Source organism: Anaerococcus sp. Marseille-Q5996 (genome assembly GCF_946893725.1).
Taxonomy (GTDB): domain Bacteria; phylum Bacillota; class Clostridia; order Tissierellales; family Peptoniphilaceae; genus Anaerococcus; species Anaerococcus martiniensis.
Map to the genome: position 1 here is coordinate 230,686 of NZ_CAMPPE010000003.1, position 57,671 is coordinate 288,356.

Genomic DNA, 57,671 nt, shown 5'->3' on the forward strand with positions numbered 1-57,671 from the left:
CAGTCTTCCATCACTTGTCTTAATAATATCAGCTCTTGGAATATTGTATTTTTCTATACGTCTTAGTACAGCCTTGACTCTTTCTACTAATTCTTTTGGAGAAAATGGTTTGGTCACATAATCATCTGCGCCCAATCTTAGTCCATCAACTCTATTGTCTTCTTCAACCTTTGCTGAAACCATTATTACAGGAACTTGAGATTGATTTCTAATTTCTTTTATTATTTCTTCACCTGATAATTTTGGTAGCATAAGATCTAGGATAACTAAGTCTATACTTTCTTGGTTGAATATTTTCAAGCCTTCTTCTCCATCATAGGCTTGGTATACTTTATATCCTTCTTTTTCAAAGTATGACTTCATTATCATTGAAATTTTTTCTTCATCTTCTATTATTAAAATTGTAATATCATTCATGGCCTTCACCTCAAAAATATTATACCACAAGTGTCTAAAATTGATTAAAAGATAAAGTTTTTGTTTAAAATATAAGAAATCGGATATATACATAGTGTAATAATTTTTATTTTTATTACGAAATTATTTTAAATATTGAGAGGAGTAAGTATGTTTTCAACACAAAATATTATTATGACACTTATCCTAGGTGCTCTTGCTGGATGGATTGCTAGTATGATCATGGGCAAGGATGCACAAATGGGATCTATTGCAAATATTATTGTAGGTATTATTGGTTCTATGATTGGTGGATGGATTTACAATGCATTCTTCCTAAATGGAGCAGCTCCAAATACATTTATACAAATTATTTGGGCAGTAATTGGTGCATGTATCTTACTATGGATTATCAACCTAATCACAAGAAACAGCAACAAAGCAAACACTACAAACAAAACAAAAAGATACTAAAATTTAAATCAGGGCTTTGACCCTGATTTTTTTGTCCAGATTTTTAAATACGATTATAATTAATATTTTTGTAATTAAAAAAACAAGCTGATTTTAAAGTCAGCTTGTTCTTTTTATCTGTTATTACCAGAGCTAGCACCTTCGTATGGTATGACTGGTTGATCTAAAGTTTGATTTCTCCTGGAATCTCGGTTTGGATTTATTTCAGGAATTATGTTTCCATCTTCTTTAGGATTTGGAGGATTATCTCCGCCCTCATCTTTGTCTTCTTTATCATCCTCGTCTTCATCTTCTTCGTCTTCCTCAGGTAGAGGCTCTACATAAATTAAATCTGAATACTCAGTTGGTGCTCTAAAATCCCAGTCTCTAGGTAAGATGTTATTAAATTCTTTTGGATCGTAATTACTTTTTGATTTTAAGTAGGATACTTGTGCCATGGCCCAACTTGGCGTTACATCTGAGGCTAGGAGATTATTTCTAGTATCAATTGTAACTAGGGTGTGGACATCATCATCTTCTGTTGGTTTATTTTTTGGACCAAATATTTCTGTTTTTACAGTACCTCGTGTATCCATGTATGAAAGTTCTGTTGGAAGTTTACCACTCATAGTATCTACTTCCATTTCTACAATACTATCTGGTCTTTCAAACTCTGCTATTTCATAACCATCTAAGATTTGATTATTGATAGTATTCCACATCAGCGCAGCTCTTTCAACAGAATTACCATTCATTCTTATATTTTGATCATCTGCACCCATCCAAATTCCAACTGTGTAGTATGGAGTATATCCCACGCACCAGAAGTCAACATAATCATCAGTAGTACCAGTCTTAGTTGCAAAGTCTGTTCCATTTAAGTTGATGTTACCATAATATTGACCAGTAGATTGTAGGGCGGATGTCATTTGATATGCAGTTTCTTCGCTAGTAACTTGGTGAGTAATTACATTATCACTATCAAATAATACTTCACCTGTAGAATCTTCAATTTTTGAAAATGTAAGTGGTTCTTTGTATTCACCCTTATTTGCTAGGGCTGCATAGGCTGCAGTCATTTCTAGGTTAGTCAATCCACGGGTCATGGCACCAACCCCTAGAGCTGCTAGGTTTTCATCATTTGTTTGATTATTTTCAGAGGCGGTTACAAAGTTATCATTTCCGTCATCTTTGATAATACCAAAATTTTTAAGGTAATCTATACTAGTTTGGATGCCTACTTCATTTAAAGTACGAACGGCAATTGTATTTATTGATCTTTCGATAGCTGTTCTTATAGGAACAATTCCTTCATAGTAATTGTATACATTTTTTGGCCAAGCTTCATCATCTTCATTCATCATCAAAGGCACATCATCCATACCAGTAGCTAAGTTATATCCATTATCTAAGGCTGGAGTATAAGTTGCAATTGGTTTTATAGAAGAACCTGGCTGACGAGGTATAGCAGATGCTCGGTCTAAAAGCCTTACTCCAGACTGGTCACGACCACCCATAATTGCTTTTATTTCTCCAGTATCCTGGTCAATTACTACTGTGGATGATTGTGGTTGTATAACACCATTTAAATCTATATCATAAAAGTCTTTATTTACAGAAAATGTCTCATCGTCATAGTAGGTAAATAAATCTGGATTTTTTTCTAAATAGCCTTTTGAAATAACAATATTTTTATCATCATCAAGTCTTATATCTTCATTAGTATTAAATGAAATGAATCCAGTTTTGTGAGTGCGTAGATTTTTATTTTCCTCATCTAGAGAATAATAATTTCTAAATATAAGTTTAGTTTGATCAAGATATGCCTTACGGGTAGATAGAACAATATTTCCATTTTCGTCAAACCATGCTTCATCATTTCTTAGTCTTATGTCATTATTTTCATTTAATAGATTTGATTTGCTGTAATATAATAAATTTCCTTCACCATTTACAATATTGCCATAATCATCATATCTTAAGTCAAGTAGGGGAGCAGTATTCCATCCAGAAGTATCTCCCATAAGATATGAGGAAAAATCAGAATAAATGGCTTCTAATTGTTTTTGCATATCAGGGTCTATGGCTGTTGTTATTCTTAAACCACCATAGTAAAGTCTATCCCAAGCTTGGTTTTCACTCATGTTGTATGTTTCCATAAGTTTGTTAACAACTTGTTTTTCAAGTAGGGAGTTATAGTAACTAGCAATTTCAGTATTTTTTCTTTCGGCTGGGACAATTGATGCTGCTACATCAAACTCCTTTGCTTCCTTGTATTGTTTTCTAGAAATGTAACCACGTTCTAGCATTTTGTCCAAAACATATATTTCCCTATCAAAAGGTGCTTGGTTATAAACAGCAGCGTACTTTTCTCCATCTATGCTAAACTCACCCAAAACTCTTTGGTCGGTAACTTCGCTAGTTTTTATTGCCTTATACAATGAATTTTCTGATGGTGATTGGACAATACCAGCTAGTGCTGCACACTGGGCAAGGTTTAATTCGGATACATCTTTATCAAAATAGGTTCTTGCTGCAGCTTGTACACCGTAGGAGTTTTGCCCCATAAACACACGATTTAAATAAGCTCCCAGAATTTCATTTTTACTTAGATTTTGCTCAATTTCTAAGGCTAGATATATTTCTCTAATCTTTCTTTCGTAAGTTTGGTCATTGTTTAAGTAGGTATTACGGGCTAACTGTTGGGTAATGGTAGAACCACCACGTACAATGCCTCCAGCTTTGAAGTTTTCAATAGCTGAACCAATTATTGACTGTGGATCTAGACCAGGGTGATTGTAAAATCTTTCGTCTTCAACAGCTACAAATGCATATTTTAGATATTCTGGAATTTGATCATAGCCTATAATTTCCCTGTATTCACTGGTTGCAATCGAGTCAACTTCATTTCCATCTTCATCAACTATAGTAGAGTTTTGGCTCATTTCGTACTTTATAATATTTGCATCAATCTCAGGCGCAGTCTTCATAACCTCTAGAATTGCACCACCACTTAGGCCTGCAAAAACAACACCTATAGACATTAATATTAAAAATACTATTAAAATAAGCTTAAGCACTATAGAGCTAACTTTTTTAACCATTGTGCCTCCTAAAATTTTCATATCTTAAAATTAAACAGTTATTTATAAATTGTATCATTTTTTTGCCATTTATTCCATATTGCCTATTCTTTATAAATTTTAACTTTAAACGTATAATCAATCTGAAGAAGGGAAGTTTATGCAAGAAGTAATACAAGTAAATGTCTTAAAAAGAGACGATGATGAAGAGAATAAAATTTATGAATTAGAATCATTAATTAATACAGCAGGTGGGACTACACTTGCCTATGTTAGCCAGGTTGTAGAGAAAGTAAATCCTAGATTTTACATAGGAAGGGGAAAGGTAGCAGAAATCAAAGATCTAGCTGAGAAATTAGAAGTTAAAACAGTAATATTTGATGTAGAACTATCTGCTAGCCAATTATACAATTTGGAAGAAGAACTAAAACTCCATGTTGTAGATTGGACAACATTAATTTTAGATATTTTTGCCCTAAGAGCAAATACTAAGGAAAGCCGCTTAAAAATAAAATTAGCCCAACTAAAATACCAATTACCTAGGCTTAACAAATGGTTTTCTTACCTATCTCGTCAGGCAGGTGGAATAGGTACTAGAGGTCCGGGAGAGACCATGCTTGAAACCGATAGGCGTGCTGTAGTTCGTGATATAAAATCACTGGAAAGGCAGCTTAAAGATATTGAAAAAACCAAAAGAATTAATAGGCAAGCTCGTAAAAATATTACAAATATTTCTTTATTGGGTTACACAAATGCAGGCAAATCTACCATTTTAAATGGGATGATGCATCTATATGGCAAAGATAAGTTTGTTTATTCTGATGACTTATTATTTGCAACACTAGATACATCAACTAGGAGACTAGATTTTTCTAATACAAAAGTAACTTTGACAGATACTGTTGGTTTTATTGACAATTTATCTAAAGAACTTAACGATTCTTTTTTGACAACTCTTGACGAAATAAAATTTGCAGATATGCTTTTAGTTGTAATTGATTCAAGCCACAATATAGAACACCAAATCCATGCCATTGAAACTGCTATTTCTGACATAGATATGGCAGAAAAAGAAGTATTATACGTCTTTAACAAAATGGATAAAGTAGAAAATGAACTGGCTGTAAAATTATTTAAAAGGGACCAAGAAAGAATCTATATTTCTGCTAGAGATGAAGAAGATCTCGAAAGATTGAAAGAAAAAATAGTAAGTATGATTAAGGAAAATTATCAAAAAGTCACCATGCATATACCATTTGCTCACGGTGAAATTCTTGATTATATGATGACTAATTATGATATTTTAAAAACAGAATATGACGAAAATGGCACAAGTATAGAATTTGAAATTTCAAAAGAGGATATGGAAAAATATGGAAAATATATCCAAGGCTTATAAAACTATCAAAGGCACCATACAAAGGGAATTTGAAGAAGAAAAATCACGCTTTATAACTACAATTTCTCACGTAGCAAGTGAAAAAGAAGCAAATGATTTTATAGATGAAATCTCAGAAAAGTATAAGGATGCCACCCACAACTGCACAGCCTTTATAATTAATGAAACACCTGTTATTAAAAGATATAATGATAATGGCGAGCCCCAAGGCTCTGCAGGATTACCCATGCTTTCAGTTTTAGAAAAAGAAAATCTTACAAACATTTGTGCTGTGGTCACAAGATATTTTGGGGGCAAACTATTAGGAAAGGGTGGCTTAGTTCGTGCCTATGGCAGGGGAGTAAGTGAGACTTTAGAAAATAATATAATTTACAAAAGACCATTTTTTGTAGTAGAATTAATTCATTCTTATGAGCTACTAGGTATAATTGAAAATTATATAAATGAAAAAAAATTCCAAGTAATAGATAAGGAATATACAGACAAAGTAAAAATTTCTTTATATGTTAGAGAAGAAGATTTTGAAAAAACTAAATCTGATTTAATAAATATGACCAGTAGCAATATTGAAATAACCAATGATAAAGCGGTAATGCTTTTTAGTAAATAGGAGGTTTTATGTCAGGACATAATAAGTGGAGCAAGATTAAAAATAAAAAAGGAAACGAAGATGCTAAAAGAGGCAAAATCTTTACCAAACATGCTAGAAATATTACAGTAGCAGCAAGACAAGGTGGAGACAATCCAGATTATAACCCAGCATTAAAACAAGCAATAGATAAGGCAAAATCTGACAATATGCCAAATGATAATATCGAAAGAGCAATCAAAAAAGCATCTGGAGAAGGAGCAGGAGATAATTTCCAAAGAGTAATCTATGAGGGATATGGCCCAGGCGGAGTTGCTGTAATTGTAGATTGCCTTACAGATAACGTTCAAAGAACTGCACCAGATGTACGCCATGCCTTTGATAAAAACGGAGGAAATCTAGGAACAGACGGTTCAGTTATGTTTATGTTTGATCACAAGGGTCAAATTTTTGTAAATAGTAAAGAAAAAGATTTTGACCAATTTATGATGGATGCCTTAGAAGCTGGTGCTGATGATGTCATCGAAGAAGATGAGTACTTTGAAGCAATAACTAGCATCGATGCATACAATGATGCAGTAGAAAATCTTAAAAATTTGGGATATACAATAGAGCGCTCAGACATTGCTTACATTGCTCAAAATGATATAGAAGTTGATAGTGACCATCACGTAAAACTTGAGAAATTGATTGACACTCTTGAAGATAATGATGATGTCCAAGAAGTTTATACAAACTGGGAACAACCAAGAGAGGAAGAATAATGGAATTTAATTTTGATCCGGTAGCATTTTCTATTTTTGGCATAGAAATACGTTGGTATGCCATAATAATAATTGCAGGTATGCTTTTAGGAACATATTTTGCAAAAAAAGAATTTATTAGACGTGGTTTTGATGAAGATTTTATATATGACATATTATTTGTTATTATCCCTATTGGTATAATTGGAGCTAGATTGTGGTATGTCCTATTTAAGTGGGAATTCTATTCACAAAACCCAATTCAAATCTTAAATATCCGTGGTGGGGGACTTGCTATCCACGGAGGAATAATTTTCGGTGCCCTTGCCCTATATTTTTATAGTAAAAAACATATGGTACCTTTTTTGGATATGACAGATATTTTAACACCATCACTTGCCCTAGCCCAAGGAATTGGCCGTTGGGGAAATTTTATAAACCAAGAAGCGCATGGTGGTCCAACCGACTTACCTTGGGGGATAATTATTGATGGAGTAAAAGTACATCCCACTTTCCTCTACGAATCATTAGGGGATATAATTATTTTTTTATTTTTGATAAATGCAATAAAAAGAAATCCTGACAAAGGAAAGATAAGTGCTGCTTATTTAATATCCTATGGGGTTTTAAGATATTTTGTAGAAGGACTAAGAACTGATTCTCTTTATTGGGGACCATTTAGAACAGCTCAACTAATCTCCCTAGCATTTATTGTCCTAGGTATAGCTTTATTCTTCTACGCAAACAAAAAAAATCTCCCACCTTATTTTAGACCAAAAAATACAAAAAAAGAAAAAGAAGCAAAGATTATTAAATTTCAATAATTAGATACAAATAAATAAGATAATATTTCTTGAAATCGGTTAGAAATAACCGATTTTTTTGTTTGATTTTTTCTCATTTATGGTATAAAATGATTATAAAGTGGATTAAAGTGGTGAAAGGTGGTAAGGAATTGTTTTTAGGCGAATTCACTCATAAATTAGATTCTAAAAATAGAATAATGATGCCAAGTGAATTTCGTGATGGACTAACTAATGAATTTTTTATCACAAAAGGACCTGAAAACTCTCTAGTAATCTACACAGAAGAAGAGTTTGAAAGACAAAGTAAAAGACTTGATGAACTTGTTAATGAAAACAAAAAAAACAGGGCCATCAAAAGATTGTTTTTCTCATCCACTGTCAAAACAAGCCTTGATAAGCAAGGCAGGGTTTTGCTAAATAAAAATTTGAGAGACTATGCCCATATTGAAAATGAGGCCATGATTATTGGTAACAACTTAACAATAGAAATATGGGATATGAACCAATGGCAAGAATATATAAATGAAGTTGAGGTGAATTTATCCGACATAATGGATGAATAATATGGAATTTAAACATATATCAGTTTTAGCTGATGAAGTAATAGAAAATTTAAATATAAAACCTGATGGAATTTATGTAGATCTTACCCTAGGAAAAGGCGGACACAGTAAGAGAATTTTGGAAAATCTATCTGAAAATGGTAGATTAATCGCCCTAGATCAGGACCAAGATGCGTTAAATGCCGCTAAGGAAAATCTATCTGACTTTTCGAATGTAATTTTTGTAAAAAGCAATTTTGAAAATATTGATAGGGTCTTAGATGATTTAGGAATTAGTAAAATTGATGGTGCTTTGATGGACATAGGTGTCAGTTCATATCAGATAGATAATGCTGATCGTGGATTTTCTTATATGCACGATGGGCCACTTGATATGAGAATGGACACAGGCAATGAGTTAACAGCAGAAAAAATTGTAAACGACTACTCTTTGGATGAGCTTCAAAAAATATTTTCTAACTATGGCGAAGAAAGATTTTCAAGAACAATAGCTAGAAAAATTGTAGAAACTAGAGATGAACAGCGAATTGATACTACTTTTAAGCTAAGAGATTTGATTAACAAATCTGTTAGGTCAAATGAGGCTCATCCTGAAAAAAGAGTTTTTCAAGCACTAAGAATTGAAGTTAATAGAGAATTAGAAGTTTTAGAAAATACACTCGATAAGGTCATTGACCGCCTAAATATAGGTGGGAGACTATGCGTGATTACCTTTCACTCACTAGAAGATCGTATCGTTAAAAATACATTTAAGGAACTAGAAAAAGATTGTATTTGCCCACCAGGATTACCAGTTTGTATATGTGACCATGAGGCGAAAGTTAAGACAATCAATAAAAAACCAATTATAGCAGGAAAGAAGGAATTAAAAGAGAACTCTAGGGCGAAAAGTGCAAAACTTAGAGTTTGCCAAAGGATTTAATATGGCTGAGAGAATTGATAGGCAAAAAATTGCCAAAAACACAAATCACAATAGAATAAGACTTAAGGTTAGGGAAAATCCCAAAGCTAGAAGAAAAAATCAAATCAAAATTCAAAGAAAAAAAGACAGAAGATTTAAAATGCTTATTAGTTTTCTAACCCTTGCTATAGTTATTACTCTAGGTTATTTTACCTTTAATACTAGAAATGAATTGATGGCAAAACGAAGTGAATACAAAGAATTGACAAGTGATGCTGTTAGTAAAGAATTAAAAAGAGATAGACTAAAAGCAAAACTTGAGAACACAGTGGACTTAAACCGTATTCAAAGGTATGCTTTAGAGGAACTAGGAATGGTATATGAAAAAACCGGAGTAGAAAGAATAGATAACTAATATGGATCAAATATTTAAAATAATTATTGCAAGCATAATTTCAACAATAGTCTTAGGCTACGCTATTTTACCAATCTTAAAAAATATGAAGGTTGGACAAAATATTAGGAAAGAAGGACCTAAAAGTCACTACCAAAAAGCGGGAACACCTACTATGGGTGGGATAATTTTTTTAATAGCTGCTTTTTTGATGACACTTATTTTCGTTCCCTTTGATATGAGTACAGCAATTTTGTTGCTGTGTACTGTGGGATACGGAGCAATAGGATTTGTAGATGATTTTAGAAAATTGGTACTAAAGCAGTCTGAGGGACTTAAACCTAAGGAAAAAATTATCTTACAATTTGGCTTGGCAATACTTATTACAATATTAGCATTTATTAATGACAAGGAAAGTGTTACTAGCTTAACAATTCCATTTTCAAATTATAGCCTGCCAGTAAGTATTTTAGGTTTTCCTATATTGGTATTTATCATAGTTGGAACTACTAATGCAGTAAATCTTACCGATGGGCTGGATGGACTTGCTACAAGTGTATCACTTCCAGTATTTATCTGCTTGTTTTTGATAGCAACTACTGATACAACTAGGATGTTTTCAGTAATTTTATTTGGATCTTTATTAGGATTTTTATATTTTAACTCTTATCCAGCTTCTGTATTTATGGGAGATACAGGATCTATGGCGATTGGTGGTGCGGTTGTTGCCCTAGCAATATTAGAAAAAATGCCAATTTATCTTGTTATTTTTGGTGGCGTTTATGTTTTAGAAACTTTATCTGTTATCATTCAAGTTTTATCTTATAGACACAGAAACAAGAAAAGAGTATTCTTAATGACCCCAATACATCATCATTTTGAGTTAAAGGGCTACAAAGAACCTCAAATTGTAACAGCATTTTCTATAGTTTCAGTATTATTATGTTTAATAACTTTGGTGGCAGTATTATGAGAAAAGTTTTAGTTTATGGACTAGGTGTTAGCGGAATATCTACAGTAAAAACACTTTCAAAATTAGGATATGAAGTTTATACTTTTGACAAAAATAAAGAAAAAGTTGATCAATTAAAGGGCTATGACTATAGCCCTATTTCTCTTTTAAATATTGGTGAAATCAACTATAAGTATGTTGTAAAGTCACCTGGTATTAAACCTAGTGATGATATTTTGCAAAAATTAGCAAAAAAATATGAAATCATAAGTGATATTGAATTATCATATAGAATTTTCCCCGATAAGAAAATCCTTGCAGTAACAGGTACAAATGGCAAAACTTCTACAACTTCAATGATTACCCATATCTTAAATGAATCTGGAGTAAAAGCAATTTCTGTTGGCAATATTGGTGAAGGTATTTTATGGCAAATGTATAATAATGATGCAGTTTTTGTTGAAGAGCTTTCATCTTTTCAACTTAAAAATACATTTGATTTTCATCCACATATTGCTTCAATTCTTAATATTACAGAAGATCATTTGGATTGGCACAAGGATTTTGATGATTATATAAATTCAAAATTAAATATTGCAAAAAATCAAACAAACAAAGATTATATTGTGATTGATAAAAATGATGAAATTTTACAAAAAAATATAGAAAGATTTCAGGGTCAAATTTACGAATTTTCGTCTGTGGGACCAGTAAAAAGAGGTTTATATCTTAAAAATAATAAGATTTATTATATAGATGAAAAAGAAAGTTATGAACTTCTGAATACGAGTGATTTAAGAATCATTGGTAATCATAATTATGAAAACCTAATGGCGGCTATGTTAGAGGCTTATTTATTTGGAATAGATTTCGAAAAAATAATTGAAGCCGGCAAAACATTTGTTTCAATAGAGCATAGATTAGAATTTGTCGACGAAGTGAAAGGAGTTAAAATTTATAATGACTCCAAGGCTACAAATGTAGACAGTGCAGTAAAAGCAATTAAGAGTTTTACTAATCCTATAATAATTATAGCTGGTGGCTATGATAAAAAAATCGATTATAGTGATTATGTAAAAGAATTTAAAAATAATGGTAAGCTAATGATCATCATGGGTGATACCAAAACACAAATTAAAAATCTTTGTGAGGATTATGGTGTGAAATATATTTTAGCAGATGATATGGATTATGCAGTCAAGAAAGCAATAGATAATGCAAAATCTAATGACACTATTTTGTTATCTCCAGCAAGTGCAAGCTGGGATATGTACCCTTCATATGAAGTGCGTGGTAAAGATTTTAAAGAAAAAATCGAAAAGTATAAAGGAATGATAAAATGAATGTGATTATTTCAGGTGGGGGAACAGGCGGACATATTTATCCTGCCATTGCCATCGCCCAAAAAATCCAAGAAAATATTGAAGATGTTAATATATTATATGTTGGAATCAAAGGCGGACCTGAAGAAGCTATTGCTAAAAAATATGGATATAAATTTGCTCCAATCGAAGGCATGGGCATGCCAAGGAAAATTAATAAAAGATTTTTCAAATCAATCTCCACAAACCTAAAAGGTTTCAGTTCTGCAAGAAGAATTATTAAAGAATTTAAACCGGATTTAGCCATTGGTACTGGTGGATATGTTTGTGGACCAATAATTTATCAAGCTGCTAAGCTAAAAGTGCCAACCATAATTCATGAGTCAAATTCTTATCCAGGAATCACTTCAAAGTACTTATCGAAAAAAGTAGATTACCTTTGTATTTCCTATGCCGAAGCCATTAAACACTTTAAGCACAAAGAAAGAATAGTAGTGACAGGAAATCCTGTTAGAAATAATTTTTCTAATGAATTTAGTAATGAAGATTTAGAAAAACTAGGCATAGACAAGTCAAAACCAGTAGTATTTTCTTTTGGAGGATCAAATGGATCAGCCTCTATGAATAAAGCTGTCAAAGAAATGGCAGAAAGCCTTCATGGAGATTTTTATATTCTTCACCAAACTGGAAAAAGAAATTATGATAATTTTGTAAAAGAATTACCAGAAAATAAATACTTAAAAGTATTTCCTTATATAGACAATATTGATTTGTTTTATGCAGTAAGTGATTTGGTAATTGCTTCAAGCGGTGCAATGAGCCTTGCTGAAATATCAAGTGTAAAAAAACCTTCAATACTCATTCCAAAGGCATACACAACTGAAAATCACCAGCAATTCAATGCCGAAACATATGTAAAAAATGGTGCTTCACTTATGATTTTAGAAAAAGATCTAAATGGTAAAGTGTTGTATAATAATATTATGAGCATCATAAGTGATGAAGAAAAACTAAAAATAATGGGAGAAAATAGTGCTAAGCTTGCGCAAGATGGGGCGAGTGATGCAATTCTAGAACTTGTTTTAAAATTAACTGAGAAATAATATGCAAAATTCAAACGATGACAGATACTTTAAAAAAGATGGAAGAACAGTAAATAAAAATTATATTGCAAAAAAACATAGCAAGGAAAAAGATAAGAAATTATTTAGTAAATGGTTTGTGATTTTTCTTATTTTTTTAACTTTAGCTTCTATTGTCTATAGCATTTACTCCCACGCCTACATGAAAATTTCTGAGATATACATAAGTGGAAATAATATAACTTCTGATGCTGAAATAATAGCTCAACTAGGGAATCCTATAGGTGAAAATATTTTATTATACAAAACTGATATGGATGATAGTAATATTAGTAAATTACCTTATATTGATAAAGTTAGTGTAAAAAAGGTTTTTCCAAATCTATTAAGTATAAATGTAGATGAAGATTATCCAACTTTTTTTCAAAACAGCGATGGAAAAAAATATTATATCTCAAATAAAGGTATCTTGCTTGGAGATGACTTAAATGATTTTGATGAAAGTCTTTTAAAGGAGATACAAGGAGCAAATCTTAAGAAAACAGTAGGAGAAAACTTCACAGGATCAGAAGCAAGTTTAAATTTTATAAAGGCAATTCAGGTATTTTCATATTTTAACGAGGTAAAACAATTAAATTTGGAAAATAAAGCTGATATTGGTATAATGATAAATGATATAGATGTGAAATTCGGTGATTTGAACGACATAGACTATAAGCTTAAAATTTTAGATAATATCTTAAATGATGCAAGGGAAAAATCTATTACGGTTACATCAATAGATTTGAACAATGGCAAAAATCCTATTGTAAATGTTAGCCCTGATTCATATAGTGAAAATCTAAATTATTAAAAAACATCAAACTAGAACACGGGGGAAGATATGGCAAATATTAATATGGAAATGGATGACAACTCTTTAGCGAAGATAAAAGTTATCGGAGTTGGTGGTGGTGGAAATAATGCTATCAGCCGAATGAGAGATAACGGATTATCAGGAGTTGAGTTTGTTGCTGTAAATACAGACTTACAAACACTTCAAGAATCAAATGCTGATTTAAGATTACAAATCGGAGAAAAACTTACTAGAGGACTAGGAGCTGGTGCTAACCCATCTGTTGGGGAAAAAGCAGCTGAAGAGTCTAAAAATGATATTACAGAAGCTCTAAAAGGAGCTGACATGGTATTTATCACTGCTGGTATGGGTGGTGGTACTGGTACAGGTGCTGCTCCAGTTGTCGCAGGTGTTGCAAAAGACATGGATATCCTTACAGTAGGTGTAGTTACAAAACCATTTACTTTTGAGGGTAGAAAAAGACAATCCCAAGCAGAAGCTGGTATTGAAAGACTTAAAGAAAATGTAGATACACTTATTACTATCCCAAATGATAGACTTCTACAAATTGTTGAAAAAAGAACATCAATGGTAGATGCATTTAAACTAGCTGATAATGTACTAATGGATGCAGTAAGTGGTATTTCAGAGCTAATTGCTATACCAAACGTAATCAACCTAGACTTTGCAGATGTTGAATCAATCATGTCTGACCAAGGAATCGCACATATGGGTATTGGGCGAGCTACAGGAGAAAACAGAGCTGTTGATGCTGCAAAAGCTGCAGTTAACTCACCACTTCTTGAAACATCAATTGAAGGTGCAAAAGCTGTATTACTTAACGTTACTGCTGCAGAAGTTGGTCTTATGGAAGCAAATGAAGCTGCTGAACTTATCCGCGATAATATCGACTCTGATGCAAATATTATCTTTGGTGTTGGTTCTGATGAATCACTTGGTGATGAAATCAAAATTACAGTTATTGCGACAGGATTTGATAATCAAGGCAGATCACAATCTCGTTCTAGTGAAATGAATGCTCCAAGCAGAAATTCTAGACAAGAATATGAATCTCAAACTAGAACAACTCGTCCAGCTGAAGAAAAAAGAAAAAGCTCAAATCCATTTGACGATATAGATCTACCAGATTTCTTAAAATAATATGAAATGCCCGTATTGTCATTCAAATAACACAAAAGTACTCGACTCAAGAACCACTGAAGATGATACAGCTATTAGACGCAGAAGACTTTGTGAAGATTGTAGCAAGAGATTTTCAACCTACGAACGCTATGAAGACATAACCATCATGGTAATAAAAAAGGATGAAACTCGTGAAGCCTATGACCGATCCAAAATCATAAATGGCATTGTAAAAAGCTGTCAAAAAAGACCCGTGTCTCTGGATCAAATTGAGCAAGTAGCTAAAAATGTGGAAATTAAAATTAACCATACAGGCAAAAAAGAAGTTACATCGACCTATATCGGTGAGCTTGTCATGGATGAGCTAAAAGATTTAGATCCTGTGGCATATGTTAGATTTGCTTCAGTTTATAGAGAATTTAAAGATGTCGATTCATTTTACAATGAAATTATAAATTTAAGAGATAAAAAAGATGCCAGTATTGAGCAGTAGTTGCTTATAGCTGCATCTTTTTTTGTACTAGAAAGGCTAAAATGGATTTATTTGAGTTAAATAAGCAAAGACAATTAGAAAAATCTGCACCACTGGCAGATAGGCTTAGACCAAAAAGTCTTGAAAATTATATAGGTCAAGAACATTTGGTAGGGGATGGTAGAATAATTAGCCGTATGATAAAGGCTGATAGAATTTATTCAATGATTTTTTATGGACCACCTGGTGTAGGAAAAACAACCTTAGCAAAAATCATCTCAGAAACTACCCACATGGCCTATGAAGAACTTTCTGCAGTAACAAGTGGGATTGCAGATGTAAAAAAGAAAATAGAAATTGCTAAAGACAATTTAAAATATGAAAATAAAAAAACTATTTTATTCATAGACGAGATACATAGATTTAATAAATCTCAACAAGACTATCTATTGCCATTTGTAGAGGATTCTACAATTATTCTAATTGGTGCAACAACAGAAAACCCATATTTTGAAGTAAATAAGGCCCTTATATCTCGCATGTATGTTTTTGAGCTTAAATCATTAAGCAAATCTGACCTTGAAAGACTTATTGATATGGCAATAACTAAGGATCCGATTTTACAAAATAAAAATGTAAATATAGATGCTGATGCCAGGGAAGTTTTAATTAAATATTCGAATGGAGATAGCAGGGCACTTTTAAATGCCTTAGAAATTGCTATATTTTCAGAAAATGAGAAAGATGGTAAAATAAATATAGGCAAAGATACAATCGAAAATTCTATTCAAAAAAAGATTGCAATCTATGATAAAAAGGGCGACAGACATTATGATACCATCTCAGCCTTTATTAAGTCTATGAGAGGATCAGATCCTGATGCTGCCCTGTATTATTTGGCAAAAATACTTGAATCTGGTGAGGATATAAAATTTATTGCCCGTCGTATGATTATTTTTGCATCAGAAGATATTTCAAATGCAGATCCATTTGCTTTGGTACTTGCTACTAGTACTTTTGATGCAATTAATACTGTAGGCATGCCGGAGGCAAGAATTATTTTGGCACAGACTGTTACCTATTTGTGCTTAGCTGACAAAAGCAATTCTACTTATTTGGCTATTGACAAAGCCATGCAATTTGTAAGAGAAAATCGTGACAAAGAAGTGCCTAATAAATTAAAGGATGCCCACTATCCTGGTAGTAAAAATTTAATTCACGATAAGTATCTTTACCCACATTCATTTGGGGGATATGTAGATCAGGATTATCTGCCTGATGATTTTGTGAATGAAAAATTTTACCAGGCCTTAGATATAGGGCATGAAAAAGAACTAAATGACAAACTTAAAAAAAGGAAGGATGGAACTAATGAAGATTAGAGAAATTTTAAATGATGTTGATTCGTATATAGACAAGGAAGTTGTTGTAAATGGTTGGATTAGAAATTCTAGATTTGGTAAAAATGTAGGATTTATCGAACTAAATGATGGAAGTACTTTTAAAAATTTACAAATTGTAATTGGAACTGATGCACCAAATTATGAAGAACTTTCTCATCAATTCTTATCAACAAGCCTTGAAGTAAGCGGAAAATTAGTTGCCACTGGTAATAATAAAACACCATACGAAATTCAAGCAAGTGAAGTTAAAATTTTAGGCGAATCTTCAGATAAATTCCCAATTCAAAAACAAAGACAAACACTAGAATATATGAGAACTATCCCTCATCTTCGTCCAAGAACTAATACTTATAGAGCTGTATTTAAAGTAAGAAGCTCACTAGCATTTGCACTTCATCAATTTTTCCAAGAACGTGGATTTTTATATGTAAACCCACCAATTGTAACAGGATCTGATGCTGAGGGTGCAGGAGAAATGTTTAATATAACAACAATTGATCCAAGTGATGCTCCAATGAATGAAGAAAATCAAGTAGATTATAACAAAGACTTCTTTGGTAAAAAATCTTATTTAACAGTATCTGGACAATTAGAGGCAGAAGACTATGCACTTGCTTTTGGTGATGTATATACTTTTGGCCCTACATTTAGAGCAGAATTATCAAATACACCAAGACACGCTGCAGAGTTCTGGATGCTAGAACCTGAAATGGCCTTTGCAGATTATAACCAAGCCATGGATGTTGCTGAAGATATGATTAAATATGTAATCGACTATCTACTCGAAAACAACAAAGATGAAATGGAATTTTTCAATAGATTTATAGATGAAGAATTATTTGAAAGACTTGACCAAGTAAGAAGTAAAGAATTTGCAAGAGTTACTTATACTGATGCGATTGAAAAGCTAAAAGAAAGTGGTCAAGACTTTGAATTCCCGGTTGAATGGGGCATGGACTTACAAACAGAACATGAAAGATACTTATCTGAAGTTATTGTAAATGGTCCAGTATTTGTAACTGATTATCCAAAAGATATTAAGGCTTTCTACATGAAAAGAAATGCTGATGGCAAAACAGTAGCGGCATTTGATATGCTAGTTCCTGGAGTAGGTGAACTAATCGGCGGATCTCAAAGGGAAGAAAATATCGATGAATTATTAAAATCTTTTGAAGATAACGGACTTAAAGAAGAAGACTATCAAAATTACTTAGACTTAAGAAGGTTTGGTACAGTTGTACACTCAGGATTTGGATTAGGTTTTGAAAGAGCGGTTATGTATGTTACAGGTATGAAAAATATCCGTGACGTAATTTCTTATCCAAGATATGTAAACGCACTTGCAAGCCAAAACTAGGAGATATAATGACAGAAAATTATTCTAATATTCCAGAATATAATCCCAATGCCATTGAGAAAAAATGGCAAAAAATTTGGGATGAAGATAAAACTTTCCATAGCGAAATAGACCATGATAAGGAAAAATTCTATGGCCTTGTTGAATTTCCTTATCCATCTGGTCAAGGACTACACGTTGGTCACCCAAGACCATATACAGCACTTGATGTGGTTTCTAGAAAAAGAAGATTAGAAGGATACAACGTACTTTATCCGATGGGGTGGGATGCCTTTGGTCTACCAACAGAAAACTATGCAATTAAAAATAAAATCCACCCAGCAATAGTAACAGAAAATAACATAAAAAACTTTAAAGCTCAATTAAAATCAATTGGTTTTTCTTTTGACTGGGATAGGGAAGTAAATACAACTGACCCAGACTATTATAAATGGAGCCAATGGATTTTTATCCAACTATATAAACACGGTTTGGCTTACAAAAATGAAATGAGCGTAAACTGGTGTCCTTCCTGCCAGGTTGGTCTTGCTAACGAAGAAGTAGTAGATGGCAAATGTGAAAGATGTGGTACAGAAGTAGTTCATAAGATGAAAAATCAATGGATGCTTAAAATCACAGAATATGCTGATAGGTTAATCGATGACCTAGATGATGTAGATTATGAAGATAGGATTAAAGCCCAACAAATTAACTGGATAGGTAGATCTAAGGGAGCAAATGTAAATTTTGCAATTAAAGATTCAGATTATAAATTAACAGTTTATACAACAAGACCAGATACTATATTTGGAGTATCCTACATGGTAATTTCTCCAGAACATCCAGCATTAAATGAATTTAAAGAAAAAATTACTAATTTTGATGAGGTTGTATCATACCAAGAAGAAGCTCGTAAAAAATCTGATTTTGAAAGAGCAGAATTAAACAAAGATAAAACTGGGGTAATGCTAGAGGGAATCACTGCTATAAACCCATTATCAGGTAAGGAAATTCCAATTTGGGTTTCAGATTATGTTTTAATGTCTTATGGTACTGGAGCTATTATGGCAGTGCCAGCTCATGATAGCAGAGATTTTGAATTTGCAAAAAAATTTGATATGCCAATTGTCCAAGTTTATGAAACAGAAGGGGAAGCTGAGCTACCTTTAACAGATATAAACAAAGGAAGAGCAATTAATTCTGAATTCTTAAATGGACTTGAAGTAGCGGATGCAAAACAAAAAGCAATAGAATTCATAGAAGAAAATAATCTAGGTGAAGCTACAACAAACTTTAAATTACGTGACTGGGTCTTCTCACGTCAAAGATATTGGGGTGAGCCAATTCCAATGATTTATTGTGAAGAACACGGTTGGAATCCAGTTGATGAAAGTGAACTTCCTATAAAATTACCAGAAGTAGAAACTTACGAACCAACAGCTACTGGTGAATCACCTCTTTCAGAAATCAAGAAATTTGTTACCACAACTTGTCCAGTTTGTGGAGGACCTGCAAAAAGAGAAACAGACACCATGCCGCAATGGGCAGGAAGCTCTTGGTATTACTTAAGATATATGGACCCACATAATACCGAAGCTATTGCTAGCGAGGAAGCATTAGATTATTATAGTCCGATTGACTGGTATAACGGCGGTATGGAGCACACTACTCTGCACTTGTTATACTCTAGGTTTTGGCATAAATTTTTATATGATATTGGAGTAGTGCCAACAAAAGAACCATATCAAAAAAGAACAAGCCACGGAATGATTTTAGGGGAAGACCATCAAAAAATGAGTAAATCTCGTGGGAATGTTGTAAATCCAGATGATATCATCCGTGATTATGGAGCAGACACTCTAAGAACTTATGAGATGTTTATAGGTGATTTTGGATCAACTGCTATTTGGTCAGATGAAGGTGTACGTGGCTGCCGTAAATACTTAGAACGTGTGTATAATATGATTGAATTGGTAGAAGATGGGGATAATTACAGCAAGGACCTTGAAGTAGCTATCCATCAAACTATCAAAAAAGTATCTGAAGATTACGAAAATTTAAAATTTAACACAGCTATAGCAAGCCTTATGTCGCTTTCAAATGATATGAGATCTCTTGGCAAAATAACAAAATCTGATTTTAAAACTTATATCATCCTATTAAACCCTGTTGCACCTCACTTAACAGAAGAGCTATGGGAACTAGCAGGATTTGAAGGAAAACTAAATGAAGCTGCTTGGCCAACATTTGATGAGAAAAAGCTAGTACTAGACGAATTTGAAATGCCAGTTCAAATTAATGGTAAGATGCGTGGCAAAGTAATCATGGCCATGGATGCAAGTGAAGATGATGCAGTTGAAGCTGCAAAAGCTGATAATAACATTTCAAGCCATTTAGAAAATAAAGAAATAAGAAAAGTAATATACGTACCAGGTAAGATTTTAAATATCGTAGTTGCTTAATAATTCAGTAGGACTATTGTCCTACTTTTTTTATAAAAAATTAACCACTTAAATAAAAATAAGAAATATTGGTATAATATATCTAGACTATAAGTTGATAAAGCTAGAAAGGATATAATTATGGAAAAAGTAAAATTAGCTATAGTTTTTTACTCTCAAACAGGAGTTAATTATAAGATGTCAACTATTGCCAAAGAAGAAGCAGAAAAAAATGGTGCTGAGGTTAGACTTTTAAAGGTTAGAGAACTTAGAGATACATCAGAAGTTGAACCAGACTCATTGTGGGATAAGACACTTAAGGAAACAGAGGATTTAGAAGTAGCAAGTCCAGAAGATTTAGTATGGGCAGATGCAATCATATTTTCAACACCAACTAGATTTGGTAATGTATCTAGCCAAATGAAAGATTTTTTTGATTCACTTGGAGGAGTTTGGAGCGAGGGTAAGCTAGTAAATAAATTTGTTACAGCTTTTTCATCATCACAAAATCCAAATGGTGGTCAAGAACATACCATCCGTGCAATCTATACATCTGCCATGCACTGGGGATCTATAATTGTACCAACTGGTTATACAGATGATTCAATATTTGCTCAAGGTGGTAACCCATATGGTATTTCTGCAACTCAGTCACCTGAAACTTATGAAATAAGCAATGAAATAAAACCTGCTATAGAACACCAAACAAGAAGGTTAATAGAAATTACACAAAAATTTATAGGATAATATAATTATGACCTAGCAGAAATGCTAGGTTTTTTTAAATGCAATAATTACATTTTAGGGTATAAAATAATTATATTTCAAGGAGGTTTTATGAATATATTTGATATTTTAAACAGTAAATTATTGTACATATTAGTTGCTCTAGGCTTATTAATTATATTTTTAATATGTGTAATGTTTTTTCTAAGGGCAAAAAAAAGAGCTAAAGAGTTAGGCATTGCTGATGAGAAAGTAAAGGCAACCATAAAAAGTTCCTTAGTTTTTTCCATTGTGCCATCAATTGCCGTAATAATAGGCCTTATAACATTATCGCCACTTTTGGGTATTCCTTGGCCATGGTTTAGACTCTCTGTTGTGGGATCATTACCATACGAACTTACTGCAGCAGACTTGGCTGTTAAAGGATTAGGCTATCAAGATCTTGCAACCTATCAAGCTTCTGCCGATCCTAGTGCAATTGGAACAATTATGTTTACAATGACAATTTCTATTCTCGGTGGGATGATATTTAATATATTTTTTCTAGAGAAATACCACAAAAAAGTATCTGGAGTTGGAACAAAATCATCTCCATTTAGAGAGCTGGCCCTATCAGTGCTTACTTTTGGTATGGTTACAGTTTTTTTTCCAATTGAGTTTTTAAAATCAAAAACACATGCGACAGTTGCAATTACATCTATTTTAGTAACACTTATATTAGGACAGATTTCTAAAAAGTATAAGATTGATTGGCTGGCAGATTTTATAATGAGTTTTGCGCTAATAATTGGTATGGCAGCAGGTGTATTTTTTGAAGGAGTTTTATAATGGAAAATAAAAAAACTTATATGGATACAACTTACAAACTTGGTAGAATAGCTACAATTGTTTGTATTTTAATAATGTTTGTTATTCCAGCTATTATTTGTACTGCATACAATATTTGGCCTAGTTTTGATTCGGTAATAGGATCTGCTGGTCCACTTTTAGCCATGTATATACCAGTTGCGCTTGCAGAACAACTTTCTATGATTCCAATAACTGGAAACTCTGCATATATTAATTCTATTATGGGCAATGTGACAAATATAAAATTCCCAGCCTATCTTACAGCTCTAGCATCTGTTGACCAAGATCCTGGAACAGAGGAAGCGGATGTAATAGGAATGATTGCCGTTTGTGTTTCTGGTATGACAACTATGGTTATAATCTTAATTGGACTATTACTTTTAGTACCACTAAGTCCAATACTTACATCTCCTGTTGTAAAAACAGCCACTAGCTACATAATGCCTGCACTTTTTGGTTCTATGTTAGTAGGTACATTATTAAATAATTCAGCTGGTAATTATGAGGCAAAAAATAAATATCTGATAGGGATAATTGATTTATTAATAGTCTTTGTTGTTAATATCTTTATTATGAATTTAGATAAAAAACAAGGATTTGCAATGGTTATAATAATGCTCCTTTCTGTACTATTAGCTTATCTATTTTATAAGAAAGGAATTATAAAATTAAGACCAAAAGCCTCTAATAATAACTTGTAAATTATACTTGTATGGTGTATCATAATGAGTGATACACCATGTTTTTTATTAAGATATGGTAAAAATTGCTCGGGTATAATATTTATTAGATATTTTTAAGCTTTATTAAATTTATACTTTAATTTGACAAATATGACTCAAATGTGTATTATTGTATTATGGTAGCAGTACAAAAATCAAAAAAAGAAGGTCTAATGAAAGAATTTCTTAAGAAAAATTTATACAATATAATAGCAGTAATAGTTCTTTTGATATTAACAATACTTGGATATATAGGATACAAAGAGGGACTATTTAACTCAATTGATAGTTTTAGAGAATTTATCTTATCCTACGGAGCTTGGGCTCATATAATTTTTATGCTAGTACAAATAACTCAAATCGTAGTACCAATTATACCTGGTGGTTTGACAACAGTATTTGGGGTAGTAATATTTGGTCCTTTTTGGGGTTTTATCTATAACTACATATCAATTTGTTTAGGATCAATGTTAGTATTTTTTATATCAAGAACATTTGGAAAATCAATTATTTTAAACTTTTTTGGTCAAGAAACTTTTGACAAATATAAACATAAAATAAAAGATAAAACCTATGAGAAATTCTTTGCCTGGGCAATACTTTTACCAGTAGCCCCAGATGATTTTTTATGCTACTTAACCGGACTTTCTGATATGAGTTTTAAAAAATATGCAACAATCATTCTTTTATGTAAACCTCCATCAATATTCCTATACTCTATGGGATGGGCAATGGGACTTGAATGGATAGTAAAGAAAATTTAATTTAAAAAGCGACTAGAAATATTTCTAATCGCTTTTTTTATACATATAGATTTGCTTGGGTATTAAACATCTCACTATATAATTTATTAACCTTTAAGAGCTCATCGTGAGTACCAACTTCGTCAATATGACCATTGTTACAAACAAGTATTCTATCTGCATATTTGGTTGAAGATAGCCTGTGGGAGATGAATAATGAAGTCTGATCTTTTGTAATAGCTAGCATATTTTCAAATATTTCTTGCTCACTACGTGGATCTAGGGCACTTGTAGGCTCATCCATGATAATAAATTTACCTTTATGATACATAGAACGGGCGAGGGCAAGTTTTTGACCAATACCACCTGATGGTTGCACTCCTTTTTCATCCAGTAAAGCTGTTATATGGTTAGCTTTAAGCTTTGGAAGATTATCTACCCAATCTTTTATATTTAACAATTCAAAAGACTTATCCATTTCTAGATAGTCAGCATCAGTCAGTTTAGAATACGATACGGTCGACACATTTTCATCAATCCTGAAAGGAAATAGTCTAAAGTCTTGGAAAGTCGGGGAAAGGATTTTGTAATAATAGGAGGTGTTAATATCATTTATGTTGATTCCGTTTAGTAGAATTTCTCCACTAGTTACATCATAGAACTTACAAAGCAACTTCACGATAGTTGATTTACCTGCACCATTACGTCCTACTAGGGCTACGGTTTCACCAGGATTTATTATAAATGAGCAGTTTTCTAAAACATATTCATCGCTTTTTGGATACTTAAAAGATACATCTCTAAATTCAATCTTAACTTTAGAAAGGTCAATATCATTTATGTCTCCATCTTCATTGCGACATTCTTCAATATCCATAAAGTCAAACAGTGCTTCGATAGTGACATTCAATCGAGCAAGTTCTGGATAGTAAGACTGTAATTGGTTGAATCCCTCAATTAGACCATTTATGGAATTAAAATATAGGGTGAAATCAGCTACACTTATAGCTTTTTTTAATAATTTACTTGCTATATATATAAATGATCCAACTATGCCAAGGTTGTTTATTACACTTATCAGTCCTAAATAGATCCCATTTATTGTAAAGTACTTGTGGTTTAGTTCATACATTTGATTCAAATGAAAATCTGCCTTATCAAGTATTAAATTTTCTGCATTATATATTTTAATGTCCTTTGAGTATTTGAAATCTCTAGCAAAGTTAAAATAGTATTTATATATGCGAATTTCTTCTGCAGATCTTTTTTGATTTTCTTTTTCATTGTTCTTTAATTTTTTAGTTATTGGTTTACTTATTAAAAATAATAGTACAATCAGTAAGGGAAGGAGTGGATTTAATCTTATCAGGATAATTACTGAAAAAATACCTATTGCTACTTCACTTAGGCCAAAACCTAAGAATTCGAATAATCCCCAGAGATTACCTAGGCCTGTTACAGCTTGTTCAACCTTGTCTTGAGTGGATTTACTGTCAGTCATTTCTAGGGGTAGCATTAGTATCTTCTCATTTAAATCATATGTCAGGGTATTATTTACACGATCTAAGCTCATCATGTAATATTGGCTGGATTTTACCTTAAGAATATCAGTGATGTAATTTAGAATCAATGCTAATAGTGCTAGACTTAGCATTATTTCCACTCGTCCTTGGCCACCATACTCATCTATGATAAATTTAGGGGCAATTAGTCTAAATAAAGGAAGGATACCTAGCAATAATGAGTATATTATAGTCCTAATAGTAAATCCTTTTTCTTTAGAATTTATAAGTCTTATAAGTCTAATATAATTATGCATTATGGTTCTCCTTATAATTCTTAGCTTGTATTTCAAAAAGCTCTTTATATTCGCCGTTTAAATCAATCAGCTCATCATGACTTCCTTCTTCTATGATTTTTCCATTTTTAAGGTAAATGACCTTATCACAAAATTTAGTAGAAGCTAGCCTATGTGAGATAAATACACTTGATTTGTCCTTAGATTCCATATCATAAAGTTCATATAAATCTCTTTCTGCTATTGCATCCAGTTGAGCAGTTGGCTCATCTAATAATAGTAGCTTTGCACTTTCTTTATTAAGAGCTCGAGCTAAAAATAATCTTTGTTTTTGCCCACCAGATATGTCCACTCCATCGTCATTCAGAGTTCTTAAGAGAATCTGTTCATCCTTTTTTTCATATTTATTTATAATTTCATCTAGGCCAGTTTTTTCGTAAAGTTCATTTGGACTTTTATCATTTCCACTCATTAACACATTTTCTTTGATAGTGTAGGGAAGTAAAAGAGAGTCTTGAAAAACTGCAGCAACATATGCTTTAAGATCAACATTATAACTATTTATGTCCTTGCCATTTAACAAAATTTGACCACTAGTAGGCTCATAGAGGCCTGCTAGTAACATAGCTAAGCTTGTTTTACCAGCACCATTTTCTCCAACCAGTGCAATTGATTGGCCACTAGGAATATTTAGATTTATATGATCTAGAACATTTCTTTGAGTGTTTGGATATCTAAAACACACATCTTTTAGTTGGATGTCAAATCTATCAAAATCTAATCTATCGTAATCTTTAATTTCATTTATTTTTAAAGATATGTATGGTTTCATAAATTTAAGATTCTTTGCTATATCAGCTAATGACATAGATAAAGCATAGGTTACTAGTATAAATCCAAAAACAGCTGTAAAGAGGACATAAAACTCAGACACTTTTAAAAAACCTTCTGTAAGCTTTAAAATCATCCAAATAAAGACTGGAATGTCTCTTAGTAGAGAAATTGTTCTTGCAGCCACTTGGAGCTTTAAAACCTTTTTATTATTTTCTGCTAATTTTTGATACTTAAAGTTACTAACTCCAAAATAATATTTTTTAAAGACACTTGTTATGTCATACATAAGAATATCAAGTTTAGATATAGGATTTTTCAGCTCATAATTAAGCTGGTTTAGTTGCTCCCAGGTATGGTCAATCTCTTCCCAGTACTCTTCATAGGTGAAAGCAAGTTTATAATATATTCTACCTGTGGCTAATGTCATTAAAACTATATATAAGACTAGATACCAATCAAGTTTAGTGAATATCCATAAAAATCCGATTAAACTTACTACCTGACCCATAGTTTGCGGCATGTAAAGTACGATACCTCCAAAACCATCGAAGGGATATTCTATAGCTCTGTTAGCTTCGGTAATAGTTTCTTTTATTTTTTTATCTTGTTGGTCTTTGTATGATAGATTTAAGGAATAAGAAATAACTTTACTATTAAGGCTATAACGAATCCTATTCATTCTCATTCTGTAATTTCCTATTAAAAATGAAGATAAAAACCTTATAATAGAAGTTACTAAAAATAGACCTACAAAAAATAGTAGGAAAAATTCGAGATTATTGTGCTTATTTTTGATAATATAAGCGGGAGCCAGTATCCATACAAATGGCAAGATTCCATTTAATATAGCATAGGCGATAATTATAAAATACATAAATGGGTCTTTAGACCACATTTGTTTAAAAATAAATTTTATTTCTTTCATAAGTGCGGAATTTTCCGCTTCCTCCTTGATTTTTGTTTATAGCCAAAGCAAGGAGTATATGTACTTACTTTGACTGTCAGATACGTTTATGCACCAATTTATTTTTAATCTATTGTTCATTTTTATCCTCCTTAAATATATTTATCAATAGTATAGCATGATAAATTATTAATGTAAATATGTAAAAAATATGTGTAAAAATTTTAAAAAAAAGATGGCTAGCTGCCATCATGATTTTATTATTCTAATATAATATCTCTACCTGCGATAAATTCTAGCTCCAGATCATTTCCAAAACTTTCGATTTCAGATATTTTAAATCCACGTACTTTTGATGTATTATCAAAGCAAATTTCGTTATTTATTACCTCTCCGAGGGGAGCTATGGAAGTTATTCCTTGCTTGTTATCAATTTTTAATGCTTTTTCAATTATAAAATTAGTTTGATTTTCTATTAATGATTTATCAAAATTATCATAAAAATCTGCAATTTTTATTACCGACCTATCCTCAGTAATAGTTAACTTTAAATCTTTTGCTTGGTAAAAGCTGGTGAATACTAATTTAAAAATAATAAATGCTGTATTATAAGCTAAATTTTTGATTCTGTTTTTATCATTTAATTTTAAAATAACTTCTGACTTTTGAGGTCGGCCTTTAACTGTATGTATAATATTATCTCGCTTTTCTTCAATTGATACGATTTCTAAGTCAGATATACTGCCAAAATCTTTCAAAAATCCAAATGTTTCTGCCATAAATATTGTGCGGTCTAAAATTATTTGAGTGTAGTTATCTTGGGAACGTCTTGAGACTATATTTGCTTTTAATTCTGTTATTTCTGGATATTTTAAGTAAATTTTCTGCATAATCTACCTTCCTTTAATTAAAACTAATACTTAATCATATGATATAATATACCCGAGGTTGGGCTATGAGAAAGAAAATTTTTATCGCTTTAATAGGATTTATATCAGGAATAGGATTGTTCATTAATTTTGAATCAATTAATATTGTTTTCGTAATTCTTTTATGCCTTATTTCTGGATTACTTATATATTTTATCGATAAAAAGCTTTTATTATTCCCGATAGGTCTTTCATTAGGTTTTATATTGAGTTTCTATAATTTAAAGCAATATAAACTTATAGACTATCCCGATAAAACATTAGAAATTACTATTTTAGAAAAAAGGAAAGTTAATGATAGATATAGATATTTTGTTAGGGCTAGAGGTCATAATATAACAGAAAAATCTCTTGTTTTTACAGAATATGATTTTGATATTGGCGATATTTATTTAATAGAAGGCGAGGTAAGCCTAGCAAATAAAAATACAAATCCAAACTTATTTAATTATAGAAATTATCTGATTTCAAAGGGAATTGCAAGTAATATTAAGTTAGAATCTATAAAGAAAAGTGCAAAAAGTAATTCTGTATTTTTAAATTTTAGGAAAAATTTTTATAACTATATTCATAAAATTTTTGAAAGCAATTTAAGTAAAGAAGCTTCAAATTTTATAATATCTGTAGTTTTAGGGGAAAATTTAATTCAAAATGATGGCATAAAAGATTTGGGACTTGCACATATTTTGGCTGTGTCTGGTTTACATATTGATTTGCTTTTGGCTTTTATACTTTTAATTTTCAGAAAAATAAATTTAAATTATAAATACGGATATATATTTGGACTTTTAACCTGTGGATTTTATGGATTTTTGATAGGCTTTCCATTTTCGGTAATTAGAGTTTTAATAATTAATTTGATTGGATTTCTAGCTTTTATTTGGCAAAAACCAGAAGATAAGATTAAATCTTTATTGATAGCAGCATTTTTGATATTATTATTTAATCCCTTTGCAATCTTAAATGCAGGTTTTGTTTTATCATTTGTAGCCACAAGTGGTGTTTACTTAATATATCCAAAAGTAAAAAGATTATTAAATGATAATTTAATATCAGAAAGTGTTAGATTTACAGCTTCAATTCAAGCAAGCATATTTCCTTTTACAGCATTTTATTATGGCAAAATAAATTTGATGAGCATTATGGCAAACTTTTTAATTTTGCCGATTTTTACAATATCTATGTACATAATGTTTGTAATTGTTATATTTTATCCAATATTAAGATTTATCCTTACTCCAGTTTATTTTATTCTGGACTATTTAATAAATTCTATATTAAATTTAACTTCCATGTTAAGCGGTCTGAGATTTTTAAATATAGAATTTATTCATCAAAACATATTAATATCCATATACCTCTATTTCCTAATATTAATTAGCATATATATTAGAAAATCAAATAAGGATTTGATAAAGAAATTTTATATAATAAATTTATTTATCGTAATTTCTAGTCTAGGATATGAAAAGCTAAATCCAGAAACTAGTTTTTCGATGATAGATATAGGCCAAGGCGATGCATTTTTGATAAATGATAGGGGAGATTATTATTTAATTGATGTAGGTGGACCTAAGTATGATGATTATGATAGTGGCGAAAAAATATTAGTTCCTTATTTAAAATCTATTGGTGTAAAAAATATAAAGGCTGTTTTTATTTCTCACGAGGATAGTGACCATAGCGGGAATATAAATCTACTAATGGACAACTTTTATGTAGAGCATATATTAACAAGTAAAAATAATATTGCTACTATTTCAAAATATAAACCAGAGATCATAAAAGAGAATGATACTATAAAATTAAAAAATGGATACATTGAGTGTATATTTGATGGAGAATCTGGTGAAGAAAATGCAGAATCACTTGGACTTTTAATTAACATTAAAGGTACAAAAATAATAACTTTGGGAGACTTGCCAAAAGAGTATGAAGAACAAATTGATCAAGAAGCTGATATTTTAAAAGTTTCCCACCATGGATCAAAAACTTCTACTTCAAAAGAATTTGTAGAAAAAGTAAAACCAAAGGCTGCACTAATATCTGCAGGACGCAATAATCGCTATGGCCACCCAAGTTCAGATGTAATTAATAATCTAGATGGAGTAAAAATGTTTAATACCCAAACAGATGGAATGGTAAAAATATATTTTGATAAAAATGTAAGAATAGAAAAATATTTGAAAGGAGGTTTTTTTAAATGAATTTCAAAGAATTTATGAATCTTTTAATCGATGATAAAACTAGTGGAGTTTATTTATTTGATTCTAAAGAAGAATTTTTAAACGATACTATCATAGAAGAAGTGCGTAACAAAGTAAATATTCCTGACTTTAACTTAGTAGAAATAAAGGGAAGTAAGGATGTAGAATTAATTAAAACTTCTTATGAAACTTACCCGGTTATGGAAGATAAAAAGTTTATAATTTGGAGAAATATAGACTTATCAAAAAATTCTATAAAGGAATATGAAAGTACGCTTGAAGTTTTATCAAATGATTTTAAGTCATTTCCAGATTTTTCTACACTGTTAATTTTTTCTGATAATCCACCATTCAAAGGTAAATTTTATAAAAATATTGCAAAAGATGGTGAAATTGTAGAAATTAATAGACTTAATCAAAAAGAATTAGAGTCATTTATTGGAAAAAGATTTGTTAGAAATGGCAAAAAAATCCAAAGATCACTTGTAGTTGAAATAGTAAATAGGTTTTCATACCTAAATAAAGACAGTGAAATTGACCTTTATCAAATAGTGAACGTTGTTGATAAAATCATTGCAAATTCTAGTGAAGAAATTGTAAAATCACAGGATGTATTTGATCAGCTAGATGAAGTTTTAAATATAAATATATTTAATTTAACAGATGCAATGAGTGCCAAAAATCCAAAGGAAGCGACAAGTATTTATTTAAAAATGGCAAGGGCTAATGAAGATTTATTTATGATCTACCATATGATAATAAGGCAGATAAGAAATCTAATAGGTGTAAAATCTTTATACATAAATGGATACAACGATACTTTTATGATGAAAAATCTTGGAATTGGAGCTTATGAATTAAAGAAAATTAAGAATTATAGTAGAAATTTTTCTTTGCCGGAATTATTTGATATCCACTCTAGGATGTTTGATATGGAATATAGGCAAAAATCAGTTGATTTTGATATGGAATTAGAATTATTATTGTTAATTAGGGAAATTTCTGCAAAATAAAATGAGCAATTATCAGTAGACATATGTGTGGATCCATTACTGATTATTGCTCATTTTTTATTAAGCATTTTGTGCTTCATTCATTGCTTTTTGTAATCTAGATGCTGTTCTAGCTACTTTATTTTTGTGTATAATGTTTTTTGCTTCAGCCTGTTTCATTCTTTTATCAACGTGTCTAAAGATTTCACGAGCTTCGTCAACATTACCAGCTTCTAAAGCTTGATCAAATTTTTTGATGTATGTTTTGATTTCTGATTTTTTTGCTTTATTTCTTTCAGTATCTCTTTTTGTTGTTTCGATTCTTTTTTGAGCTGATTTAATATTTGCCATTATTTCACCCTCTTTCTTAGTTAGTCTTTTTTTGCTTGACTGATACATTTTACCATAGAAAATTGAAACATACAAGTTTTATTTATTAATTAGCCTAAATAATTGGTAGTTTTTGACTTTTATATTATAATATAATAATGAATGAGAGGATATTTATATGACTAATGAAAATGAAAAAGTAAAAGTTGTTGTAGAACCAGAAACTAATAATGGCCCTACAATTGTGAAAAATGAAAGTATCAATGATAAAAAAGATCCTAAAAAAGACGATGAAGGCATACTTGATTGGATAAAATCAATAGTCGTTGCTCTTTTAATTGCCGCACTTATCAAGTGGCTGTTTATAGATGCAACAAGGGTATCGGGAAAATCCATGTTAAATACTCTGCATGATGGAGATATGCTTTTTATGAATAAAATCGGTAAGCACTTCCACGATTATGACAGAGGAGATATTGTAATCTTAAATGCGCCAGATTTTCCAGGCAAACTTTATGTAAAAAGAGTAGTAGGCCTTCCAGGCGATACAGTAACTCTAAAAGATGAAAAAGTATATATCAACGACGAAGAACTAAAAGAACCATATACATCTGTAGACTACACTCTACAAACAAGTGATACTTATGAATGGTATCTTTTAGACGGCCAATATTTTGTAATGGGTGATAACAGGGCAGAAGGTGCCAGCAATGACTCAAGAAATTACGGTCCAGTTCAAAAAGAAGAAATAGTAGGTCATGCATTTTATAGATTTTATCCATTTAATGACATGGGAAATATAGACAATAATCCATACGGAGAAAATAAATAGATGACACAAAGAAAAGACAATATAAGAAATTTTTCTATAATTGCCCACATAGACCATGGTAAAAGCACTCTTGCTGATAGGCTGATTGAAAAATCCGAACACCTATCTGAAAGAGAAATGCAAAATCAAATGTTAGATGATATGGAGCTAGAACGTGAGCGTGGAATTACAATTAAATTAAAATCAATCAAAATCCATTATAAGGCGAATGATGGTAAGATTTATGATTTAAACCTAATTGACACACCAGGTCACGTTGACTTTAACTACGAAGTATCAAGATCTTTAAAAGCTTGTGAAGGTGCAATATTAGTTGTAGATTCAAGCCAAGGTGTAGAAGCACAAACCCTTGCTAATACATATCTAGCCCTAGACCAAGACTTAGAAATATTACCAGTTTTAAATAAAATTGACCTGCCATCAGCAAGAGTTGATGAAGTGAAAAAAGAAATTGAAAACCAAATAGGTCTTGAAACTGATGGGATTCCATTAGTTTCAGCTAAAACTGGCCTAAATATTGAAGATGTACTTGAAGATATAGTAGAAAATATTCCAGCACCAGAAGACCACGATGATAAGCCACTAAAAGCACTTATTTTTGATTCATATTATGATGCTTATCGTGGGGTTATTTGTTATGTGCGTATTTTTGAAGGGGTTGTAAAACCTGGAGATACTATAAAAATGATGAATACTGGTAAAACTTATGAGGTAAATACCGTAGGTTATACCATGAAAAATCGTATTGAAACCAAGGAGTTGCGTTCTGGTGATGTAGGATTTATAGAAGCTAGTATAAAAGAAGTAAAAGATGCTAGGGTTGGTGATACCATCACAAATGCAGAAAAACCAACTGATCAACCACTTTCAGGCTACAAAGAAGTTCTGCCAATGGTTTATTCTGGTATATATCCAGCAGAAGGTGAAAGTTTTGATAAACTCCGTGATGCATTAGAAAAACTTCAAGTAAATGATGCAGCCTTAGTATTTGAGCAAGAAAATTCCCAAGCCCTTGGTGTAGGTTTACGTTCAGGATTTTTGGGACTACTCCATATGGATATCATTACTCAAAGGCTAGAACGTGAGTATGATTTAAATATTATTGCTACAGCACCATCAGTTATCTACAGGGTAAAACTAAAGGGTGCAAGCGAAGAAATTGAAATCCAAAACCCAAATGATTTTCCAGACCCAGCTACAATTGATTATATAGAAGAACCGATGACTAGAGCAGAAATTATAACTCCAAGTGACTATATAGGACAAATAATGAGTCTTGCCCAAAATCGTCGTGGAGAATTGATTGATATGCACTATATAGACGACACCCGTGTATCTATAAAATATAAGTTACCATTAAATGAGGTTATTTATAACTTCTTTGATAGTTTAAAGTCAAGAACTCGTGGATATGCATCACTTGATTATGAAGTAACAGGATATGCTCCAAGTAATCTAGTAAAACTTGAAATCTTAATCAATGACCAAGTAGTAGATGCGCTTTCAATTATTGTTCACAAAGATAGTGCATATGCTAGAGGTCGTGGCATTGTTGAAAAACTTAAAGATGAGATTCCACGCCAACAATTTGCTGTACCAATCCAAGCAGCTATCGGTGGAAAAGTAATAGCTCGTGAAACTGTTAGAGCTCTTAGAAAAGACGTTATCGCAAAATGTTACGGTGGAGATATTTCCAGAAAGAAAAAACTGCTTGAAAAACAAAAAGAAGGTAAGAAACGTATGCGTCAGTTAGGAAATGTAGAAGTTCCACAAGATGCATTCCTAGCAGTATTAAAATATGATGATGAACAATCAAACTAAAAGCGACCTAGTAAAAAACTAGATCGCTTTTTTATTTGTAGAATACTGCTTCAATATTATTTCCATCAAAATCATGAAAAAATGCTGCGTAATAATTTGGAGCATAATGCTCTCTTATGCCCGGAGCACCATTATCTTTTGCTCCTAACTCTAAGGCCTTATTATAAAAGTTATTTACTTCTTCTTCACTATCAACTCTAAAGGCTATATGAAAGTCATTTGGTTTTCCTTCAACAAGCCATAATTCATTTGCAAAATCAGAATCTTCCCTACCAAAGCCAACTGCATCTTCATAATCAACTTTCTTAACTAAGTCAATTTCAGCAAGAACTTTTTCATAAAAATCTTTAGATTTTCCTATATCAGAAACTTGTAAACTTATATGGTCAATCATAATTCCCCCCCTTTTCTTATTTATTTATTTATTTTTTACCCCAAGGCGTGATATAATATCATAAAAGGATAAGGGGAATAATATGGAATCCAAAAATCTATACGAACGCATATTTTTACGAACTGGAATAATAATTTTATCAATTTTATTTTTAATATTTTTAGCACCACCTTTAATTGATGCCCTATTGCCAATAATTTTGGCCTTGGTTTTAGTAGCAATTCTTACACCACTAATAAAAAAAATAGATGATTTTTTGCCAATTAAACATACTGTCATTTCTTATATAGTTGGCACTATACTTTTAGTAATAATATTATTTTTATTGGTTTGGTTTACCCAACTAATCGTAAGCCAAGTTAGTGGATTGATAGGAAATATAATTGGAAATTGGGATAAGATTGTATCATCAACCAATGATTGGATAAATTCAGTCAATTATCAAATTAATCTTTTACCAGAATTTGTATCCAATGCTATAAAATCAGGACTAAATTCAGTTTATCAGTTTTTAGGAAATTTACAAAAAAATGCTGTTAATATTACACTTGGTTTTACGACAGCCTTTATAAACACCTCAAATAATATTATATTTTTTGCTATAACCTTTATAGTCGCTTTTTATATTATTTTAGGAGATATGGAAATGGCAACAATTAAATATCATTCTAAATTTTCTGAAAGTTCAAAAAACAACTTTAGCTTAATTAGAAGGGTATTTAAAAATTCCACTTGGAATTATATAAAATCTCAGTTAAAATTAGCCTTATTATGTACAATACTTATGGCTATTGCCCTAAAAATTTTGGGCCAGCAATATTTTATGCCAATTGCATTATTACTAGGATTCTTGGATTTACTTCCAATGATTGGGCCTATTATAATGCTTCTACCGTGGACAGTTATTGAAATTTTTATTTTTTCTAACATGAATAAAGGTATAGGTTTACTAATTGTTTTAATAATCTGGACGGGATTGCGTCAGGTGATAGCTCCAAAAGTTATCGGATCTTCGGCAAATATCCATCCTATATTATCTGTAATAGCTCTATACTCAGGTCTTCGATTATTTGGAATTAGTGGAGCAATATTTTTCCCAGTTATTTTGATATTTATTGTGGGTATTTATAGGTCTGGAATTATGGATAATTGGATATATGATTACAGAGAGTTTTTTGAATATATCCAAAATACTTTAAATATAGGCAAAAGAAATTTAAAAGTACCGGATGAAGAATAATTTCTAAACAGTATAATGATGTTAGTGATAACAGTTATCATTAAGGAGTTATAATGGATAAATATCAAGTAAAGATTTTAGATATCAAAGAAGAATACAAAAATGTATTTACCTATACTTTGGAAAAACCAGAAGATTTGGTATGGGATGAGGGTTCTAGTTTTCACCTTGCCTTGCCAGGATATGACACAGGTAGTGAAATAAATAAAAAACTAGTCCATCACTTGAGTATAAATACATTGACTGATGAAGGAACTATCAAGTTTACAACTAAAATTCCTATCAGAAAATCAGTATTCAAAAAAGCCCTTTCTAACCTAAAAGAGGGAGATGAGGTTACAATTTATAAAATAAAATCTCATATGATTTTGCGCAGAGAAGATAAGCCAATAGTTTTACTATCTCAGGGCTTAGCAATGTCAACTATGAGGCCTCTCATTAAAAAATTTGAAATTGATAATTCAAATATACCTGAATTAATTAGTCTAAATGTAAACAAAAAAGATAATCATCTATACGAAAAAGACTTCGAATGTGTTGATGGAACATGCTTTTTTAAATATTGGTTAGAATCAAGAAATGATTATTTAAAAAAGTTAAAAGAGCTTGCAAATGAAAAGCCTGATGCCTATTTTTATGTAGTAGGTAGCGAAATTTATGTATTAGATACTTTGTATATACTAAGAGAAAATGGTATAGCTAATAGTCAAATAATAATTGATAAAAGTGATGAAAAAAGAGAAGTTGTATTTGATACTCTAAAAAATTACAAAATTATACTTTAATTTAAGATGGCATTAGCCATCTTTTTTTACATATAAAAAAAAGGAGAAGTGATGAAAAAAGTAGGATGCTATATTCATATTCCATTTTGCCAAAAAAAATGTTATTATTGCGATTTTTGTGCATATATGAATCTTGAGCATAGGATAGATAATTATATTAATAATTTAATAAAAGAAATAGAAATCTATCAGCAAAAACTATGCTGCAAGATAGATTCTATATACATTGGCGGTGGTACTCCGTCTTATATTGATGGAAAATATATCAAAGAGATTGTAAAATCACTAGATAAGTTTGACATAAGTCAATTAAAAGAATTTACAATTGAATGTAATCCAAATTCTATTTCTAGGGATAAATTACTTTTATATAAGGACTTAGGAATTAATCGTATATCGCTAGGTGTGCAGTCATTTGATGATGAGGTTTTAAGAGCAATCGGTAGAAATCATACAGCAGACATTGCACTAAATGACATAGACTTAATCCGAAGAGTAGGCTTTGATAATCTTAGTTTTGATTTAATGTTAAATTTGCCGAAACAAGACTACAAATCAGTTAAAAATGATTTTGAGATGATAAGGAAAATATTACCAGAACATATTTCATGGTATTCTTTGATTGTAGAAGAGGGTTCTAGATTTTACGCTATGGATAAAAAAGGCAAATTAGACTTAATGGAAGATGATACCGAAGTTGAAATATTTGGAGAAATTGTCGATCAGCTTTCAAAAATTGGTTTAAATCGTTATGAGATTTCGAATTTTGCAAAAAAAGGATACGAGTCCTACCATAATAAAAAATATTGGGAGGGAGACGGCTATCTTGCATTTGGGATGAGCGGTTCAGGATATATATCAAATGTTAGATATACTAATACAAGAAATTTCATTCACTATGATCAAATGATTGGTCAAGGTAAGCTTCCGATTGAAGATAAATATTTCATTTCCAGTGAAGATAGAGAAAAGGAATATATAATTTTTAAACTTAGAGAAACTGAAGGTATAAATCTAAAAGAATTTAAAAATAAATTTGGTAATGATTTCTTAAAAAAATATAAAAATGAGATAGAAAATTTTGATGTCCAAGACTTTTTTATAATAGATCAAAACTTCAAATTTAGCCAAAACGGAATGAACTTATCTAATGAATTTCTAAGATTAATTATATAATCTTGACAGGGGGTTTTTAGCTAGTATATTATTATTAGCAGTCGATACCAAAGAGTGCTAAAGGAGAAAAATTTGAATGATAGAAAGCTAAAAATATTATTCTCTATCATAGACTCTTACATCACAGATGGCGAACCAATAGGTTCAAAAAGCCTTGCAGACACCTACAATTTAAATGTATCACCAGCTACAATCAGAAATGAAATGAGCTCTCTTGAAAAAATGGGACTAATTGAAAAGGCACATTCTTCAAGTGGTAGACTTCCTTCTGATAGGGGATACAGGATGTTTGTAGATTATATCCTAGAAAATGAAATGGAGGATATAGCTAGGGCAAAGAAAAGTAATACTATTATAAATTTACTTGATAAAAGATATCACAATGCAGAAGACATTGTTGAGACTGCAACAAAGATGCTAGCTGAACTTACAAATCTTACAGCTGTATCTATGACACTTAAAAACGAAATAAAAACTTTGGTAAATATGGAGCTAATTAGATTATCAGACAGGCAATTGCTTTTACTTGCAGTATTTGATAATGGGATGCTTATAAAAGATAGTATATATCTTAATTATGAGATAAATTCTGATGAGCTATTATTTATCAATAACGTTCTTAAAAAAACTATGGTAGGAACGGATATCAATGAGATTTATGATAATATAAAATTACTTGAAACAACTTTGCTAAATGATTACAAATCTTTGCTTGAGATTATAGAAAAAAGGCTACAAGGCCAATCTTTTGGAAAGTTAAATAGAGAGATACAAATCGAAGGCTTGGGAAATATATTTAATTTTAAGGAATATGATGATTTATCCAAGGCTCGCGATTTTATAAAATTATTGGATAGTAAAGAAAAATTAAATAGTTTTTTGGGTAACAACATATATGATAAATTGGATATATCAATAGGATATGAAAATGAGCTTGATGAACTAAAAGAAAACACGGTTATAACATCATCTTTTAGAATAAATGATGACATAGTGGGTCATATAGGAATTATCGGGCTTACAAGAATTAATTATATTGATGTAATATCTGACATTATGATGATATCTACTCTACTTAATGATTGAAAGGGTTTAAGGATGGATGATAAAAAATTAAATGATGATAAGCTGAATGAAGAGCAGCTTGTTGATGATGAAATTATTGAAGAAGACGAAGTAATCGATGGTGAAATAATTGATGATGATTATGAAGCTATCGAAGATGAAGATAAAAATGAAGTAACTGATGAAAAACTTGAAGAAGACTTCAATGAGTTTAAGGACAAATATCAAAGATTACTAGCTGATTTTACAAATTACAAGCAGAGGGAAGAAGCAAGTAAGGCTGATTTTAAAAAATATGCTTGTAGTAATTTAGTTGAAAAACTTTTACCAGTTCTTGATAACTTTGATAGGGCCCTAAAAGACCAAGACCCAGAAGATGGGCTTGTAAAAGGGATTGTAATGACTCGCGATGAGATGCTAAATATCCTCAAAAATGAAGGATTAGAAGAAATCCCATCAGATGGAGAAGCTTTTGATCCAAATGTCCACCAGGCAGTTTTGGCAGAAGATTCTGATGAAGTCGAAAGTGATCATATTATAGAAACATTTCAAAAAGGTTATAAATTAAACAATAGAGTCATAAGACCAGCAATGGTTAAGGTAGCAAAATAGGAGGCTTATTGATATGGCAAAAATTATAGGAATTGACTTAGGTACAACAAACTCAGCAGTAGCTGTTATGGAAGGTGGTTCTCCAGTAATCATTCCAAATAGCGAAGGAAATAGAACAACACCATCTGTAGTTGCTTTTACAAAAGATGGAGAAAGATTAGTTGGTGAAACAGCTAAAAGACAAGCAATCACAAACCCAGATAGAACAATAGCATCTATCAAAAGAGAGATGGGTTCTGATTACAAAACTGCAGAAATTGATGGTAAAAAATATTCTCCAGAAGAAATTTCTGCTATGATTCTTCAAAAGTTAAAATCAGATGCAGAAAAATACTTAAATGATACTGTAACAAATGCAGTAATTACAGTACCTGCATACTTTACAGATGCTCAAAGACAAGCAACAAAAGACGCTGGAAAAATTGCAGGACTTACAGTAGATAGAATTATCAACGAACCAACTGCAGCTTCACTTGCTTATGGATTAGACAAAGAACACGACCAATCAAAAATTATGGTTTATGACCTTGGTGGTGGTACTTTCGACGTATCAATCCTAGAAGTAGGTGATGGAGTATTTGAAGTACTTTCCACACGTGGTAATAACAAACTTGGTGGAGATGACTTTGATAACAAATTAGTTGACTATCTAGCAAGTGAATTTAGAAAAGAAAATGGCGTAGATCTTACAAAAGACCTTACAGCTATGCAAAGACTTAAAGATGCTGCTGAAAAAGCTAAAAAAGAACTATCATCAACAATGACAACAAATGTAAACCTACCATTTATTACAGCTGTTGATGGTCAACCAGTACACTTAGACATCTCAATTACAAGAGCTAAATTTGATGAATTAACAAAAGATTTAGTAGATGCAACAAAAAAACCAGTAGAAGATGCTCTTTCAGATGCAGGTTTAAAATCTGCTGACATAGACAAAGTACTTTTAGTAGGTGGTTCAACAAGGATCCCAGCAGTTCAAGACTTAGTTAAAAACTTAGTTGGAAAAGAACCACAAAGAGACATCAACCCTGACGAATCAGTAGCTCTTGGTGCAGCTATCCAAGGTGGGGTACTAACAGGTGAAGTAAAAGATTTATTATTACTAGACGTTACTCCTCTATCATTAGGTATAGAAACTCTTGGAGGAGTTGCTACAAAACTAATCGAAAGAAATACAACAATTCCAACAAAAAAATCACAAGTGTTCACAACAGCAGCAGATGGTCAAACAGAAGTAGACATCCACGTTGTACAAGGTGAACGTGAAATGGCAGCAGATAATACTACACTTGGACGTTTCCAGCTAACAGGTATTCCAGCAGCAAGACGTGGTGTACCACAAATCGAAGTAACATTTGATATAGATGCAAATGGAATAGTAAACGTAACTGCAAAAGACCAAGGTTCAGGAAAAGAACAAAAAATTACAATCACATCATCATCTAACCTAACAGATGAAGAAATTGATAGAAAAGTAAAAGAAGCTGAACAATTTGCTGAAGAAGATAAAAAGAAAAAAGATGATATTGATACAAAAAATAATGCAGAAAGCTTAGTATACCAAGCACGCAAAACACTTGAAGATGCAAATGTAGAAGGCGCTCAAAAAGACGAAATTGAAGCAGAAATCAAAAAACTTGAAGATGCAATAGCTTCAAATAACACTGAAGAAATCAAAGTTCAAACAGAAGCTCTTCAAGAAAAAATTTACTCAATGAGTGAACAAATGTATCAAGCAGCAGGCGCAGAAGGTGCTGAAGCTAATAGTGCAGACGATGATGTAGTAGACGCTGACTACGAAGTTATCGATGAGGATGAAGAATAAATTTAATTTATAATAGCAAACTTACAAAAAATAAGTATAATAAGTTAAATAAAATAAAAGCTATTTCACTTTGAAATAGCTTTTTTTAAGTGTAAATGGAGGAAAAATGCAAGATCCATATGAGGTACTTGGGGTTAGCCGTGATGCTAGCGACCAAGAAATAAAAAGAGAATACAGAAAACTTGCTAAAAAATATCACCCTGATTTAAATCCTGGGGACCAAGAAGCAGAACAAAAGTTTAAAGAAGCTACTTTAAGCTATGAAATATTATCAGACAGTGAAAAAAGAGCCCAATATGATAGATACGGTTCAGCTGCCTTTGAAAATGGAGGAGCTGGTGGTTATGACGGATTTTCAGGAGGATTTGGAGATCTTTTTGGAGATTTATTTGGAGACCTATTTTACGGTGCAAGTGGCGGGTCTGCTAAAAGACCTACAAAAGGTGCTGACATTCAACAAATAATCAAACTAACATTTGCAGAAGCTGCCTTTGGAGTAAGCAAAGAAGTTCAAGTAAGACGAGAAGTAGAATGTGAAACATGTAATGGAACTGGTGCTCGTGATGAAAGCTCAGTTCATACTTGTGATAAATGTAATGGGGCAGGTATTGTAAATGATGTAGCTCAAACGCCTTTTGGAAGAATGAGTAGAACTGTGACCTGTGATAAGTGTGGTGGAACTGGTGAAATAATTGATGATCCTTGTAGAGTATGCCACGGACAAGGATCAGTTGTAAAATCTGAACGCATAAAAGTGGATATCCCATCAGGTGTTGAAACTAATAATGTGATGCGTATATCTAACAAAGGCAATGTAGGAGAAAATGGCGGTCCAAATGGTGATCTATATGTAATTATTGATGTAGAAGATCATGAAATATTTAAACGCGATGGACTAGACATTTACTATGATATGCCTATATCATTCCCAACTGCAGCTCTAGGTGGGGAAATCGAGATACCAACTCTTCATCAAACAAGGAAATTTGAAATCCCAGCTGGAACTCAATCAGGTACAAGATTCAATCTTAAAAAAGAGGGAATTACCGATGGTAGGACAAATAGAACTGGGGATTTATATTTCTACGTGCAGGTTGTAACACCAACAAACTTAAACAATGAACAAAGAGAAGCCTTAGAAGCCTACGCAAACTCCCTAGGAGAAGAAGTTAAGGCTCATGAAAAAGGCTTTTTTGGAAAGCTAAAGGATTTATTTGACTAATGGCAAATACATTTAATATCATCACTTTAGGTTGTAAAGTAAATCAATACGAATCAGAAGCAGTTGAAGAGCTTTTTGTACAAAAAGGCTATGAAAAAGCAGCTAATAATGCAGATATTTATGTAATTAATACCTGCACTGTTACCAATATGAGTGATAGAAAAAGTAGACAGATGATATCGCGCGCTCGCAGAGATAATCCAGAAGCAATTGTTGCAGTTATGGGATGCTATTCCCAAGTAAAACCTGAAGAGGTTGCGGCAATTGAGGGAGTTGATATTGTCCTAGGTTCTCGTAATAAAGAAAATGTAGTAGAACTTTGCGAAGATGTTTTACAAAATAAGGGAGCAATAGATAAAATTATCGCCCCAAGTGAAAGCAAAACGTTTGAAGAATTACAAATCTCTAACCAAACTGAAATGACCAGAGCCTACCTAAAAATTCAAGATGGATGTAATATGTATTGCTCTTATTGTTTGATTCCATATGCAAGGGGAAATATTGTTAGTCGTGACATTCCATCTATAGTCGAAGAGACCAAAAGACTAGCTGATAATAATTTTAAAGAAATAGTTTTAACAGGAATCCATGTATCTAGCTATGGAAAAGACTTTGGTGACGGATCTAGCCTAATAGATGTTATTGAAGCTGTAGCAAAAGTAGATGGAATAGAAAGAATACGACTTTCATCTATGGAACCAAGGCATATTTCTATAGAATTTTTAGAAAGAATGAAAGCAACAGGTAAGGCTTGTGACCACTTCCACCTTTCTTTACAATCAGGATCAGATGATGTTCTAAAAGCAATGAATAGAAAATATGATAGAGCTTTATATAAAGAAAAGGTAGAAGAAATCAGACAAATATTCCCAAATGCAGGTATTACTACAGATATAATAGTAGGTTTTCCTGGGGAAACGGAAGATAATCACAAAGAAACTATGGATTTTGCAAATGAAATCAAATTTTCAAAAACTCATTTATTTAAATTCTCCCCAAGAGAGGGTACACGTGCCGCAAAAATGGGAGATCAAATAAATGGCAACACTAAGAAAAATAGACTTCATGATTTAGAAAAAATTGAAGAAGCTAACCGTAAAGCTTTTTTAGAAAATCAAGTAGGAAAAATTTTATCAGTATTAGTAGAATCTAAATCAGACCTTGAGGGTTATAGTGGGGGCTACTCTACAAACTATTTAAAAGTAAATGTTAAAGAAAATATTCCTGCCAATACAATTATTGATGTAAAAATAACTGAAATTATAAATGATGAACTTGTTGGAGAAAGACTTTAAGCTTTTTTTATATATTTTTACTTTGTAGATGTTCATATATCAATATTATTTATTGACTTCATTTTTTTATTGTGGTATATTAAATAGCAATGGGGGTGAAGTATGGACTGTGTATTTTGCAAGATTGCAGCAGGAGAAATTCCTACTGATAAAATCTATGAAGATGAATATTTAATTGCATTTAATGATTTAGATCCACAAGCACCTATCCATTTTCTTGTTATACCAAAAAAGCACATAACAAGTTTAGCTACGCTTGATGAAAGTGACAGTGAGCTTATAGCAAAAATTATGCTAGCTATAAAAAAACTAGCTGCTGATAATAATTTAGAAGGCTATAGGGTTGTTACAAACATCGGCGAAGATGGGGGACAAACAGTTCCTCACTTGCATTTTCATGTTCTAGGAGGCAGAGCATTTCATTGGCCTGCAGGCTAGAAATGTACCCAATAGAATCTGAAAAAATTTTTGTGTTATACGAGAGGGGGGATAGAGATGACAGAAATCAGAGTTGGAGAAAACGAATCAATCGATAGTGCGATTAAAAGATTCAAAAGACAATGCGCAAGATCCGGTGTACTTTCTGAATACAGAAGAAGAGAACACTACGAAAAACCAAGCGTTATTAAAAAGAAAAAAAATGACGCAGCTAAAAGAAAAAACAGAAAAAAATAATTTTAGATTTAAAGAACCTTATTGGTTCTTTTTATTTTGCTTTAATTTAGGGTATTTATTATAAAAATGTTTGGAGGTATAGATGAAAATTATAGTTTATTCACCACACCCTTTACAAGTTAAATACCTTAGGGAATGGGAAGAAGATAATAATATAGAAGTTGAAGTTATAGAAGAAAGTCTGAATGATGAAAATATAAAAAAATTAGAAGATGCTGATGGAGTAGTACTAACAGTAGCAAACAAAATTGAAGATCAGATGTATCAGCAATTTGCAGACTATGGTATCAAACAATTATCCATAACATCTGTTGGATATGACCAAATAAATTTGGAAAAAGCTGATCAGGCAGGACTAGTTGTAACAAATACCCCTAATTATTCACCAGAGTCTATTGCAGAATTTACAATAATGATGATTTTAAAGTTATTAAAAAAAGATAGTGAAATTCAAAAAGATATACAAAACAAAGACTTTAGGTTTAGTGAGAACAAATTAGGTCAAACTTTAAGGGGTAAAACTGTTGGTATTTATGGTTTGGGAAGCATCGGATATTTAGTTGCCCAAGGTCTAAATGGATTTGGTGTTAAGATAATTGCTACAACTCCGCATCCTAAGATTTATGCTAAAAACATTGTAGAATTTGTTGACTTTGATGAACTTTTGGAAAAATCTGACATCATTTCAGTCCATGCTGCCTTAGTAGATGAAAATTACCACCAATTTAATAAGGATGCCTTTAGCAAAATGAAAGATGGGTCATTTATTATAAATACATCAAGAGGTGGGTTGATAGACACTAAAGCTCTTCTAGGAGCTATTGCTAATGGTAAAATTGCAGGATCTGCCCTAGATGTTTATGAAAACGAAGATGGTTTATATGGTAAAAATAATCCAGATTATAATGATGAAATATTTGATCAACTTTTGGAAAATCCAAAAGTAGATATGTATAATCATGTGGCATATTTTACAAAGACAGCATTAGATAATCAAATAAAATTTGCCTTAGATAATGCACTTGAAGTTATAGAAACTGGTGATTCTGAAAATAGGGTAAATTAATAATCGGGCTTTTGCCCGATTTATTTACTTAATGATAGGACGTATTCGTAGATTTCATTTTTAGAAAAATCACTTATATCTCTTATATTTTTCACAATATCCTTAGTTCTAAGTCCTTGATCAATTTGACTTTTTATAGTTTCTTCAAAATCACTAATATTTGTATCTTGGATATTCTCTTTACCAGATAAGAGCAAAACAAATTCACCTTTTAGAGTAATATCTTCTATATTAATTTTACATATATCTTCTAATATATATTCTTCGAATTTTTTTGTAAGCTCACGGGCTATACATAGTTTTCGATCAGAAAAGTATTTTTTAAAATCTGCAATGGTATTTTCCAAGTTGTGGGGTGTATCAAATAATATTGATGTTTTGCTTTCGTTTTCTAATTCTTTATAGAGTTTATTCTTATCTCCATTTTTCTTTGGGATAAAGCCATAATAAGAAAATCTATCATTATCTAGTCCAGATCCTACAAGGGCTGTAATTATTGCACTTGCACCAGGTAAAATTGTGTATGAAATATTTTCCTCAATACATTTTTTTATCAAAATATGACCGGGATCAGAAATTCCAGGCATACCTTGATCGGTAATAATACCATAAGTTTTACCCTCTTGTACATTTTCAATTATTTCTATAGATTTACTTGTTTCATTAAATTTGTGATAGGAGGTAAGGGGTTTATTAATATTATAGTGATCAAGTAATTTTTTGCTTTCTCTAGTATCTTCGCAAGCAATTATATCAACTTCTTTTAAAGTATTTATTGCCCTAATTGTTATATCTTCAAGGTTTCCAATAGGTGTTGGGATAAAATAAATTTGATAGTCCATAATAACTCCTTTAATTTATTGTATCAAAAAACACGCCTAAAACAAATTAGGCGTGTTAAACAAATATTTTATTTGTTGATATTTTCTGCTGCAGATTTTCCGGAAATTCTACCAAATATAACTGCTGATGAGTAAGCTCCTGAAGTATCTGTTACTTCACCTGCTGCATAAAGTCCTTCGATAACATTATCTTCATTATCCAAAACTTGGGCTTTTTCATTTGCAACTATACCACCCTTAGTCATGTGTAGGGCAGGAGTTACTTTTACACAATATAATTTGCCATCTTTATTTATTTCAGCCTCAGCTGCTTCTTCTCTAAATGGATCATCTGCTTCACCTTTTACTGCTTTATTGTAGGCGTCTATAGTTTCATTTAATGTTTCAGATTCACATCCGATAGCTTCTGCTAATGCATCTACAGAATCATATTCATCTATATATCCTTTTTCTACTTGGCTTGTTAATCTATAAAAAGCATCTCTAGCAGTTTCATCAAAGATATAATAAACTGGGCGGTTTTTCATCATTTCTTGACCATATTCTACGCCACCGCTAGTTTCGTCGATAAATCTTTCTCCATTTTCATTTACGAAAATAAAGTTACTATCAAAAGCACCTGTAAGGTCACGTCTTGGGTCTAGGATTTTAGGGAATACTGATGGTTTTTCCATATCAGCTAATTTTATGTTATGATTTTTAGCAATTTCAACAAAATCACCTGTCGCTCCAATTTGGTTTGAAGTTGGAATTTCTTCAGCACCTGGGATGTATTCTGCTAGTAATTCAGGATTATTTGCAAAACCACCTGTTGCTATTACTGTAGAAGTAGCGTTGATTTTGTAAGTATTTTCTTTATCTTCAACAACGGCTCCCATTGCTTTACCTTCTTCGATAAGTAGGTCAGTCGCTTTTGTTCCAGGAAGAATTTCAACGCCTAGTTCATTAGCTGTTTCTTCTAATTTAGTTTGTAAGTAGTCACCAGCATATTCATCTTCTTTTGCCATGTGGTTCATAGAACCTTCTTCACCAAAGTTATAATCAAGTTCGATACCTTGATCTCTTAACCAGCTGTCAACTTCAAAAGCTCCTTCAGTCATAGCATCAATTCTTTCTTCGCTATCCCATGATTTTTCAGCAAATTTTTCTTTGTATTCTTCTTTTGTTACTTCGTTGTTATTTGCTTTCATAGCTTCAGAGTTTGCCATGTCAAAGAAGTTCATATCAAATTTTCCGTTACCACTTAGGATATCCATTTTTTCGATAACAGTTACATTTTCTGCGCCATCTTGTTTAGCTTGGATAGCTGAAGATAGTCCTGCTGGACCAGCACCGATTACTAAGATATCGGTTGTTTTATCTTCTGCTTCAGTTAGTTCTCTGTCTTCTTCGTAACCTGTTGAATTACTTACTTTAATCGAACCTTTTTCAAGGCCTGCTTCTTCAAGTGCAGCTAAGGTAGCTTGTTTAATAGCTGTTGTTGAATATGTAGCGGCAGATACAGAATCTACATCTGGGCTGTTTGCTTCAATTATTCTTTCTTTAATGATAGGAAATGCTCTATTAATTACAGCATCTGATTCGTGATTTTCTAAAAGCTCTATGTCAGAAATTTTGCCATCAGCAATTGTCACTTCTAAGTTTAATTCACGGTCATAGCCATTAGCACTCGCCTCATATGTACCATCTTTTAAAGATGAATCACTCTGACTTTCTTTTTCATCTTCTTTTGCATTTTCTTCATCTTCTTCTGAATCTTTTTCTACATCCTCTACATCGTTTTCATCAGTAGTTGTAGAATCTGCTTCATTTGTGTTTTCCGCTTCAGCACTTTGTTCTGTTTCCTTTGCTGGCTCTGTAGTTGTTGTATTATTATCACAAGCTGTAAATACTAATGACAATGAAAGAGCCAATACAATTGATTTTAGTTGATTAATTTTCATTTTTCCTCCTTTTGATAAATTAAATCACTAATATTTTAACACTTTTAATAATATATTACAAATTTTATAGTATTTATAATTGACCAGATATTTTTTTCATTTCTTCACTATATCCGCCATTTTCATATATGATAAGGGGATTTTCTATTTTGAGTCCGTCATTAGCATTTTTAACAAATTCTATAAGAATAAATTGTGGTTTTTTATCAAAAGTTGATTGTACAAACCTTATTCTTTTAGCTTTTAAGTTGCCTGAAGATTTGAATATATCGACCATTCGCTCTGGTTTATGAATCATAAATAATTTTCCCTTATCTTTAAGTGCTTTATTAGCAAAATCAAAAATATTTTCTAATGTTAAATATTTCTCTTGTCGGGATACTAAAAATTCTTCACTTTTATTTTGAATATTATCAGTAATTTTGTAATAGGGAGGATTGGTAATTATGTAGTCTGCAATATTATTTCCAAGGTCAACTTCATTTAAATCTTTGTTTATAATTTCTATATTAGAAATATCATTTAATTTTAAATTTTCCTTAAACAAATTAGCCTTTTGATCTTGGATTTCAATTGCATAAACTTTTTTTAAATTATAATATGAATTTGCTCCTAAACTTAAAATCCCAGATCCACTTCCTATATCAATTAAGATTTTGTCTCTCTTCATCTTTGCAAAGTCTAAAAGTATGATAGAATCGACTCCAAATGTATAGGACTTATCTACGTGTATCATTTTAATATCTGTTTTTGGTATATAATCTAATTTTGTCATATTACCATTATAGTATATTTGGGCAGAAAAAAAGAAGAGCCTAGGCTCTTCAATATTTTATTTTGTATAAATTGATTTTAACTCGTAATACTCTAAAAGACCATAAAGTCCGCCTTCACGACCAATTCCTGATTGTTTATAACCACCAAATGGTAGGTTAGGTCCTTTTACAGATGTGTTTACATAACATTCACCAGAATCAATTTCTTTTGCAATTTCTATGGCTTTTTCATTGTCTCCAAATACTGCTGATGATAGACCATAGTCAACTGCATTTGCTACTTTGATTGCTTCCTCAACATCTTTTACTTTTATGATAGATAGCACAGGGCCAAATATTTCTTCATCATGGATGGTCATTCCTGGTTTTACATTTGTAAATATTGCTGGTTTTACATAGTACCCTTTGCCATTTTTTTCAGGAACTTCACCACGGATTAATTCTGCACCTTCTTCGATACCTTTTTCTATATATCCCTTTACTCTTTCAAATTGTTTTTTACTTGAAAGTGGACCTACAACAGTATTTTCATCTGTAGGATCTCCAACTGGGAAGTTTTCATATTGCTTTAAAAACTCTTCCAAAACTTCATCATATATATCTTCTGTAACTACTGCACGAGACAAACATGAGCAAGTTTGACCAATATTTTTATAAACTGTGCCTAATACTTGTTCCACAGCTTCTTCAATATTTGCACCTTTTACAAATACTGCTGGTGATTTACCACCAAGTTCTAGGACAACTTTTTTTGCAGTATCCATTCCAGCTTTTGCTGATGCGGCACCACCTGCTAGAGATCCTGTATATGAAATCATTGCGACTTTTGGATGTTTATTTAAAATATCTCCTACTTTAGAACCTTGACCAGTAACTAGATTAAATACTCCCTTTGGGAAACCTACTTCATCCACACCCTTTGCCAATAAGTATGCAGAAAGTGGGGTGTTTGTTGCAGGTTTTTGAACAACTGTACATCCAGAAAGTAGGGCCGGGATTACCTTTTGAATTATTTGACCCAGTGGATAATTCCATGGGGTAATGGATGCTACTACTCCGATTGGTTCACGGACTAAAATTCCACCTTCCATTGGAGTTTCTAAATCAATATTTTCTACTTGTTCAATAAATACATTTGTGCGGTCAATTTGTCTACCAACTTGTGAGCCATGTCCTACATGGATTGGTATACCAAGTTCAAGTAAAATTAACTGATCAAAATCATCTTGGTGGTCATCTATCCATTGATTTAATTTTTTTACCAATGAAACTCTTTCGCCAAGAGGAGTTTTAGACCAAGTTTTAAATGCCTCATAAGCAGCATCAACTGCTTTGTTTATATCTTCTTCGTTAGCGCTAGGGATTTTTGCAAAAATTTCTTCAGTAGCTGGATTTTCTACATCAATAAATTCACCACTTGCACTATCAACGTATTCACCATTAATATAAAATTTTTCGTTATTTAATGTTTCTAAATTCATTATATCACCTCATGTAATTTCTACCCTTAAGGACTTTTTATAAGCATTTGTTTATGTATTAGAAGTGAAAGTGTATAATAAAAAAAGATAAAACAGTTTTACATAATAGGAGGTTTTATGAAATATTTCGGAACCGATGGTTTTAGAGGAGAGGCAAACAAAGGACTAAATGTCTACCATGCCTTTAAAATAGGAAGATTTTTAGGAGATTATTTTAGTACTGCCAATGGATATAATGGAAAGATTGTAATAGGCAAAGACACTAGAAGATCATCATATATGTTTGAAGATGCACTTTCAGCAGGAATTACATCTTCTGGTTCAAACGCCCACTTACTACACGTAACACCAACACCATCTGTGTCATATATAGTAAGAAGTGAAGATTTTGACTGTGGAGTTATGATTACAGCTAGTCACAATCCTTACCATGACAACGGTATAAAACTTATTAATTCAAATGGGGAAAAGATGGATGATGAGTTTTTAGAAAAACTTGAAGCGTATATAGATAGTGATATTACAGATATTGACTTAGCCGTTGGAGAAGATATAGGACGTACTGTTGACTTTATCGGTGGAAGAAATAGATATATTGCGTTTTTAATCCAAACAGTTGATAAATCCTTTGAGGGTATTAAAGTTGGACTTGACTGTGCAAATGGAGCAAGTTTTACAATTGCAAAACCAGTTTATGACGCTCTTGGAGCTGATACCTATGTTATGAATGATAAGCCAAATGGTTTTAACATAAATGTAGATGCAGGATCTACTCATATAGAACACCTTCAAAAATTTGTTGTAGAAAATAAACTTGATGTAGGATTTGCCTTTGATGGAGATGCTGATAGATGTATTGCAGTTGATAGTGAGGGAAATGTAGTAGATGGTGATTCTATATTATATGTTTGTGCAAAACATATGAAAGATGAGGGAAAACTTCCTTCAAGCACTATTGTAACTACGGTAATGAGCAATATTGGTCTTTACAAAGCCTTAGACAATATAGGAATCGACTATGTAAAAACTAATGTGGGAGACAAATATGTTCATCAAGCTATGGATGAAAATGATTATGAAATAGGTGGAGAGCAATCAGGCCATGTAATATTTAGAAAATATGCTAATACTGGTGATGGAATCTTAACATCACTTAGGGTAATGGAAGCAATGATTGATCAAAAATCAGATTTAAAATCTTTGACACGAGATTTGACTATTTTCCCACAAACTTTAGTAAATGTTAAGGTAAAGGATAAAGAAGCTACTTTAAATAATGAAAAAGTAAATGAAATAATTGTAGAAATTACAAATAGACTGGCTGATAGCGGTAGAGTTTTAGTCCGTGCAAGTGGAACTGAACCCCTAGTTAGGGTTATGGTTGAAGCAGAAACTGATGAATTAGCAACAACAGTAGCAAATGAAATTGTAGAAACAATTAATAATGAAGGTTTGACTTTAGATGCGTGATTATAAAACAGGCAGACTAATTGATCCAAAAGAACGAGTACTAGTAGTAAAAGATAAAGTATACTCAAATGATAGTTTTGTCATTTTTAATACATCAAAACTAGAAGACTATCCACCCGAAGTTTATTATGATAGGGAGGATATTTATCTTGGAAAAATGTTTGATGAAGATGTATATGTTCTACCAGATATTGAAGAAATTTTATTAGCTTATCAAGACCAGTGTTTTTCAAATCACGACCTAGAAGAATTAAGGAAATTTTTAGTAAATAAAAGAGTAAATTTTTTTGAAAAATTAGAGCAAATTTAGGTTGACAAAGTCATGTGTGGATGGTATCATTATCACTTGTAGGAATTATCCGTATATTTAATAGGAGGTGTTTTAATGGCAGATAAAGTAAAATTAGAATGTACTGAATGCAAAAACAGAAACTATGATACTACAAAAAATAAAAAAACTCACCAAGAAAGAATTGAGTTAAATAAGTATTGCCCATTCTGTAAAAAACATACACTGCATAGAGAAACAAAATAGGAGCAAAATATGGCAAAAAAAGAAGAAGGTTTTTTCAGCTCTGTCAGAAGAGAAAGAAAAAAAATTCAATGGCCATCTAAGAAAACTACTATAGAGTATACACTTTTAGTATTAGTTATTAGTATAATTACTGGAGTGATTATTTGGTTCTTAGATGAAATTGTATTTAGCAACCTATTAAAACTTTTAATCAATATGTAGGTGAAAAATGACAGATTCTTTTGATAGAAACGAACCTTTAGAAGATCAGGCAGAAGCTGTAGAAGATACAGTAGAAGAGACAAGCGAAGCTTCTGAAAAGGCAAAATGGTATGTAGTTCATACATACACTGGTTATGAAAATAGGGTATGCGATAAAATCAGATCAATGATTGAAAATGAGCAAAACCCAGATATAATCGATGTAACAGTGCCAACAGAAGAGTACGTAGAAGTAAAAAACGATCAGAAAAAAGTAAAAACTAGAAAACTTTTCCCAGGCTATGTAATGGTAAAAATGAATGTAACCAATAAATCTTGGTACATTATTAGAAATACTCAAGGGGTAACCGGTTTTGTAGGACCAGATAGAAAACCTGTTCCACTAACACCTGATGAAGTAAGAAAATTCGGTGTTAAAGAGAAAAAACCAATCCTTGATATAAATGTAGCCGTAGGAGATGATATTAATATCATTGCTGGTCCATTTAAGGATTTTGTAGGAAAAGTTACAGAAGTAGATCAAGAAAAACAATCTATAAAAGCATTTGTAGATATATTTGGACGTGATACTTCAATAGACTTAGAATTTACAGATATCGAAACAATTTAGTTTTTAAAACTGCTAGAACGTGGGAGGGTAATCCCCCGATATGACCACAAGGAGGTAAATTATGGCAGATAAAGAAGTACAAGCAGTAGTTAAATTACAAGTACCAGCAGGAGCAGCATCACCAGCACCACCAGTAGGTACAGCACTAGGTCCACACGGAATTAATATCATGGACTTTGTACAAGCATTTAATTCACAAACAGCAGATCAAGCTGGAATGATTATACCGGTAGAGCTAACAGTATTTACGGATAGAAGCTTTACATTTATAACAAAAACACCACCAGCACCAGTATTAATCAAAAAAGCTATCAACCTAAATAAAGGTTCAGGTGAGCCAAACAAAAATAAAGTTGGAACAATCAAAAGAAGCCAACTTGAAGAAATAGCTCAAACAAAAATGAAAGACCTTAACGCAGCAAGCTTAGAAGCTGCAGTAAGCATGATAGCGGGAACAGCAAGATCTATGGGAGTTACTGTAGAAGATTAGTGGGAGAGGAAACTCGACTTACCACAAGGAGGAATTAAATGGCAAAAAGAGGAAAAAAATATTTAGAATCAAAAAATTCATATGATGCAACACAAGAATATGAATTAAATGAAGCATTAGAAATTGTAGAAAAATCAGCTAAAGCAAAATTCGATGAAACAGTAGAACTTCACCTAAAACTTGGTGTTGATAGCCGTCACGCTGATCAACAAGTTAGAGGAACAATCGTTCTTCCACACGGTACAGGTAAAGAACAAAGAATTCTTGCATTTGTAAAAGAAGATCGTGTTCAAGAAGCATTAGATGCAGGTGCAGATTTTGCAGGTGGAGATGAATTAGCAGAAAAAATCCAAAACGAAAACTGGTTAGACTTTGACGTTGTAATTGCAACACCAGATATGATGGCTACAGTTGGTAAAATTGGTAGAATCCTTGGACCACAAGGTTTAATGCCAAACCCAAAAACTGGAACAGTTACAATGGATGTAAAACAAGCTATCGAAGAAATCAAAGCAGGTAAAGTAGAATACAGAACAGACAAAGCAAACTTAATCCACGTACCAACTGGAAAAGTTTCTTTCGGACAAGAAAAACTTGCAGAAAATATTCGCGCACTACTAACTGCAGTAGTTAAAGCAAAACCAGCATCTTCAAAAGGTAGATATATCAGATCAGTTACTGTAACAAGTACAATGGGACCTGGTGTAAAACTATCTCCACAAAGAGTAATGGATTTAGTTGAAAAATAATTTGCAAAATTAAAAATATATGATATAATATCATAGTCAAATAAACAGGCTACCAAAGACTACGCAGACAGAAATGTTTAATAATTGCGTATAGGTGGGATAAATGAAACTTACATCCCCACCGATGTAAGCATATTTAATATGCTTACAATATGCGTGGGGTTTTTTAATACCTACCAAAAAAGCCTTTAGGAGGTGAAAAAGTGAGCGAAAAAGCTATAGCAGCTAAACAAGAAGTTGTTAATGAAATTAAAGGAAAAATCGAGAATTCTAAATCTGTAACTCTTGTTGGATTCGACAGAATGGATGTACAAGAAATCACTGACCTACGTACAAAATTCAGAGAAGGTAACTCAGAATACAAAGTTTACAAAAACACAATGATGAGATTTGCTTTTGAAGAACTTGGATACGGTGATTTAACAAGTGAACTTAAAGGTGCAAATGCTCTAATCTTCTCAAATGAAGATTCAGTAACAGGACCAAAAGTTGCTGTTGATTACAGAAAAGAAGGCGATGAAGAAAAAGAAAAACTTCTTATCAAAGCAGGTCTAGTTGAAGGAGCAATCCAAACTGGCGAACAAATGATTGCAATAGCATCATTACCAAGCAAAGATGTTCTTTACTCAATGCTTGCAAATGTATTATTATCACCAATCAGCACTCTTGCTGGAGATCTTAATAATACTGTTGCAAAAATTGCTCTTGCTCTTGATGCAGTACGTGTTAAAAGAGAAGAAAACGGTGAAGTAGCAGAAGAAGTAGTTGAAGAACCATCAACAGAAGTAGAAGAAACAACAGAAGCTACTGCTGAACCAGCAGAAGCAGAAAGTACAGAAGAAAACGCAGAAAGCGACGCTGAATAATAAACATAAAAGGAGAATTAAAATGGCAAGCGAAAAAGTAACACAATTATTAGAAGATATTAAAAATCTTACAGTACTAGAATTATCTGACCTAGTAAAAGCAATCGAAGAAGAATTTGACGTAACAGCACAAGCAGCAGTAGTTGCAGCAGCTCCAGGAGCAGCGGCAGCTGGTGGAGAAGCAGCAGCAGCAGAACAATCTGAATTTGACGTAGTTCTTAAATCAGCTGGACAAGCTAAAATCAACGTAATCAAAGTTGTTAAAGATGCAGCTGGTCTAGGACTAAAAGAAGCTAAAGCATTAGTAGATGGAGCACCTGCAACAGTAGCTGAAAAACTATCAAAAGATGATGCAGAAGCTCTAAAATCTCAATTAGAAGAAGCTGGTGCAGAAGTAGAACTTGCATAGTTTTAAATAATTATTGTATTGAAAGCCCACAACTGTTGTGGGCTTTTTTCATACTTAAAAAGATTGATAAAATTATTTGATAATGTATATTAAATAAAAAGAAGGGGGTGCTATGGAAGCTAAAATTAAAGAGATTCAAAATCTCGACTATGAAAACAGAATAGATGAACTAAAAAATTTACTGGAAGTAAATGGGATAAGATTATCTCACCAAAGACTATTAATTCTTGATTACTTAGCTTTAAATCACACGCATCCTACTGCAGAAAAAATTTACAAAGATTTAAAAGAAATCGATCCAGTAATATCACAGGCTACAGTATATAATACTTTAAATCTACTTTCAAATAAAAAAATAATTAAAGAGTTAGACTTTAACATGAATAGTAAAAGATATGAGCTAAGAAAAAGAACACATGGCCACTTTATATGTGAAGATTGTGGAAAGATTTGTGATTTTGAAGTAATAGATCATGGAGAGCCTGATGAACTTAAAAATTATGATATCCAAACAGAAGAAATTGTTTATAGGGGACTGTGTCCTAATTGCAAATAAAAAAGACCTCATATGAGGTCTTTTATTTTTACTGAATTCTATCAAAGAAAATCATGGAATGTTCTATATCATGATGCTGATAACCTAAGTCAAAGGCTTCTTTTCTTTGAGCTGAGGATCCGTGGGTAAATGTATCTACATTTACATTTCTACCGGACATTTCTTGAATTTTATCATCACCTATAGCAGAAGCTGCGTTCATGGCTTCTTCTATATCACCTGGATCTAAGTATCCTTTCTCTTGGACATAGTAAGCAAAAAGTCCACCAAAATAATCCGCTTGTAATTCTTGGGCTACAGAGTATTTATTGTATTCCTTGGTTGAAAGAGTTTGTCTTAATTTATTCGTTTGGTCAAGTATTCCCAATTGTTTTTGTACGTGATGACCAACTTCGTGGGCCAATACATAAGCTAAGGCGAAATCACCACCGCCACCAAACCTATTAACTAATTGATTATAAAACTCGACATCTATATATATACTTTCATCCAGTGGACAATAGAATGGTCCCATATTTGATTGGGCAACACCACATGCTGAACGAGTTGAACCTGAGTAAGGCACCATAGTTGGTTCAACATAAGTAGAGTTCATTTCTTTAAATTTTTCATTCCAAACATCTTCTGTATCAGCTAAAACTACAGATAAAAAATCTTCAAGCCTTTCACGACTTCCGATTTCGGATGTAGTTCTACCCCTAGGTTCGATTTGAGTTTGCTCTTGGTATTGGCCTGGGTCATTCCTTCTTTGTTCTTCACCCATATTTGAACCTATTCCTGTTAGTCCACGCATAAGTGCCATTAGGATAAAAAAGAAAATGATTCCACCAAGGCCACCGCCACCTCTACCACCAGGTATAAAGATTGGCCCCCTTGATCCTCCCCTACCAAATCCCCCTCTATTTGCACTAGAACCTCTTCTAACATTCGAGCTTCTACGTCTATCTTCCCATTTCATTTAAGCCTCCATAATTTTTACTATATTATATCTTACCCATTTTTATATAAAATTATGTATACTTCATTATAAATCTACAAAATATTAATAAAATGAAAATGTTTTCTTGACTATTTATTTTTTAAAATTTATACTTATTATTATAGAGGGGAGGATAAATCTATGAACAAAAATTTTAAGTATGGAGTTTCGTTATTGCTTGCCTTAGGCATTTCTTTAGCTCCGTCAACTCTCGCTTATGCGTCAGATACTTTAAGTGAAAATGTAATTGAATATGATGCATCTAGTATTGATGACATTTTCACTAGTGAAATTAGCGATGGGGATGCAGAAAAACTTCAGGTAGAAGACCAAAATTTAGAAACTGAAGATTATAAGGCTGATAATAAGACTCAAAGTAAAGATGAAAAACTGATAGCATCAAGCT

Annotated in this window: 59 protein-coding genes (2 of these 59 only partly in view); 47 read left to right on the forward strand and 12 right to left on the reverse strand. The window is 31.9% G+C overall.

All coding sequences use genetic code 11. The features are described from left to right. Nucleotides 1–417: the 5' portion of a response regulator transcription factor gene (locus tag OC526_RS05525; RefSeq protein WP_262122638.1), read on the reverse strand. The gene continues 297 nt to the left of window position 1, outside the view; the window shows 417 of its 714 coding nt (coding positions 1–417); the start codon lies at nucleotides 415–417; its stop codon lies beyond the left edge, outside the window. Nucleotides 418–567: 150 nt separating this feature from the next. On the opposite strand from OC526_RS05525, the gene OC526_RS05530 reads away from it, so the two are divergent. Next, nucleotides 568–870 (forward strand): GlsB/YeaQ/YmgE family stress response membrane protein, encoded by a 303-nt coding sequence (locus OC526_RS05530; RefSeq protein ID WP_262122639.1) that lies wholly within the window; start codon nucleotides 568–570, stop codon nucleotides 868–870. A gap of 113 nt (nucleotides 871–983) precedes the next feature. Here OC526_RS05530 and OC526_RS05535 read toward each other — a convergent pair whose 3' ends face one another. Beyond that, nucleotides 984–3,953, reverse strand: coding sequence for a transglycosylase domain-containing protein (locus OC526_RS05535; RefSeq protein WP_262122640.1), 2,970 nt, complete (start codon nucleotides 3,951–3,953; stop codon nucleotides 984–986). A 139-nt stretch (nucleotides 3,954–4,092) separates the two neighbouring features. On the opposite strand from OC526_RS05535, the gene hflX reads away from it, so the two are divergent. From hflX to OC526_RS05635, 20 genes are all read left to right on the forward strand, one after another. Next, entirely contained in the window at nucleotides 4,093–5,331 is a 1,239-nt protein-coding gene (gene hflX, locus OC526_RS05540) for a GTPase HflX (protein WP_262122641.1), read from the forward strand. Beyond that, on the forward strand, nucleotides 5,306–5,941 hold the full coding sequence (locus OC526_RS05545; RefSeq protein ID WP_262122642.1) for a YigZ family protein: 636 nt from the start codon (nucleotides 5,306–5,308) through the stop codon (nucleotides 5,939–5,941). The genes hflX and OC526_RS05545 overlap by 26 nt, the downstream gene beginning before the upstream one ends. Before the next feature lie 8 nt (nucleotides 5,942–5,949). Beyond that, on the forward strand, nucleotides 5,950–6,684 hold the full coding sequence (locus OC526_RS05550) for a YebC/PmpR family DNA-binding transcriptional regulator (RefSeq protein ID WP_262122643.1): 735 nt from the start codon (nucleotides 5,950–5,952) through the stop codon (nucleotides 6,682–6,684). Next, complete coding sequence (gene lgt, locus OC526_RS05555) at nucleotides 6,684–7,487, forward strand: prolipoprotein diacylglyceryl transferase (protein WP_262122645.1); 804 nt, start codon at nucleotides 6,684–6,686, stop codon at nucleotides 7,485–7,487. The genes OC526_RS05550 and lgt overlap by 1 nt, the downstream gene beginning before the upstream one ends. 131 nt (nucleotides 7,488–7,618) lie before the next feature. Further along, a complete protein-coding gene (gene mraZ / locus OC526_RS05560; protein WP_262122646.1) occupies nucleotides 7,619–8,032 on the forward strand; it encodes a division/cell wall cluster transcriptional repressor MraZ in 414 nt (137 codons plus the stop codon). Between the two features lies 1 nt (nucleotide 8,033). Further along, nucleotides 8,034–8,954 (forward strand): 16S rRNA (cytosine(1402)-N(4))-methyltransferase RsmH, encoded by a 921-nt coding sequence (gene rsmH / locus OC526_RS05565; RefSeq protein WP_262122648.1) that lies wholly within the window; start codon nucleotides 8,034–8,036, stop codon nucleotides 8,952–8,954. Nucleotide 8,955: 1 nt separating this feature from the next. Beyond that, a complete protein-coding gene (locus OC526_RS05570) occupies nucleotides 8,956–9,348 on the forward strand; it encodes a hypothetical protein (protein WP_262122649.1) in 393 nt (130 codons plus the stop codon). A 1-nt stretch (nucleotide 9,349) separates the two neighbouring features. Beyond that, the gene (gene mraY / locus OC526_RS05575; protein WP_262122650.1) at nucleotides 9,350–10,300 is read left to right on the forward strand and encodes a phospho-N-acetylmuramoyl-pentapeptide-transferase; all 951 of its coding nucleotides are present in this window, start codon (nucleotides 9,350–9,352) and stop codon (nucleotides 10,298–10,300) included. Then, the gene (gene murD, locus OC526_RS05580; protein WP_262122652.1) at nucleotides 10,297–11,622 is read left to right on the forward strand and encodes a UDP-N-acetylmuramoyl-L-alanine--D-glutamate ligase; all 1,326 of its coding nucleotides are present in this window, start codon (nucleotides 10,297–10,299) and stop codon (nucleotides 11,620–11,622) included. Before mraY ends, murD begins: the two co-directional genes overlap by 4 nt. After that, complete coding sequence (gene murG, locus OC526_RS05585; protein WP_262122653.1) at nucleotides 11,619–12,704, forward strand: undecaprenyldiphospho-muramoylpentapeptide beta-N-acetylglucosaminyltransferase; 1,086 nt, start codon at nucleotides 11,619–11,621, stop codon at nucleotides 12,702–12,704. The genes murD and murG overlap by 4 nt, the downstream gene beginning before the upstream one ends. Before the next feature lies 1 nt (nucleotide 12,705). Then, on the forward strand, nucleotides 12,706–13,536 hold the full coding sequence (locus tag OC526_RS05590) for a cell division protein FtsQ/DivIB (RefSeq protein WP_262122654.1): 831 nt from the start codon (nucleotides 12,706–12,708) through the stop codon (nucleotides 13,534–13,536). A gap of 30 nt (nucleotides 13,537–13,566) precedes the next feature. Next, on the forward strand, nucleotides 13,567–14,679 hold the full coding sequence (ftsZ, locus tag OC526_RS05595; RefSeq protein WP_262122655.1) for a cell division protein FtsZ: 1,113 nt from the start codon (nucleotides 13,567–13,569) through the stop codon (nucleotides 14,677–14,679). 1 nt (nucleotide 14,680) lies between these two features. Next, nucleotides 14,681–15,154, forward strand: a complete 474-nt coding sequence (nrdR, locus tag OC526_RS05600) for a transcriptional regulator NrdR (protein WP_262122656.1) — start codon at nucleotides 14,681–14,683, stop codon at nucleotides 15,152–15,154. Between the two features lie 41 nt (nucleotides 15,155–15,195). Further along, entirely contained in the window at nucleotides 15,196–16,515 is a 1,320-nt protein-coding gene (locus OC526_RS05605; protein WP_262122657.1) for a replication-associated recombination protein A, read from the forward strand. Continuing rightward, complete coding sequence (asnS, locus tag OC526_RS05610) at nucleotides 16,505–17,893, forward strand: asparagine--tRNA ligase (RefSeq protein WP_316043775.1); 1,389 nt, start codon at nucleotides 16,505–16,507, stop codon at nucleotides 17,891–17,893. The genes OC526_RS05605 and asnS overlap by 11 nt, the downstream gene beginning before the upstream one ends. A 29-nt stretch (nucleotides 17,894–17,922) precedes the next feature. Next, the gene (gene leuS / locus OC526_RS05615) at nucleotides 17,923–20,334 is read left to right on the forward strand and encodes a leucine--tRNA ligase (protein ID WP_316043776.1); all 2,412 of its coding nucleotides are present in this window, start codon (nucleotides 17,923–17,925) and stop codon (nucleotides 20,332–20,334) included. A gap of 120 nt (nucleotides 20,335–20,454) precedes the next feature. Then, complete coding sequence (gene wrbA, locus OC526_RS05620; RefSeq protein WP_262122659.1) at nucleotides 20,455–21,060, forward strand: NAD(P)H:quinone oxidoreductase type IV; 606 nt, start codon at nucleotides 20,455–20,457, stop codon at nucleotides 21,058–21,060. 90 nt (nucleotides 21,061–21,150) lie between these two features. Continuing rightward, nucleotides 21,151–21,867, forward strand: a complete 717-nt coding sequence (locus tag OC526_RS05625) for a DUF5058 family protein (RefSeq protein WP_262122660.1) — start codon at nucleotides 21,151–21,153, stop codon at nucleotides 21,865–21,867. Further along, nucleotides 21,867–22,589, forward strand: coding sequence for a hypothetical protein (locus OC526_RS05630; RefSeq protein WP_262122661.1), 723 nt, complete (start codon nucleotides 21,867–21,869; stop codon nucleotides 22,587–22,589). Before OC526_RS05625 ends, OC526_RS05630 begins: the two co-directional genes overlap by 1 nt. A gap of 194 nt (nucleotides 22,590–22,783) precedes the next feature. Beyond that, on the forward strand, nucleotides 22,784–23,374 hold the full coding sequence (locus OC526_RS05635; RefSeq protein ID WP_262122662.1) for a TVP38/TMEM64 family protein: 591 nt from the start codon (nucleotides 22,784–22,786) through the stop codon (nucleotides 23,372–23,374). A gap of 37 nt (nucleotides 23,375–23,411) precedes the next feature. Here OC526_RS05635 and OC526_RS05640 read toward each other — a convergent pair whose 3' ends face one another. The 3 genes from OC526_RS05640 to OC526_RS05650 form a co-directional block, all read right to left on the reverse strand. Further along, on the reverse strand, nucleotides 23,412–25,172 hold the full coding sequence (locus OC526_RS05640) for an ABC transporter ATP-binding protein (protein WP_262122664.1): 1,761 nt from the start codon (nucleotides 25,170–25,172) through the stop codon (nucleotides 23,412–23,414). After that, entirely contained in the window at nucleotides 25,165–26,910 is a 1,746-nt protein-coding gene (locus OC526_RS05645) for an ATP-binding cassette domain-containing protein (RefSeq protein ID WP_262122665.1), read from the reverse strand. The genes OC526_RS05640 and OC526_RS05645 overlap by 8 nt, the downstream gene beginning before the upstream one ends. A gap of 239 nt (nucleotides 26,911–27,149) precedes the next feature. After that, nucleotides 27,150–27,779 (reverse strand): hypothetical protein, encoded by a 630-nt coding sequence (locus tag OC526_RS05650; RefSeq protein ID WP_262122666.1) that lies wholly within the window; start codon nucleotides 27,777–27,779, stop codon nucleotides 27,150–27,152. A 65-nt stretch (nucleotides 27,780–27,844) separates the two neighbouring features. On the opposite strand from OC526_RS05650, the gene OC526_RS05655 reads away from it, so the two are divergent. Further along, nucleotides 27,845–30,025: a DNA internalization-related competence protein ComEC/Rec2 gene (locus OC526_RS05655; protein WP_262122667.1), complete on the forward strand. Its 2,181-nt coding sequence runs from the start codon at nucleotides 27,845–27,847 to the stop codon at nucleotides 30,023–30,025. After that, nucleotides 30,022–31,038, forward strand: a complete 1,017-nt coding sequence (gene holA / locus OC526_RS05660; RefSeq protein WP_262122668.1) for a DNA polymerase III subunit delta — start codon at nucleotides 30,022–30,024, stop codon at nucleotides 31,036–31,038. The genes OC526_RS05655 and holA overlap by 4 nt, the downstream gene beginning before the upstream one ends. Nucleotides 31,039–31,098: 60 nt before the next feature. Here holA and rpsT read toward each other — a convergent pair whose 3' ends face one another. Continuing rightward, nucleotides 31,099–31,368: a 30S ribosomal protein S20 gene (rpsT, locus tag OC526_RS05665; protein ID WP_262122670.1), complete on the reverse strand. Its 270-nt coding sequence runs from the start codon at nucleotides 31,366–31,368 to the stop codon at nucleotides 31,099–31,101. Nucleotides 31,369–31,525: 157 nt separating this feature from the next. On the opposite strand from rpsT, the gene lepB reads away from it, so the two are divergent. Both lepB and lepA read left to right on the forward strand, forming a co-directional pair. Next, nucleotides 31,526–32,179 carry a signal peptidase I gene (lepB, locus tag OC526_RS05670; RefSeq protein ID WP_262122671.1) on the forward strand — a complete coding sequence of 218 codons (654 nt, stop codon included), beginning with the start codon at nucleotides 31,526–31,528 and terminating at the stop codon, nucleotides 32,177–32,179. Beyond that, complete coding sequence (gene lepA, locus OC526_RS05675) at nucleotides 32,180–34,000, forward strand: translation elongation factor 4 (RefSeq protein WP_262122672.1); 1,821 nt, start codon at nucleotides 32,180–32,182, stop codon at nucleotides 33,998–34,000. 31 nt (nucleotides 34,001–34,031) lie between these two features. On the opposite strand, the gene OC526_RS05680 is transcribed toward lepA, so the two are convergent. Beyond that, nucleotides 34,032–34,394: a VOC family protein gene (locus OC526_RS05680; protein WP_262122674.1), complete on the reverse strand. Its 363-nt coding sequence runs from the start codon at nucleotides 34,392–34,394 to the stop codon at nucleotides 34,032–34,034. A gap of 82 nt (nucleotides 34,395–34,476) precedes the next feature. Here OC526_RS05680 and OC526_RS05685 point away from each other — a divergent pair, with 82 nt between their 5' ends. The 11 genes from OC526_RS05685 to OC526_RS05735 all read left to right on the forward strand — a co-directional run bounded on the left by OC526_RS05685 (nucleotide 34,477) and on the right by OC526_RS05735 (nucleotide 45,358). Beyond that, the gene (locus OC526_RS05685; RefSeq protein WP_262122676.1) at nucleotides 34,477–35,634 is read left to right on the forward strand and encodes an AI-2E family transporter; all 1,158 of its coding nucleotides are present in this window, start codon (nucleotides 34,477–34,479) and stop codon (nucleotides 35,632–35,634) included. A 53-nt stretch (nucleotides 35,635–35,687) separates the two neighbouring features. Further along, nucleotides 35,688–36,419 carry a hypothetical protein gene (locus tag OC526_RS05690; RefSeq protein ID WP_262122678.1) on the forward strand — a complete coding sequence of 244 codons (732 nt, stop codon included), beginning with the start codon at nucleotides 35,688–35,690 and terminating at the stop codon, nucleotides 36,417–36,419. Between the two features lie 51 nt (nucleotides 36,420–36,470). Further along, complete coding sequence (gene hemW / locus OC526_RS05695) at nucleotides 36,471–37,595, forward strand: radical SAM family heme chaperone HemW (RefSeq protein ID WP_262122679.1); 1,125 nt, start codon at nucleotides 36,471–36,473, stop codon at nucleotides 37,593–37,595. A gap of 72 nt (nucleotides 37,596–37,667) precedes the next feature. Next, on the forward strand, nucleotides 37,668–38,681 hold the full coding sequence (gene hrcA, locus OC526_RS05700; protein WP_262122680.1) for a heat-inducible transcriptional repressor HrcA: 1,014 nt from the start codon (nucleotides 37,668–37,670) through the stop codon (nucleotides 38,679–38,681). 12 nt (nucleotides 38,682–38,693) lie between these two features. After that, a complete protein-coding gene (gene grpE, locus OC526_RS05705; protein WP_262122681.1) occupies nucleotides 38,694–39,272 on the forward strand; it encodes a nucleotide exchange factor GrpE in 579 nt (192 codons plus the stop codon). 13 nt (nucleotides 39,273–39,285) lie between these two features. Next, a complete protein-coding gene (dnaK, locus tag OC526_RS05710; protein WP_262122682.1) occupies nucleotides 39,286–41,100 on the forward strand; it encodes a molecular chaperone DnaK in 1,815 nt (604 codons plus the stop codon). A 106-nt stretch (nucleotides 41,101–41,206) separates the two neighbouring features. Beyond that, entirely contained in the window at nucleotides 41,207–42,322 is a 1,116-nt protein-coding gene (dnaJ, locus tag OC526_RS05715) for a molecular chaperone DnaJ (protein WP_262122683.1), read from the forward strand. Then, nucleotides 42,322–43,617 carry a tRNA (N(6)-L-threonylcarbamoyladenosine(37)-C(2))-methylthiotransferase MtaB gene (mtaB, locus tag OC526_RS05720; protein ID WP_262122685.1) on the forward strand — a complete coding sequence of 432 codons (1,296 nt, stop codon included), beginning with the start codon at nucleotides 42,322–42,324 and terminating at the stop codon, nucleotides 43,615–43,617. The genes dnaJ and mtaB overlap by 1 nt, the downstream gene beginning before the upstream one ends. A 102-nt stretch (nucleotides 43,618–43,719) precedes the next feature. Continuing rightward, nucleotides 43,720–44,055, forward strand: a complete 336-nt coding sequence (locus OC526_RS05725) for a histidine triad nucleotide-binding protein (protein ID WP_262122686.1) — start codon at nucleotides 43,720–43,722, stop codon at nucleotides 44,053–44,055. A 57-nt stretch (nucleotides 44,056–44,112) separates the two neighbouring features. Continuing rightward, nucleotides 44,113–44,292, forward strand: a complete 180-nt coding sequence (rpsU, locus tag OC526_RS05730) for a 30S ribosomal protein S21 (protein WP_203127404.1) — start codon at nucleotides 44,113–44,115, stop codon at nucleotides 44,290–44,292. An 82-nt stretch (nucleotides 44,293–44,374) separates the two neighbouring features. After that, nucleotides 44,375–45,358, forward strand: coding sequence for an NAD(P)-dependent oxidoreductase (locus OC526_RS05735; RefSeq protein ID WP_262122688.1), 984 nt, complete (start codon nucleotides 44,375–44,377; stop codon nucleotides 45,356–45,358). A 20-nt stretch (nucleotides 45,359–45,378) separates the two neighbouring features. Here the strand turns inward: OC526_RS05735 and rsmI are convergent, their stop codons facing one another. From rsmI to OC526_RS05755, 4 genes are all read right to left on the reverse strand, one after another. Next, nucleotides 45,379–46,200 (reverse strand): 16S rRNA (cytidine(1402)-2'-O)-methyltransferase, encoded by an 822-nt coding sequence (gene rsmI, locus OC526_RS05740; RefSeq protein WP_262122689.1) that lies wholly within the window; start codon nucleotides 46,198–46,200, stop codon nucleotides 45,379–45,381. Nucleotides 46,201–46,268: 68 nt separating this feature from the next. After that, nucleotides 46,269–48,143, reverse strand: a complete 1,875-nt coding sequence (locus tag OC526_RS05745) for an FAD-binding protein (RefSeq protein ID WP_262122690.1) — start codon at nucleotides 48,141–48,143, stop codon at nucleotides 46,269–46,271. Between the two features lie 73 nt (nucleotides 48,144–48,216). Continuing rightward, a complete protein-coding gene (locus OC526_RS05750) occupies nucleotides 48,217–48,918 on the reverse strand; it encodes a tRNA1(Val) (adenine(37)-N6)-methyltransferase (protein WP_262122691.1) in 702 nt (233 codons plus the stop codon). Between the two features lie 57 nt (nucleotides 48,919–48,975). Continuing rightward, on the reverse strand, nucleotides 48,976–50,400 hold the full coding sequence (locus OC526_RS05755) for an aldehyde dehydrogenase family protein (protein ID WP_262122692.1): 1,425 nt from the start codon (nucleotides 50,398–50,400) through the stop codon (nucleotides 48,976–48,978). A 117-nt stretch (nucleotides 50,401–50,517) separates the two neighbouring features. On the opposite strand from OC526_RS05755, the gene glmM reads away from it, so the two are divergent. The 10 genes from glmM (at nucleotide 50,518) to OC526_RS05805 (ending at nucleotide 56,286) form a co-directional block, all read left to right on the forward strand. Further along, on the forward strand, nucleotides 50,518–51,870 hold the full coding sequence (glmM, locus tag OC526_RS05760) for a phosphoglucosamine mutase (RefSeq protein WP_262122693.1): 1,353 nt from the start codon (nucleotides 50,518–50,520) through the stop codon (nucleotides 51,868–51,870). Further along, nucleotides 51,863–52,180, forward strand: a complete 318-nt coding sequence (locus tag OC526_RS05765) for an aspartate 1-decarboxylase (aspartate alpha-decarboxylase) (protein WP_262122694.1) — start codon at nucleotides 51,863–51,865, stop codon at nucleotides 52,178–52,180. Before glmM ends, OC526_RS05765 begins: the two co-directional genes overlap by 8 nt. A 75-nt stretch (nucleotides 52,181–52,255) precedes the next feature. Further along, nucleotides 52,256–52,405 carry a 50S ribosomal protein L33 gene (gene rpmG, locus OC526_RS05770; protein WP_203127412.1) on the forward strand — a complete coding sequence of 50 codons (150 nt, stop codon included), beginning with the start codon at nucleotides 52,256–52,258 and terminating at the stop codon, nucleotides 52,403–52,405. Nucleotides 52,406–52,414: 9 nt separating this feature from the next. Beyond that, on the forward strand, nucleotides 52,415–52,606 hold the full coding sequence (gene secE / locus OC526_RS05775) for a preprotein translocase subunit SecE (protein ID WP_262122695.1): 192 nt from the start codon (nucleotides 52,415–52,417) through the stop codon (nucleotides 52,604–52,606). 7 nt (nucleotides 52,607–52,613) lie between these two features. After that, entirely contained in the window at nucleotides 52,614–53,216 is a 603-nt protein-coding gene (gene nusG, locus OC526_RS05780; RefSeq protein WP_262122696.1) for a transcription termination/antitermination protein NusG, read from the forward strand. A gap of 61 nt (nucleotides 53,217–53,277) precedes the next feature. Further along, nucleotides 53,278–53,706 carry a 50S ribosomal protein L11 gene (gene rplK / locus OC526_RS05785; RefSeq protein WP_203127415.1) on the forward strand — a complete coding sequence of 143 codons (429 nt, stop codon included), beginning with the start codon at nucleotides 53,278–53,280 and terminating at the stop codon, nucleotides 53,704–53,706. A 38-nt stretch (nucleotides 53,707–53,744) separates the two neighbouring features. Beyond that, entirely contained in the window at nucleotides 53,745–54,455 is a 711-nt protein-coding gene (gene rplA, locus OC526_RS05790; protein WP_262122697.1) for a 50S ribosomal protein L1, read from the forward strand. Between the two features lie 203 nt (nucleotides 54,456–54,658). Then, entirely contained in the window at nucleotides 54,659–55,321 is a 663-nt protein-coding gene (rplJ, locus tag OC526_RS05795) for a 50S ribosomal protein L10 (protein ID WP_262122698.1), read from the forward strand. A 22-nt stretch (nucleotides 55,322–55,343) separates the two neighbouring features. Next, a complete protein-coding gene (rplL, locus tag OC526_RS05800) occupies nucleotides 55,344–55,730 on the forward strand; it encodes a 50S ribosomal protein L7/L12 (protein WP_262122699.1) in 387 nt (128 codons plus the stop codon). Nucleotides 55,731–55,842: 112 nt separating this feature from the next. Then, a complete protein-coding gene (locus OC526_RS05805; RefSeq protein ID WP_262122700.1) occupies nucleotides 55,843–56,286 on the forward strand; it encodes a Fur family transcriptional regulator in 444 nt (147 codons plus the stop codon). 28 nt (nucleotides 56,287–56,314) lie between these two features. Here OC526_RS05805 and OC526_RS05810 read toward each other — a convergent pair whose 3' ends face one another. Further along, complete coding sequence (locus tag OC526_RS05810) at nucleotides 56,315–57,244, reverse strand: neutral zinc metallopeptidase (protein WP_262122701.1); 930 nt, start codon at nucleotides 57,242–57,244, stop codon at nucleotides 56,315–56,317. A 162-nt stretch (nucleotides 57,245–57,406) separates the two neighbouring features. Between OC526_RS05810 and OC526_RS05815 the strand changes: the two genes are divergently transcribed. Further along, nucleotides 57,407–57,671 carry the 5' end (the start) of a glycoside hydrolase family 3 protein gene (locus tag OC526_RS05815; protein ID WP_262122702.1) on the forward strand. Its footprint extends 2,078 nt past the window's final position, so only the first 265 of its 2,343 coding nucleotides appear in the window; its start codon is at nucleotides 57,407–57,409; its stop codon lies off the right edge, out of view.

Excerpts from the sequence above, each read along its gene's own strand:
- OC526_RS05530 (WP_262122639.1), top strand. The coding sequence starts at position 568 with ATGTTTTCAACACAAAATATTATTATGACACTTATCCTAGGTGCTCTT.
- OC526_RS05535 (WP_262122640.1), bottom strand. The coding sequence starts at position 3,953 with ATGGTTAAAAAAGTTAGCTCTATAGTGCTTAAGCTTATTTTAATAGTA.
- hflX (WP_262122641.1), top strand. The coding sequence starts at position 4,093 with ATGCAAGAAGTAATACAAGTAAATGTCTTAAAAAGAGACGATGATGAA.
- OC526_RS05545 (WP_262122642.1), top strand. The coding sequence starts at position 5,306 with ATGGAAAATATATCCAAGGCTTATAAAACTATCAAAGGCACCATACAA.
- OC526_RS05550 (WP_262122643.1), top strand. The coding sequence starts at position 5,950 with ATGTCAGGACATAATAAGTGGAGCAAGATTAAAAATAAAAAAGGAAAC.
- lgt (WP_262122645.1), top strand. The coding sequence starts at position 6,684 with ATGGAATTTAATTTTGATCCGGTAGCATTTTCTATTTTTGGCATAGAA.
- rsmH (WP_262122648.1), top strand. The coding sequence starts at position 8,034 with ATGGAATTTAAACATATATCAGTTTTAGCTGATGAAGTAATAGAAAAT.
- OC526_RS05570 (WP_262122649.1), top strand. The coding sequence starts at position 8,956 with ATGGCTGAGAGAATTGATAGGCAAAAAATTGCCAAAAACACAAATCAC.
- mraY (WP_262122650.1), top strand. The coding sequence starts at position 9,350 with ATGGATCAAATATTTAAAATAATTATTGCAAGCATAATTTCAACAATA.
- murD (WP_262122652.1), top strand. The coding sequence starts at position 10,297 with ATGAGAAAAGTTTTAGTTTATGGACTAGGTGTTAGCGGAATATCTACA.
- murG (WP_262122653.1), top strand. The coding sequence starts at position 11,619 with ATGAATGTGATTATTTCAGGTGGGGGAACAGGCGGACATATTTATCCT.
- OC526_RS05590 (WP_262122654.1), top strand. The coding sequence starts at position 12,706 with ATGCAAAATTCAAACGATGACAGATACTTTAAAAAAGATGGAAGAACA.
- ftsZ (WP_262122655.1), top strand. The coding sequence starts at position 13,567 with ATGGCAAATATTAATATGGAAATGGATGACAACTCTTTAGCGAAGATA.
- nrdR (WP_262122656.1), top strand. The coding sequence starts at position 14,681 with ATGAAATGCCCGTATTGTCATTCAAATAACACAAAAGTACTCGACTCA.
- OC526_RS05605 (WP_262122657.1), top strand. The coding sequence starts at position 15,196 with ATGGATTTATTTGAGTTAAATAAGCAAAGACAATTAGAAAAATCTGCA.
- asnS (WP_316043775.1), top strand. The coding sequence starts at position 16,505 with ATGAAGATTAGAGAAATTTTAAATGATGTTGATTCGTATATAGACAAG.
- wrbA (WP_262122659.1), top strand. The coding sequence starts at position 20,455 with ATGGAAAAAGTAAAATTAGCTATAGTTTTTTACTCTCAAACAGGAGTT.
- OC526_RS05625 (WP_262122660.1), top strand. The coding sequence starts at position 21,151 with ATGAATATATTTGATATTTTAAACAGTAAATTATTGTACATATTAGTT.
- OC526_RS05630 (WP_262122661.1), top strand. The coding sequence starts at position 21,867 with ATGGAAAATAAAAAAACTTATATGGATACAACTTACAAACTTGGTAGA.
- OC526_RS05635 (WP_262122662.1), top strand. The coding sequence starts at position 22,784 with ATGAAAGAATTTCTTAAGAAAAATTTATACAATATAATAGCAGTAATA.
- OC526_RS05640 (WP_262122664.1), bottom strand. The coding sequence starts at position 25,172 with ATGCATAATTATATTAGACTTATAAGACTTATAAATTCTAAAGAAAAA.
- OC526_RS05645 (WP_262122665.1), bottom strand. The coding sequence starts at position 26,910 with ATGAAAGAAATAAAATTTATTTTTAAACAAATGTGGTCTAAAGACCCA.
- OC526_RS05650 (WP_262122666.1), bottom strand. The coding sequence starts at position 27,779 with ATGCAGAAAATTTACTTAAAATATCCAGAAATAACAGAATTAAAAGCA.
- OC526_RS05655 (WP_262122667.1), top strand. The coding sequence starts at position 27,845 with ATGAGAAAGAAAATTTTTATCGCTTTAATAGGATTTATATCAGGAATA.
- holA (WP_262122668.1), top strand. The coding sequence starts at position 30,022 with ATGAATTTCAAAGAATTTATGAATCTTTTAATCGATGATAAAACTAGT.
- rpsT (WP_262122670.1), bottom strand. The coding sequence starts at position 31,368 with ATGGCAAATATTAAATCAGCTCAAAAAAGAATCGAAACAACAAAAAGA.
- lepB (WP_262122671.1), top strand. The coding sequence starts at position 31,526 with ATGACTAATGAAAATGAAAAAGTAAAAGTTGTTGTAGAACCAGAAACT.
- lepA (WP_262122672.1), top strand. The coding sequence starts at position 32,180 with ATGACACAAAGAAAAGACAATATAAGAAATTTTTCTATAATTGCCCAC.
- OC526_RS05680 (WP_262122674.1), bottom strand. The coding sequence starts at position 34,394 with ATGATTGACCATATAAGTTTACAAGTTTCTGATATAGGAAAATCTAAA.
- OC526_RS05685 (WP_262122676.1), top strand. The coding sequence starts at position 34,477 with ATGGAATCCAAAAATCTATACGAACGCATATTTTTACGAACTGGAATA.
- OC526_RS05690 (WP_262122678.1), top strand. The coding sequence starts at position 35,688 with ATGGATAAATATCAAGTAAAGATTTTAGATATCAAAGAAGAATACAAA.
- hemW (WP_262122679.1), top strand. The coding sequence starts at position 36,471 with ATGAAAAAAGTAGGATGCTATATTCATATTCCATTTTGCCAAAAAAAA.
- grpE (WP_262122681.1), top strand. The coding sequence starts at position 38,694 with ATGGATGATAAAAAATTAAATGATGATAAGCTGAATGAAGAGCAGCTT.
- dnaK (WP_262122682.1), top strand. The coding sequence starts at position 39,286 with ATGGCAAAAATTATAGGAATTGACTTAGGTACAACAAACTCAGCAGTA.
- dnaJ (WP_262122683.1), top strand. The coding sequence starts at position 41,207 with ATGCAAGATCCATATGAGGTACTTGGGGTTAGCCGTGATGCTAGCGAC.
- mtaB (WP_262122685.1), top strand. The coding sequence starts at position 42,322 with ATGGCAAATACATTTAATATCATCACTTTAGGTTGTAAAGTAAATCAA.
- OC526_RS05725 (WP_262122686.1), top strand. The coding sequence starts at position 43,720 with ATGGACTGTGTATTTTGCAAGATTGCAGCAGGAGAAATTCCTACTGAT.
- rpsU (WP_203127404.1), top strand. The coding sequence starts at position 44,113 with ATGACAGAAATCAGAGTTGGAGAAAACGAATCAATCGATAGTGCGATT.
- OC526_RS05735 (WP_262122688.1), top strand. The coding sequence starts at position 44,375 with ATGAAAATTATAGTTTATTCACCACACCCTTTACAAGTTAAATACCTT.
- rsmI (WP_262122689.1), bottom strand. The coding sequence starts at position 46,200 with ATGGACTATCAAATTTATTTTATCCCAACACCTATTGGAAACCTTGAA.
- OC526_RS05745 (WP_262122690.1), bottom strand. The coding sequence starts at position 48,143 with ATGAAAATTAATCAACTAAAATCAATTGTATTGGCTCTTTCATTGTCA.
- OC526_RS05750 (WP_262122691.1), bottom strand. The coding sequence starts at position 48,918 with ATGACAAAATTAGATTATATACCAAAAACAGATATTAAAATGATACAC.
- OC526_RS05755 (WP_262122692.1), bottom strand. The coding sequence starts at position 50,400 with ATGAATTTAGAAACATTAAATAACGAAAAATTTTATATTAATGGTGAA.
- glmM (WP_262122693.1), top strand. The coding sequence starts at position 50,518 with ATGAAATATTTCGGAACCGATGGTTTTAGAGGAGAGGCAAACAAAGGA.
- OC526_RS05765 (WP_262122694.1), top strand. The coding sequence starts at position 51,863 with ATGCGTGATTATAAAACAGGCAGACTAATTGATCCAAAAGAACGAGTA.
- rpmG (WP_203127412.1), top strand. The coding sequence starts at position 52,256 with ATGGCAGATAAAGTAAAATTAGAATGTACTGAATGCAAAAACAGAAAC.
- secE (WP_262122695.1), top strand. The coding sequence starts at position 52,415 with ATGGCAAAAAAAGAAGAAGGTTTTTTCAGCTCTGTCAGAAGAGAAAGA.
- nusG (WP_262122696.1), top strand. The coding sequence starts at position 52,614 with ATGACAGATTCTTTTGATAGAAACGAACCTTTAGAAGATCAGGCAGAA.
- rplK (WP_203127415.1), top strand. The coding sequence starts at position 53,278 with ATGGCAGATAAAGAAGTACAAGCAGTAGTTAAATTACAAGTACCAGCA.
- rplA (WP_262122697.1), top strand. The coding sequence starts at position 53,745 with ATGGCAAAAAGAGGAAAAAAATATTTAGAATCAAAAAATTCATATGAT.
- rplL (WP_262122699.1), top strand. The coding sequence starts at position 55,344 with ATGGCAAGCGAAAAAGTAACACAATTATTAGAAGATATTAAAAATCTT.
- OC526_RS05805 (WP_262122700.1), top strand. The coding sequence starts at position 55,843 with ATGGAAGCTAAAATTAAAGAGATTCAAAATCTCGACTATGAAAACAGA.
- OC526_RS05810 (WP_262122701.1), bottom strand. The coding sequence starts at position 57,244 with ATGAAATGGGAAGATAGACGTAGAAGCTCGAATGTTAGAAGAGGTTCT.